We start from the raw sequence: 57,671 nt of genomic DNA on the forward strand, positions 1-57,671 counted from the left end.
GCGTCCTCCGCCTCCAGGACGAGCACACGCGCCTGCAACCCGATAGCCGCGGCCAGGCTAGCGCCCGCCATGCCCGAGCCGACGATCGCGATATCGTAGGTTTTCGTCACCGTCGGACCGCGCACGCATCCAGAAACGAATCGATCGCCGACAACGCCCGATCTCGCACGCCATCAGCCTCACGCAGGATCTCATGCGCGGACTCCGACCCGAAGCGAACGACCTGCGCATTGCGCAACCGCCCGGCAAGGCGGAGCGCCGCACGCGGATCGACCAGCTTGTCGGCCTCCGCAATCAGCATCAGCACGGGCGTATCGATCGACTCGACCCGCGGATCGCTCGCCAGCGCCGCAGCGCCCGCGAACCCCTGTGCGAGCCACGCCCAGCTCGGTGGCCCCAGCACGAGTTCGGGATGCGCCGCCTGCCACCATCCCTCGTCGCTGTAGCGATCGGCGTCGTGCGTCAGCAGCGACCGGCGCGAGGCGACCGATCCCGGCCGCTCGTTACTGCGCCATGCCGCGCGCGCAGGGTCGCCGCGGCCGGCGATCCACCGCGCGATCCGTGCGCTGAAGGCCGCGCCGAACGGCCCCTTCAACCCGATCATCGGCGCGACCAGGATCGCCGCATCGGGCTGGGTCGACCGATCGGCAAGCGCGCGCATCACCATCATCCCGCCCATCGAATGGCCGAGTATAACGCGTGGCAGGCCGTGGCCCGCGTCCTCCGCGCTCCAATCCGACCAGAACGCCGCAAGGTCGGCATCGAACACCCGGTAGTCGTTCGCATGCCCGACATGCGGATCGCTCGACAAACGCCCCGACCCGCCCTGCCCGCGCCAGTCGAACGCCGTCACCGACCAACCCGATGCGTGCAGATGCGCGAACGTCTCGAGATACTTCTCGAAGATATCGCCGCGCCCCGTCTGGAACAGCATCCGCCCGCGCGGTGACTGTGCCGGCCAGTCGAATCGGCGCAGCTTCCAGCCGTCGGGCGCGGTCCAATAGCCGATGCGCGCCTTGTCCGGAATCGTCCGACGCACGGCTGCCGGATCGATCGTCATGCGCAAACCCGTGGCATCATTCGAAATTCCTCCAAGCACGGTTACTTTTTCGAAAGCCATGTCCGTTAGGGACTAGCCGATGGGATGGAACATTGCTCTTCCAATTTTGATTCTGGTGCTCGGCGGCCTGCTGGTCTCGGCGGGTATCCAGGATGCGCGGACGCGGGAGATCGCGAACTGGAAGACCGCGGCGGTCGCTCTGCTGGCGCCGCTGTGGTGGTATGCGAACGGACTCGACCCATGGCCCGACATGGCGCTGCAGATCGGCGTCGCGCTCGTCGTCTTCGCGCTGTTCCTGGTAGCCTTCCACTTCGGCATGATGGGTGGCGGCGACGTTAAGCTGATCGTCGCGCTCTCGCTGTGGCTGCCGTTCCCGGCGTTCCTGTCGATGCTGATGGTGATGTCGATCGTCGGCGGCCTCGTCACGCTCGTCATGATGATCGAGCATCGCGCCAAGAAGAACGCCGGACAGATCGAGGTTCCCTACGGTGTGGCAATAGCAATCGCCGGACTTCTTGCGCTGCGCGAACCACTCCTTAACCAGTTTCAGTGATGATTAACGTCGAAATACATTCGCGGCGCCTGAAAGGCACGATCTAGTCATGGATACACGCAAGATCATTTTGCTGGTCGGCGCGCTTATAGTCGCAGCCGTCACGGCCTTCTTCGCCCGAACGCTGATCGCCGGCAGTTCGGCGCCGCAAGCTGGCGCGACCGCAATCGCCGCGCCGGTCATCGACGGCCCCGAAGTCCTGGTCGCAACCCGCTCGCTCCCGGTCGGCACGATACTCGACGCCACGGCGCTGAAGTTCCAGCCCTGGCCGAAGGAGCTGGTCGACAACGCCTATTACCTCCGCGACAAGACCGACCTGAAATCGCTGCAGGGCACGGTGGTGCGCAGCATCATCACCGCCGGACAGCCGGTGACGCAGGGCGCGCTGGTGAAGCCCGGCGATCGAGGGTTCCTCGCCGCGGCACTCGGGCCCGGCATGCGCGCGGTCACCGTCCCCGTCTCGGCACAGGCCGCGGTCGCCGGGTTCGTGTTTCCCGGCGACCGAATCGACCTCGTGCTGACCCAGGCGGTCAGGGGCGGTGGCGATGGTGATCCATTGAAGGTGTCCGAAACGATCATGCGCAACATCCGCGTGCTCGCGACCGATCAGCGGACCGACAATCTGGTCGGTGCGGACGGCAAGACGGAGGTCAAGACGTTCTCCAACGTGACGATCGAGGCGACGCCGAAGATGGCCGAACAGGTCGCGCTCGCGCAGACGCTCGGCTCGCTGTCGCTGTCGCTTCGGTCGATCGCCGACAATTCGGCCGAACTCGAGGAAGCGATCGCGTCCGGCGCGGTGAAGGTACCCGACGGTACCGATCCGAAGGCGGAGAAGGCGATGTTGGTGCGTGTCGCCGGCCAGCCGAGCTCCGGCGCGGGTAGCTATCAGACCGGCGCCGACGTCTCGCGGTACCAGCGCAGCACGGTGCCCGGCAAGGCATCCAGCGGCGAAGACGGTCGTCCTATGCAGATGATGAGTGCGCCGCAGTCCGGTGGCGGGGCACCGGTCGTGGTGCAGGGCCCGGCCGTACGGGTCGCCCGCGGCAACGCGGTGACCATGGTTCCGGTCGGGGGGAAGAATTAAGATGCGTATCGCCATGACGCGCCCAGTCGGACGGCAGATGGGTTGGCCGCTCGCGGTCGCCCTTGCCGCGGCCACCGCCGCACCATCCGTCCCCGCGCTCGCCCAGCATGCCCAGCGGGCTCAGGCTCGTACGCAGGCCACCCCCTCGGGACTGCCCGTCGTCCAGGTCAACACCGGTCGCGGACGTCTCGTCACGCTGGCGCGGCCGATGAGCGACCTGTTCGTCGCCGACGACACCATCGCCGACGTTCAGGTCCGCTCGCCGACGCAGCTCTACGTGTTCGGCAAGAAGACCGGCGAGACGACGATCTCGGCAACTGCGAAGGGCGGCGGCGTCGTCTACGCCTCGACCATTCGCGTCGGCAACAACCTCGATTCGGTGCAGCAGATGCTTGGGCTCGCGATGCCCGAGGCACAGGTCGTCGCGACGCCGATGAACGGGTTGATCCTGCTCACGGGTACGGTCGCCGCACCCGAGGATGCCGCCGAAGCCGAACGGCTGGTGCAGGCGTTCGTCGGTGATTCGACAAAGGTCCTGTCGCGACTGAAGACGGCGACGCCTCTGCAGGTAAATCTCCAGGTACGCGTCGCCGAAGTCACGCGGAACTTCGTCAAGAATATTGGTGTGAACCTGACGAGCCGGAGTTCGGGTAACTTCCTATTCAACATCGCCCAGGGTCGCCAGGGCACCATCACGACCGTGCCCGGCGTTATCAATGCTCCCAATGCGCCCATCGACGCCAATGGCGCCTTCCCCGGCAACACACTTTTCGGCTTTCCTGCCAAGGCCGCGATCGGCTCAACCGTCGGCCTGGCGGGGCGCCTACTCGGCATGGACCTGCTCGGCGCGATCGATCTCGGTGAAACGCTGGGTCAGGTAACGATGCTCGCCAACCCGAACCTGACCGCTCTGTCGGGTGAAACGGGCACGTTCCTGGCAGGCGGCGAGATACCGATCCCGCTGGCGCAGGCGCTCGGCACGATCTCGGTTGAGTACAAGCAATACGGCATCAGCCTCGCCTACACCCCCACGGTCTTGTCGGATGGTCGGATCTCGCTTCGGGTACGCCCCGAAGTGTCGCAGCTCGATTACGCCAACGCGATCACGCTCAGCGGCACGCGCGTGCCCGGCCTCACGACTCGTCGTACCGAGACGACCGTGGAACTCGGCTCGGGCCAGAGCATGATGATCAGCGGCCTGCTGTCGAACAACAACAACAACAGCTACGACAAGACGCCGGGGCTGGCGAACCTGCCGATCATCGGCGCGCTGTTCCGCTCGAACGCCTTCCAGCGCAACGAGACCGAACTCGTGATCGTCATCACGCCGTATCTGGTGAAGCCGGTCAACAACGCCAGCGACATCGCGCTGCCGACCGACGGTGCGCGCGCACCGACTGATATCGACCGCGTACTGTTGGGTACGCTCAGCGCCACCGGCGGCGGCAAGCGGCCGGTGCCCACGATCGCGCGGCCTTCCTATGTTCCACCGGCGATCGGTGCCGCCGCCCCGGTCATGCCGATGCCGCGTAGCGATGTCCGCCGCAGCGAGGACGATATCGCCGCGCGCCCTGCCAACGGGAATGGCGCCAAGACCAAGAAGGGCGCCGTGCCCGCGCCAGGTTTCTCGAATTGAGCCGGCCCCTGCCCCGCCGCTCGCGAACACCGCATCAAGGATTTCCGATGATCACCAAGTCGATCCTGTTAGCGTCCCTCGTCCCCGCGCTGTTGCTCGGCGGGTGCATGGGTACCGAGAATCGCGGGCTTGAATCGGTCCACCAACCGGTCGTGAGCCGCTCCGACTACGCGCTCGATCTCGGCGTGTCGGGCGGCGCACTGGCGCCGGGCGAACAGCAACGGCTTGCCGGCTGGATGAACGCGATGCGGCTCGGCTATGGCGACCGCGTAGCCATCGACGATCCCGCGGGCGAAGGCCCCGCCGCGCACGGCGACGTCGCCGCGGTGGTCGCGAGCTATGGCCTGTTGCTGAGCGACGACGCGCCGGTCACCCCGGCCTCGGTCACGCCAGGATCGATTCGGGTGGTGGTCAGCCGGATGCGCGCGCAGGTGCCGCACTGTCCGGACTGGTCGCGCAACGCGACCAACGAGTTCGAATCCAACACGTCGTCCAACTTCGGCTGCGCGATCAACAGCAACCTCGCGGCGATGATCGCCAATCCTGCCGACCTCGTGCGCGGCAAGGAAGGCGCGGAGACCACCGATACCGCCGCCTCGTACAAGGCGATCGACACGTACCGCAAGAAAGCGCCGACCGGTGCCGGTTCGCTCGCTGCAGCCACGCCGGGAGGCAAGTGATGAACGCTCCGTGGAAGCCCGCTGGCGCCGCCAGTCGCGATCCCTTTGCCGCCTATGTCTGCGACGAGACGACCGCGGCGGCATTGCGCCCGATCGCGACCGAACTCGGCTGGTCGGTCGACAAGATCTACAAGGGCGGACTGCGCAACGCGATCCAGTCGCTGTCGGTTGCCGCATCACCGCAGATCCTGTTCGTCGATCTCGCCGAGTCGGGCGATCCGCTGAACGACATCCACGCGCTCGCCGAAGTCTGCGAGCCCGGCACGGTGGTGATCGCCGCTGGCCAGGTGAACGACGTCCGCCTGTACCGTGACCTCGTCGCGAGCGGTATCCAGGATTACCTGCTGAAGCCGCTCCATCCCGACATGCTGCGCGAGGCGTTCGTCCATGCGCAGATGATGCTCAATGCACCGAAGCCCGTCGACCTGTCGCCGGAGCGTCCGCATTGCTCGGTCGGCGTGATCGGCACGCGCGGCGGCGTCGGCGCATCGACGATCGCGACTTCGATCGCGTGGCTGCTCGCCGACAAGGAGAAGCGATCGACCGCGCTGCTCGACCTCGACGTGCATTTCGGCACGGGTGCGCTCAGCCTCGATCTCGAGCCCGGCCGCGGCCTGACCGACGCGATCGAGAATCCGAGCCGCATCGACGGATTGTTCATCGAACGCGCGATGGTCAAGGCGACGGAAAACCTGTCGGTGCTGAGCGCCGAGGCACCGATCAGCACGCCTGTGGTCACCGACGGCTCCGCCTTCTACCAGCTGCAGGAGGAGATGCGCGCGGCGTTCGAATGCACCGTCGTCGATCTGCCGCGCGCGATGATGATCCAGCACCCGCACCTGATCAGCGACGTGAAGCTCGCGGTGATCGTCACCGACCTGACGCTGGCGGCTGCGCGCGATACGATCCGGATCCTGTCGTGGCTGAAGACGAATGCGCCGCAGATCGAGCTGTTCGTAGTCGCCAACCGCGTGCACACCGGCGGCCAGCTCGAGATCAGCCGCAAGGATTTCGAGGGCTCGATCGAGCGCAAGATCGATTACCTCGTTCCGTTCGACCAGAAGCTCGCGGCGCAGTCGGCCAAGCTGGGCAAGCCGATCGTCGAGGTCGGCAAGACCAGCAAGACGATCGCGCCGATCGTCGCGCTCGCCAGCGCGCTCGCCGCGGCGGTCGCGGACTGCGGCATCGACGGTGCCAAGGCGTCCCGGGGCCGGTCGCTGATGGGCAAGTTCGGCGAACTCCGCGGGCTGATGACGAAGCGCACGCTGAAGCCGGCAAAAGCGAAATGACAGCGCATGGTCATGCGCACATGACGAGCGTCGCGCAATGACCGGCATGGCGCCGCTCCTGCTCGTGATGGTCGGCGCGAGCATCGTGCTGGGGATGATCGTGTTCGCATTCGCCGGGCCCTCGCCGGGCCGCGCAAAATCGCGCCGGCTCGTGGCGTTGCGCGAACGGCACGGCGACGAGATCACCGTGGCGGACGCGCACATGCGGCGCATCTCGCATGCGCGCGATACCAAGATGGATCTGGCGTTCGGTCGTATCCTGCCCAACCCGGTGCAGCTCGCAAAGCGGCTCGCGATGACGGGCAAGGACTGGACGGTCGGCCAATACGGCATGGCGACCGCCGGGATCGCGTTGGTCGTCGCGGCGCTCATGCTGTTCAAGGGCATGCCGATCCTGCTCGCGTTGCTGTTCGGCCTGTTCGTCGGCATCGGCCTGCCGCATCTGGTCGTCGGCAAGACGATCAACCGCCGCGTCGGCAAGTTCACCGCGAAGTTTCCCGACGCGATCGAACTGCTGGTCCGCGGGCTGCGCTCCGGCCTGCCGATCAGCGAGACGATCGGCGTCGTCGGGCATGAACTCGACGGCCCGGTCGGCGAGGAATTCCGCTCGGTCAGCGACAAGATGAAGATCGGCCGGACGATGGACGCCGCGCTCCAGGAGACCGCGGACCGGCTCGGCACACCCGAATTCCAGTTCTTCGTCATCACCATCGCGATCCAGCGCGAGACCGGCGGCAACCTTGCGGAGACGCTGGCCAACCTTGCCAACGTGCTGCGCATGCGCGGCCAGATGAAGCTGAAGATCAAGGCGATGTCGTCGGAATCGAAGGCGTCCGCATACATCATCGGCGCGCTGCCGTTCATCGTGTTCGCGCTGATCTGGTTCATCAACGGCACCTACATGCAACGGTTCTTCGTCGACGAACGGCTGATGGCGATCGGCATGGGCGGCATGATGTGGATGGCGATCGGCGCCTTCATCATGGCCAAGATGATCAACTTCGAGATCTGAGGGACTGACGATGGGCGAGACCGCCGGACCTACCCTGCTCGGGGTCGACGTACTCTGGGTCGCGACGATCCTGTCGGGTGTCGCCGCGTTCGCCGTGATGATCGCGATCTATGCGGTGACGACGGTTCACGATCCGATGGCCAAGCGCGTCAAGGCGCTGAACGATCGTCGCGAGCAGTTGAAGGCCGGCATCACCGCCTCGACCAAGCGCCGCGCGAAACTGGTCACCCGCAACGACACCGCGGACCGGATGCGCGGCATTCTTTCGTCGATGAAAGTGCTGCAGGACAGCCAGGTCAAGGCGGTCCAGGTCAAGCTGATGCAGGCCGGCATCCGCTCGAAGGAATGGGCGCCCGCAGTGATCTTCGGACGCTTGGTGCTGCCGATCGTGATCGGCGGGGCGATGCTCTATTGGGTCTACGGCACCGATGGCTTCGCGACCTGGGGCCCGCTCAAGAAATACGGGCTCGTCGCGATGAGCTTCATCCTGAGCTACAAGGCGCCGGACCTGTATCTCGACAACAAGATCAAGAAGCGCTCGGATGCGATCCGCAAGGGCCTTCCCGACGCGCTCGACCTGCTCGTGATTTGCGCCGAGGCCGGCCTGACCGTTGATGCCGCGTTCCACCGCGTCGCGCGCGAACTCGGCCGCGCCTATCCCGAACTGGGCGAGGAATTCACCCTCACCGCGATCGAGCTGGGCTTCCTGACCGACCGCCGCAGCGCGTTCGAGAACTTCGCGTTGCGCGTGAAGCTGGACGCGGTGAAGGGCGTCGTCACGACGATGATCCAGACCGAGAAATACGGCACACCGCTTGCCTCCGCACTGCGCGTATTGTCGGGCGAATTTCGCAACGAACGCATGATGCGTGCCGAGGAGAAAGCGGCACGTCTGCCCGCGATCATGACCGTGCCGCTGATCCTGTTCATCCTGCCGGTGCTGTTCGTCGTCATTCTCGGCCCAGCCGCCTGCTCGATCTCCGACGCGCTGCTCAAGGGGTAAGCAACCGCAACGCCAACGGATCGTTGAGCCCCCGTAACAGGAGGGTTTTTCGATGCCGTTGTTTTCCACGCCTACGCAATTCGCCGCGCTCGCGCTAATCTTCGTCGCCGGCTGGCTGTTCGGATTGGCGAGCCATCCCGGTGGCAAGAAGTGGAAGGCGCGCTATCACGCCGAGCGTGACGCGCACGCGGTCGCCAAGAAGGATGCCGACATCCGCGCCGCCGCCGCCGAAAAGCGTGCGGTTGAGGCCGAGCATGAGAATGCGCGCCTCGTAAAGGCCACGCCGGTAGCGCCAGTCGTACCGGTGACGACGACCCGTGCGCCGGTAGAGGATCGCTCGATCTTCGTGTCGCCTGACACGCGTCCCGTAGCCGCGTCGTCGGCCCGCCCGGCCTATAATAATGATGGCACGAAGCGCGGCTGGTTCGACTTCGACCATCGCTAATATCTTAAGGCGGCCCACTCACCACCGAGCGGGCCGCCTTATCGAAGCCTATTGGTAATGTGCGACGTTCTCGAACCCGGTGTTCGTCTTCGCCATCTTGACCAGCTTTCTAGCGTAGGACCGCACGTGCCGGTCGAAGCGCGTATCGTTGTAGACACCGCGCCAGATATATTCGTCGCGGTCCAGTATCGCGGCAAGTGCGGCGCCGAACGCGGCCTGGCTATCCGCCACGCCTTTGCGGCTCATCAGCGAACAGACCATTTCCTCGGCCGACGCCTTGTCGCAATCATCCTGCAATTCACGGCCGCCACGCTCGGCAACAACTTGCTCGGAGCGTGCGGCAATCCCCCGTGCGTCCAGCCATTTGCGGACCGCGTCGCCGTCCCAGTCCTTTTTGTCCGCCAACGCCCAATCTCCGTTTCGCGCGCTAGCCGGTGGAGCGCGCCTGCCAGCGCCGATATCCGATCACGGCCAGCACGACCATCGCCGCGTACAGGCCAGCCGTGAGCATGAGCCCCTTATACGCGAACATCCCGACATACAGGACGTCCACGGCGATCCACAGCAGCCAGTTCGCCGCATGACGTCGCGCGACCCAATATTGCGCGACCAGACTGAAACTGCTGAGCGTTGCGTCGGCCCAGGGCAATGCCGCGTCGGTGTAACGGCTCATGAACCAGCCGATCACGAACGCCCCGACCGCTCCCGCGCCGAGACCCGCAACCGCACGCGATGACCGCAACGGCTCGACGACGACATCGCCGCTATCGTTCGTGCCGCGCGCCCAAGCCTGCCAGCCATAGACGATGGCGATCGCGAACAGCGCCTGGAGCACCATGTCCGCGTACAACCGCACGTCGAGGAACAGCTTGAAGTAGAGCGCACAGGCGATGAAATTGATTGGCCAGCACAGCATGTTGCGCTTCGCGGTCAGCCATATCCCGGCAAAACTGACGACGACCGCAACGATCTCGAGCGGCGTCATGACTGCGCGATCCGCCGCAGGAAGTCCTGGCCCGGACGCGAGAAGAACCACGCCGCATGATCGATCAGATAATCATCCCAAGCCATGGCGGCGGACGCGGTGTCCGCCACGACGGCGGTGAAGTAATCGGCCTCCGACAGCGCGAATTCGACATGGACCAACGGCACCAAGGACACGATCGCGGCGATCTCCTCATGGCTCAGCGGTAGGACTTCGGCATAGCCCGCCATCAGCGCCAGCGCCGTCTCGGGATCGGCGATCGCATCGTCAGCCCCCTGCCCCAGATCCAGCCAGCGCACCGCCGTTCGCTCGATCGCCGTCGCGATGTCGTGAACGGCATTGGTGCGATCCGCCAACCCGAAGTCGAACACGGTCCGCACCGCGCCCGCTCGAGTCCAGAGAAGGTTGGAAGGATGCCAGTCGTTGTGCGTCCACAACGGCGTCTGTTTCGCGAGAAGCGACGACAGGTCGCTATCGGCCTGCTCGAACAATCGCGCGAGTTGCGCTTGCCACGGCCGGGCGGAAAGGAATGCGGTCAGCGCCGGGCGGACGGCAACATATGCGCTCGCCGCAGCCAGCGGATCGGCGGCAGGAAGTATCGTGAAACTCGAGACTAGGGGTTGTAGGCGTCGCGCAGGCGCATCGAACCCGCGCGCCGCGACGTGCAGTTCCGCCAATGCCACGCCGGCGGCATGGGCATGGTCGAGCGACAGGAACGGCGTCCATGACAACCGGTCGCGGTACAAATCCTCGCCCGGCGCCTGACGGTGCAACTCGTACGACCATGGACCGATCGCGACCGCGCTTGCCCCATCTGCGGTCGTGATAACTTCTGGCACCGACGCGCCCGCGCGAGCGAGGTACGCGATGAATGCGTGTTCCTCGGCCAGCCCTTCGACCGTGCGGACAAGGTGATGGTGGCGCTTCAACAGGAACGCACCGTTCGTCGTGTACACCAGAGTCGCGGCGGAGAACGGTCGCGGGGAATGCCAGTGCAGCCCGGTCATCCGCCCTGCCGCCGGAAAATGCGCCAGCACCGCCTCAGCCTCGTCCGCAGCGATGGCGGGCCAGGTCGGCGCCTCCAGCGTCGTACCCATGCCGTGGACCAGATGCTTCAGCTGCGACGCCACCTCAGAACGCCCGCGAGATCGTCGCCATGACCGCCGCGCCGCTGCCGATGTAATACGCGGGCGGCGAGCCGGCGATCACCGTGCCGTTACGGCCGATCGTGTCCTGCGCATTGGTGCTGACCGACTGCACGCCGGCCAGGACGTGTGGATCGGTGACGTTGATCGCGTTGACGCGCAGGTCGGTGCGCTTGCCGTCGAGCCAGTCGGCAAGGTGCATGCCGACCGACAAGTCGAGCGTCGCATAGCCCTTGATGCGTTCGTCGTTCATGAAGCTCGCATATTGCCGGCCGATATATTTCGACGCGACGCTGCCGAAGAACCGGCCGTCGTCGTAGATCCCGCCAGCGCCGAACTGCACGGTCGGGCTGGACACCGCGTGCTTGCCCCTGGTCGGCAGGAAGTCCGCGCCGACCGGGAGGTCGTCGTCGATCCGTGCGCGCAGATATTCGCCGGAAAGATACAGGCTGACACCCGCGACCGGGCGGTAGTCGATCTCCGCATCGACGCCGTACGAGGTCTGGCCGCCAGCGTTGAGGGTGGCATTCACCTGCGCGCCGCCCTGGTCGAGCACGGTCGCGAGCTGGCGGTTGCGGAACTTGTAGTGGAAGCCCGTCACCGAAGCGGATAGCTGTTCGCCGATGAACCGATAGCCGATCTCCTGCGACACCGAATATTCGTTCTTGAGCGCGTTCGTCCCCTGCACGACCACTTCGCCACCATAATAGCTGTTATAGAGCGTGAACTCGTTGGGCGTGCGGAAGTTGGTGGTGATGTTGGCGAACAGCTGCTGGCGATCGTCGATCCGGTAGTGGATCGCGGCGCGCGGCAGCGCGGCGAAGCTGTCGTTGCGCACCTTGTCCTGCGGCCCGGGGAGGTAATTGCGGCCGTTACGCAGCACGTTCACGCCCTTGAACCCGGCATCGATCGTCAGCCGCGGCGTCAGCGCGATGCTGTCGGCGAGGAAGAAGCCCTTCGTCACGGTGACGGTGCGCTGGTTCTCATAGGCGAGCAGGCGGCCATCGGCGGTGCGGATCGCCTTGGCGCGATAGCCCCAGCGATCGGTCGGCTGCCCGTCTGCGTCGATCGAGGTGTAGGACTGCGTGACGCGGTCGGTGCCGTAGTCGAACCATAACCCCGCCGTGAGCGTGTGCGCACCGGTCTTGAAGGTCAGCTTGCTGACGTTGCCGGTCCGCATCTGGTCGCCGGTGTAGTTGCCGAGCACGGTCGCAACGCCGTCGACCGCACCGGGCAGCGCGATCGGCTGCGCCAGTTCCTCAGTACCGAGGAAATTGCCTTCGGTGGTCAGTTGCGTGCCGTAGGGCGAGTTGCCGTAACCGAACTGGAGGTATGTGGTGGTGTCGAGCGCCAGCCGATCGTTCAGCACGAGGTGCACCGGTGCGGAGGCGTAGAGGTTGCGGAACGGCGCGCGGTACAGGCGCCAGTAGTTGGTGCTCCCCGCCGTATAGCGCTTGTCGTAGTTGAAGCCGCGACCTTGTGCGGTCCATTCGGCGAGCGTCGGGCTCGGGTAGCTCGACGAGTTCGCGTCGTTGTACGACAGCGCGAGGCTGGCGCGGTTGCCGGCGCCCCATTCGTTGAGCAGCTTGGCGTCGATATGCTGGCGCGTATCGTAGCCGGCACCTCGCCAATTATCCGCTCGGGTGTTCGAATAGGACAGGAACGCCTTCAGCCCGGTATTGCCGATCATCCCGCTATCGACGCGGAAGAACCCACGCCGCGCCGCGTAGCTCCCGAGCGACAGGTCGACGAGTGCGCCGGGACGCGCCTTCGGATCGTCGAGTGCGAGCGACAACATCCCCCCTGCCCCGCCGAGCGTCGGCGAGTCGATATCGACCGACCCTTGGGCGAGCGAGATGCGTTTGAGGTTCTCCGGGTCGGCGAACTGCGACGGGTAGGCGTAATAATAGCCGATGTCGTTCTGCGGCGCGCCTTCCATCAGCACGCCGATCTCGTCCTGGCCGAGACCGCGCAGCGTCAGGCTGGAACTCGTCGACAGGCCGTACGGGTCGCTCGATGCGACGTTCGCGCCGGGCAGCAGCGTCACCAACTGAAACGCGTTGAGCGTCGGCGCCTGCTTGACGATGAAGTCGGCCGAGATCGCACTCTGCGCGCGTGGCACCTTCTGGTCGGGCAGCAAGCCTGCCGGGTCCTGCTTGCCGACCACCCGGAATTCAGCGGGTTCGACAGGCTCGGACGCGACCTGCGCGCTTGCAGAGGATGCGGCAAGGCTCGCCGAGAGGGTCAGCGCTACCCGGAAAGCAGGGCGGCCACGCGCTATAAACGGGCGCGTCACAACAAAAAACCAGCATTAAAAAACGTCACGTCCACTCCAATCGGAGGGACGACGGGCCAGCCGCAGACCCTCCCTACGCCGGTATAAGCCGGATCAGGTTCAGCGGGTCATGGGCTGTTGCCCACCTCTCAGCCGCACATCAGCGGCCCCCCGGGGATACGTGCCGCTTAGGCGGTTGGGCGAGTGGTGGAAAGGGCTATCACGTTGATCTGGCTGGAGTGCCGCACGCGGTGCACCGGCGAACCTCAAGCCCCTCCCCAAGAATGGCGCGCAGCGGCCGGCCTACCCAGAAAACATGCTGTGAAAACAAGGTAGGCCGACCGCCTCTACTGCTCGATCGACGAGCACCACCAGGGTCGGCAAGGGAGCGCCAACACCGCGGCGGTGTGACAGTTACGTTGCAACGCGGCTTAAAGACTCACCGCATCACAAAATGTGGCGACTAACGGCGACGTCGTACGATCAGGCGCGACCCTCGCGACGCTTGATCTCTCCCAGCAGCGCCTCGGCCACCGGGTTGCCGACCTCGCCGCCCGACTGGTCGTACGCGCCCGCAAGCTCCGCGTCCGTCGCGCCCTGCAACAGCGCGTTCACCTCCGCGTTGAAGTCGTCGACCTCGCCCGCGGCGGCATCGGCGGCGTCCTCGCTCGTCACGGCCGGCTCTGCTCCAGCAGCCGGAGCGTGTGCCATCACGGCATCCTGCTTGAAGACGTCGAAGGCTTCGGCGGCCTCGTTGCGCTCCTCGATCGCGATTTCGAGGCGGGTGAACAGGTCAAGCTGCGGTGCGGTGTTTTCCATTCCGCCAGCTTATCCGCGCGAACACGGTCCAGGCAACTCGTTCGCGCACGCCCGCTACCCGAAGCGAGAACGTACCAGGAATCTCTATAATCTAAAGCAACTCGTGAGACTTCCAGCCGGAACGTCCGTTCTGCCCTTCAAGTCGCCGACCTGGAACCAGCGATCGGTTGCAACAGGGAAAGACCATGACCGCGATCCGAGCCGCCGAACCGTATGACCTTTCCCGGTTGATGACGTTCGATTCCTTCCCCGGAGACCGGATCGCGGAGATCGTCGAGCGCCGCATGCTGGTAGCCGAAGTGGACGGCGTCATCGCAGGCTATATCGCGTGGCAGACCGGCGGATGCATCGGCAAGGACTATGTGAACAAACTGGTCGTCGATCCGGACTATCGTCGCAACGGGATCGCCCAATCGTTGATAGCCGAACTGAAATCTGTCCTGAGTGGCAGAGTCTTCATCTCGACCGGTATCGATAACAGCGCCGCTGTCGGACTTTTGACACGCACCAATTGGCAATTAGCCGGGCAGATCGTTGGCTTGCGCCCTGCAGACGAAGCGGAAATCTTTTACTACCGAGACCTTTGAGTCGCGGCATTGCCCTTGATATTTACTACCAACATCAGTTCTCACGGAGTTAAGCGGGCAGGTCGTGAGATTTTTGCGACTAGTCGAGGGACCGACTTGTATCGCCAAACGTTTGCGGCGATATAACTCAGACATGCCCCAACGGATGCTCAATCCCGATCAACGGCTTCGCGAGCATCTCGAGGATGCGCTGGCGGAGGCTGATGCGCTCGGCCAGACGGTCGTCGCCGCATTGATCTCCGAGGCACTCGACGCTTTGGCATACGTCCGCCCCTGAAGGGATCGTCGCGCCAGCCCCGTGTGTTGGGCCATCATGGTAACGCCGCTCTCGCAACCTTCGACTGTAGAATCGCTGGACTCCTGGGCCGAGGCGTCCCGCGTCCGCCGGATGAACGCGGCGGAAGTACGTCCGACGGGGCGCTACGTCCTTTGCTGGCTGCAGCAGGCGTTGCGTGCCCGCGACAATCCGGTGATCGACGCGGCGATCCGTCTCGGCAACGATCTCGGGCTGCCGGTCCTCGTCTATCACGGGCTGCGCGAAGACTACCCCTACGCGTCCGATCGCCTGCACCGGTTCATTCTCGGCGCAAGCCGCGATCTAGCGCGAGACTGTCGCCAGCGCGGCCTCGCCTGCGTCCAGCATGTCGACCGCGACGACGCGCGCGAGAAGGGTCTGGTCTATCGTCTGGCAGCCGACAGCGCCGCGGTGTTCGTCGAGGACCAGCCGACCTTTGTCGCGCGCTGGCAGTCGGACCGTGTCGCCGCCCGCACCGAAGTCGCGATGTTCGCGGTCAACGCCGCATGCCTGGTACCCCCCGCGCTGCTCGGCGACGGCATCGGCTCGACCACCGCGTTCCGGCGCAAGCACGAGGCAGTGCGTGCGGATTGGCTGGCGACCGACGACCTTCAGGCGGACATCGCCGCGTATGACGGCCCCCTGCCCTTCACGTCCGATCGTCTCGAATCATGCAGCGACGCCGACCTGGACCGGCTGGTCGCTAGCGCAGCGATCGATCATTCGCTTGCGCTCAGTCCGGACTTCCCGGCCGGTCGCGACGGTGCGCTAAGCAAGCTCGAACGGCTGATGGACATTGTGCTGCCGACCTATGCGACGACCCGCAACGATGCGACCAAACCGGTCGGTGCGAGCATGCTCTCGCCCTATCTGCATTTCGGCGTGATCGGCCCACGCGAAGTCATGGCCACCGTCGAAGCCGCCGATGCGCCCGCCGCCGCCAAGACCAAATTCGCCGACGAACTGCTGACATGGCGCGAATGGTTCCACTACCAGGCTCGCGCGCTTCCCTCGCCCGAGCGCTACGACCGCGTCTCGGAATGGGCCCGCGAAACGCTCGCAGCGCACGCTTCTGACCCGCGTCCGGAAGTGGAAACACTTGCCGACCTGCTCAACGGGACCACCAGGGACGAGACCTGGAACGCTTGCCAGCGCCAGTTCCTGGTCGACGGCTGGATGCACAATAATCTGCGCATGTACTGGGCCAAGCGGATCATCGCCCTGACGCCCGATCCCGAAACGGCATGGGCGACCGCCTGTTACCTGAACGACCGGCTCAGCCTCGACGGGCGCGATCCGTCGACCTACGGCAACATCGCGGCGTCGTTCGGTGCAGGATCGCCCGGTCGCGACGGGCCGCCGATCTACGGCAAGGTGCCGACGCGGTCGGATGGCTCGACCCGGCACCGCGACGGTGGCCCGGAGTGGCTTCGTACCGCCGCAACGCGTACCGCGCCCGAACCTACGCTGCCATCGGGCCTGCCGTCCGCACTTTACCTTACGGGCGAACTGCCCATCTAACCCGAGCGCGCGTCGCCGCCCGCTAACGACGCTCGACCCATTCACCTGCAAGCATGGCGCGCCCGTCAGGCGCAGCGCCGTACACCGGAATTGACCATGACATCGACTGCGCAAGACCGCCCGGAACCTCGTACGACGGGCTATGTCCTGACCAGCAGCGTGACGTTCGCGATGGCGGCCGCTGCCGGCGTTGCGGTTGCCAACATCTATTACAACCAGCCGATGCTCGGCGTGATCGAGAAGGATCTGCCGGGCAAACTGTCCACGCTGATCCCCACCGCGACGCAGCTTGGCTATGCCGCGGGGCTGTTCTTCCTCGTGCCACTCGGCGACCTGATCGAGCGCAAACGGCTGATCGTGATCCAGTTCGCCGTCCTGGCTGCCGCGCTGGTCGCCGCCGCGATCGCGCCCACCGCGGGGCTCGTCGTGGCTGCCTCGCTTCTGGTGGGCATCGCCTCCACGGTCGCGCAGCAGATCGTCCCGCTGGCCGCCAACCTCGCCGCGCCGGACCGACGGGGGGCGACCGTCGGCACGGTCATGTCAGGCCTCTTGTGCGGAATATTGCTGAGCCGGACGCTCGCCGGCTTCGTCGCCACGCATGCCGGCTGGCGCGAGATGTTCTGGCTCGGCGTGCCGATGGCGCTCGCGGTCGGCCTCTGGATGGCGATCAAGCTGCCCCGCAGCCAGCCAGCCGCTACACTGTCCTATGGCGGTCTTCTCCGCTCGCTCGTCGGGCTATGGCGCGAGTTCGGCGCATTGCGGCTGGCGACCGTCACCCAGTCGCTGATCTTCGCCGCGTTCACCGCGTTCTGGACGATCCTCGCGCTCAGACTTCAGGAGCCGCGCTATGCGCTGGGCGCCGACGTCGCGGGCCTGTTCGGCATCGTCGGCGCAGTCGGCATCTTCGCCGCACCGATCGCCGGGCGGTACGCGGATCGAAAGGGACCGCATATGGTGATCGCGCTCGGCGCCGCGCTGACGCTGGTATCGTGGATCCTGTTCGGCGTGTGGACGTCGATCACAGGCATGGTCGTCGGTGTCATCGTGCTCGATTTCGCCGTCCAGAGCGCGCTCGTCTCCAACCAGCACATCGTCTACGCGCTGCGCCCCGAAGCGCGGGCGCGGCTGAACACGATCTTTATGGGCGGGATGTTCCTGGGCGGCGCGGTCGGGTCCGCCGCCGCGACGCAGGCCTGGGCCGCGGCCGGCTGGTTCGGCGTGGCCATGCTCGGCATCGTACTGACCGCACTGGCGACGCTGATCCAGACGGCCAGCCTGGTTCGGCGCAAGCGGGCGATCTGACCGATCGCCCAACGCGCTTACAGTCCGATAGAGTAGAGTGCGTGGTGCGCCAGGATGAACAGCGTACGACGATCGGCGCCACCGATGACGAGTTGCAGCGGACGTTCCGGGACGTCGATACGGCGTAACAGCGAGCCGTCCGGCCGGTAGACGAACACCTGTCCATTGGCAACGTACAGGTTGCCAGCCGTATCACGCGTCGCGCTCTCGCCGCCGCGCGGTGCGACGACCTTGAGGTCCGTCACCCGGCCGTCGTCGCCGACCAGACCGCTATACGTGCGATTCTCCGATCCGTTGGTCAGCACCACCCGCTCGCCGGGAGGCGCCGTGACGAACCCATAGGAGTCGAGCGTATCGGACCAGCGCCAGCCCTGATGATCGTCCGGCCCCTGGTTCCACACGCGGAACGCCGGCAGCACCAGCGACCCGTCGGGCGAGACATATTCCTGCGCCTTCGCCTCGCCCATCTTGCTGGTGAAGAAATCGGCGAGCGGTGGATATTGGTACGTCGTCGGATCGATCCGGTCGGCGAACTCGCCATTCGCCCAGACGTTGACGGGCAGCACAGTAGCCGCACCGCGTCGCGCCTTGGCTGGGGTTGGTGCGATGACTCGAACGTCAGCCGGCTTGGTCGGATCGATGCTGTAGACGGTCCCGTCTCGTCCGGCCGACGACAGCACCAGCAGATCGCCGGACTTGGCGACCGCGAGGTTCACCGCGTCGAGCGGCGCTTCCGCGACGATCGACAGGCCTTCGGTCTTCGACCAGCCATGGATCCGCTGGAAGCGACGATCGATGAAGTACAGCTTGCCCTGCGCATCGACCGCGCCACCGGCGATCGAATAGAAACCGTCGGCCAGTTTCTCGACGCCCGGCGTTGCCGGTATCGGAGTTCGCACTGCCGTGGCCGACGCTGCCGGCACGTCGAGCTTGGCGAACTCGAGTTCGCGCACTTCCTGCCCGCGCGTCATGTCCTTGATCGTGTTCTCGAACGGGAATTTGCTCGCGCGTAGATATGTGCCGCAGCCCTTCGCATCGCAGCTCGCGAGCCCGCTTTCGGCGTTCACGTGGACGTTGCGGAAACGGATATCGCCGGAGTTGTAGAGCTTTACCGCGGCGTCCATCGGCTTGATCGACCGTGTGACGCGGTAGCTGTGGTAATTGGCGAACAGGATGTTGCGCGAATTGCGGATCTCGGTGGAAATCGCGTCGACGCCGTCGCGCACTTCCTGCTCAGTCTGTGGCGCGAGGAATTCCCAGTTCTCGACGTTGTCGAGGACGATCTCGGCGCGATAATGGTGTTCGGCGGAGAGTTCGTAGACGTGGCCGGGGGTCTTGGTGTTCGAGACGTGGAAGCCCGCCGATGCCAGCGTGTTCGGCGACCAGATCGCCGCGAACGTGCCGCCGCCGCCGTCGGTCACCCAGATGCTCGGATGCTGGCCATCGAAGCGCGCACGCGGATCGCCGAACCCGATCGGGCTGCCCTTGGTCAGCACGGTGCCGCCCCCGCCCTGGATCTTGACGTCATTGATCATCGACGCCTCGCCCGCCTTCCAGAGAAGCGCGGTCGCACGCGGGTTCACGCCACCGGTCCATAAGCCCAACCCGGAGACGATCGCGTTGCCGCCTTTCGCGCTCTCCAGCAGCGCCTTCGGGCCACCGACGCCCATATAGGCCGGCGTCTCGTCGGGGAGATAGAGATGCGTGAGGCTCGGGTGTAGCGAGATCAGCACGCTGTCGGGCCGCAGCTTCAGCGTGTCGGTGACGCGGTAGCGACCGACCGGAAGATACAGCACACGGTGGGTGTCGATCGCGCGCTGCAAGGCTGCGGTATCGTCGGTGGTATCGTCACCTTTGACGCCCAAATCATGCACGTTCGCCCATTCGTGCACGGCCGGCGTGGCCCGAATAGCCGGCGCGCGTCGGGCGGGCAGTCGAGACAGCGGCGCGATCGAGACGTCGGTCGCATATTCGCCGATCGTACCGAGGCCCGCCAGCTTCAGACCGTAGGAAAAGTCGGCGACCCGGTAGGTTGGCCCCGCCGCCGCGACGGTCTTGCCGCTTTCGCGGAAGCGCGCGAAAGTCGGCGTATTGCTGGCGACCGCATTGTCGAAGCCGATTTGCGTGAAGACGCTGTTCTCGGCGGAAACGACGATGCCCGCCTGCGACACGTTCTCGAACCGGACGTCCTTGCCCCAGAATGAATCCGAATAGCCGCGGTCGATCTCGATGCCGATCGGCGTATCGCGGATCGCGACGTTGACCAGAGTTAGGTCGACCTCATGCTCGCGGATCGCGGCGTCACGCTGACCCTGGAACTCCGAATCGAGCAATGTGAACTGCCACGCGGGCGAGGTCTTCTCCGACATGATGCCGTATCGACCGCCGAAGAAGCGCAGATTCTCGAACTCGTTGCCCGCCTGATAGACGCCGGCAAGACCCGAGCCGATGTGGAAGTCGATGTGTCGCAGATAGCCGTGCTGCGCGACCCGGAAGCGCACCGCGACCGCGCCGGTATTGCCGTCGCCGATCCGGAAATCGACGTTGGACAGCGTGGAATAGAAAGTGCTCGAGGTGGCGTCGAAGATCGCCGGATTGAACGGCACGCTGGTGCGCGGCGGTACGGGTGCCTTGCCGACGCGGTACTGGTCCTCGCCGGTGAAGCTGACCATCGCCGCCACGCCGGACCCGAAGCCCGCGCTGTTGTCGGCGAGGACGATCTCCGGGCGAGTCGCGCCGACACCGAAGACGCGGACGGCGGACCGGATGAAGATCGTGCGACTAATCCGATAGCGTCCCGACGGCAGGAACACGACGCCACCATGACCGCCAGCCGCCGCCGCGTCGATCGCCTGCTGAATCGCCGCGCTATCGTCCGCGCGGCCATCGCCGACTCCCTTGACGGTTACCGCCTGCGGATCGTTGGGTTGGCTGAGATAGACCGAGACCGACTTGGTTGGCGCCGCCGTCTTTGCAGCCACGGTCTTTGCAACGGCCGGGCTGGCGACAAGAAGCACCGTTCCGCAGAGCAGCCATTTCGCAACCATCGTCCGTCTCCCGTTATCAGGACAGCAGTCCTACCGTTCGTGGAGGCCCGCTTCATCTGCGACGAAGGTCGTATTCGGGAACCTTCGATCCTCCCCCGCAAGGGGGAGGTGGCTGGCCCTTGCCAGACGGAGGGGGAGGTAAGGATAACGTCTGCTCCGTGTCCGCCCCCTCCGTCGCCTACGGCGCCACCTCCCCCTTGCGGGCGAGGATTAAGCAGAGATGTCAGATCGCCAGCGTCTGCGCGACGATCGCGGCCTGCGTCCGGTTGCGGACGTTCAGCTTGCGCATCAGGGCGGTCATGTGGACCTTCACGGTAGCCTCGGCGATCCCGAGATCGAAGGCGATCTGCTTGTTGAGCAAACCCGAATGCACGCCGCGAAGGACCCTGATCTGCGTCGGCGTCAGGCGCGGCGACGCGGCGCGCGTCGCGGCAGTGGTCGCTACCGAAGGTTGGTGCGTATGGTATCCAGGCCGTTCCATGGTCATCCCTCCCTGTGCGCCGGCCGAAATCGCAGCGGCCTAGGGCCGAGACGCGGTGGCTATCGCTGTTGATCCAGTGATCCGTTACGCGGATTCGGTTGGACAGGTTTTGACTATGGGCCGTGCTATCGGACGCAATCAAGCCTTTTTTGTTGTCAGATCGAAAAGACCTGTCGTACAGATCTGCCATCATATCGGCAGGCGAAGGCGCCGCCGACCAACGGGAGGGGCGTGATGTCACGAGCACTGGACGAGCGCGCGCGACTGCGGTCTGTTCGCCGATGATCGGCGCCGACATGCGACTCGTGATCGCCGCACTCGCGGGGATATTGCTTGCCGTCCTGATGATCGTGCGCGGTCGACTCCATCCCTTTATCGGCCTGCTGTGTGGCGCATTCACGGTGGGCCTACTTGCCGGACTTCCCCTACCCGACGTCGCCAAGGCGGTGCAGAAGGGGGTCGGCGACATCATCGGCGGCACCGGACTGGTGGTCGCGTTAGGCCTATCGCTCGGCGCGATGCTGCATCTGTCGGGCGCCGCTGCGTCGCTTGCCAAAGGCGCGTTGCAGATGACCGGCAAGCAAGCGGCACCATGGGCGACGCTGGGCATCGCGATCATCGTCGGGCTTCCGCTGTTCTTCGAGACCGGCCTCGTCCTGCTGCTGCCGATCGTCGTCGCGGCCGCCGAAGAAATGACCGGCAAGGACGGCGCGGAACGCGATGCCGCCAAGTTGAGGCTGATCATGCCCGCGCTGGCAGGGCTCGGCGTGGTCCATGCACTCGTGCCTCCGCATCCCGGCCCCCTGCTCGCGGTCGAGGCGTTGGGCGCCAACCTTGGCAAGACGATGCTCTACGGCATCGCGATCGCCATTCCGACGGCGATCATCTCCGGTCCGCTGCTCGCGAAGTTCACGACGCGCGGCGTGCGGCTGGAAGCGCCGGTATTGCATGATCCAGGGCTCGGCATCGCCCCGCCGCCGCGGCTGTCGTCGCTATTGATCGTGCTTCTGCCGGTGCTGATGATCGCGACCGGAGAGCTGGGCCAAATGATCCCGGGTATGAAAGGAACCGCATGGCTGGTCGCCGCAAGCAACCCTGTGGTCGCGCTGTTGCTCACCAACCTGATCGCGCTCCCGCTGCTGTTCGGCCGCCGCCTGCGTGAGGCTGCGATCCAGAACGCGGTGTGGCACGAGACGATGGGCGCGGCGGGCGCGATCCTGCTGGCGATCGGCGCGGGCGGCGCGTTGAAGCAGGTGCTGGTGACCGCAGGCCTGTCCGATCTGCTCGCGCGCACGGTATTGATGTATTCGATCTCGCCGCTGCTGCTCGGCTGGCTGGTCGCGGTCGGCATCCGCCTCGCGGCTGGCTCGGCGACGATCGCGACGATCACCGCGGTAGGCATCATGCCAGGCGTCGTCGCAAGCTCGGGCGTGTCCCCCGAATTGGTCGTGCTGGCGATCGGCGCGGGCTCCGTGTTCTTCAGTCACGTCAACGATCCCGGCTTCTGGCTCGTCAAAAGCTATGTCGGCACCAGCACCACGGACACGTTCCGCACATGGTCGATGCTGGAGACGTCGATCTCGGTAGTCGGCCTCGCGTTCGTCCTGGCGCTCAGCCATGTCGTCTGAGACTCCGAGCACCCCGCCGCCGATCGTCCCGGACAAGCCCGCCGCGAACGGCATAAGGCTCGCCGACCGCGCCTATACTGCGATCGTCCAGATCATCCTCGATGAGCAGCTCGCGGTCGGTGATCGGCTTCCGGCCGAGGACAAACTCGCCACCATGTTCGGCATGTCCCGCACGATCGTCCGCGAGGCGCTGGCGAGGCTCGCGTCCGACGGCATCACGCAGGCACGGCGCGGTGCAGGGTCCTACGTCAAGCGGCGACCGTCGGAGCGGCTCGGGTCGCACATGCCGATGGCCGACATCGCGGCGACGCTCGGCACCTACGAAGTCCGCTTCGTACTGGAGGCGGAGGCGGCGCGGCTCGCGGCACAGCGCCGGTCGCATCACCAGATGGACGCGATCGAACACGCGTTGGAGGCGTTGCGGACCGCGTTGCTGTCGAATGCGCCCGCGCATGACGAGGACTGGGTGCTGCACCGCGCGATCGCCGAGGCGACTGCCAACGCTGCGTTCCTGCCGGTCTTCGATCACCTCCAGGACGCGGTGATGCGGATCCTGCGCGCCGGTGTCGACATCTCGCGGTCGCGCGCGCCGGAAGTGATCAAGGCGATGATGGACGAGCACGACGCGATCGTCGAAGCCATCCGTGCGCAGGATGCGGACGGCGCGGCGCTGGCGATGCGCTGGCATCTCTCGCAAGGCCGCAAGCGCCTGATGCCCTGACGTGTCAGGCTTCGGCTCACGCGCCGCACCTGCGACCATGGTCGTAGATGATACCGCGCCCAGTATATCGTAGAGAACGACAAGAATGACACGTCGCCAGGCCGGACCACGGCACGCGCCACGTGCGACAAGGGGATGGACGGATGAACAAGGTTACGCGCGGTCGACGCTCAGTCGAATCTTTCAATGTTAACGCAACCAGCATGATTGTGCTGGCCACCGCGTTGCTCTGCGCTCCTGCTGCAGCCCAAACCGTTGCCCCGCCGTCCGACCTGCCCACTTCGACTCAATCGGCCGATCCGGCAGCGCCGCCCCAGACGCTGACCCCGCAGACCGCCGCAGAAGAGCAGGGCGCGCCGGACAAGGACATCGTCGTCACTGGGTCGCGCATCGTCTCGAGCGGCTACAACGCACCGACGCCGACGACCGTGATCGGCGAAGACCAGATCCTCAAGAACGCGCAACCCAACATCTTCAACGCGGTCGCGCAGTTGCCGTCGCTGCAGGGCTCGACCGGCGCGTCCACGGGCACGTTCAGCACGTCCAGCGGTACGCAAGGACTGAGCTCCTTCTCGCTGCGTGGCCTCGGCCCGATCCGTACGCTGACCCTGCTCGATGGCCAGCGCGTCGTCGGCGCCAACGTCTCCGGCGTCCCCGACATCAGCATGTTCCCGCAGCTGCTGGTCAAGCGCGTGGACGTCGTCACCGGCGGCGCATCCGCCTCCTACGGCTCGGACGCAGTCGGCGGCGTGGTCAACTTCATCACCGACACGCGCTTCAAGGGCTTCAAGGCGAACGTCCAAGGCGGCATCACCAATTACGGCGACGACAAGCAGGGCCTGGTCCAGGCCGCGTTCGGCACGTCGCTGTTCGGCGATAAGCTCCACCTGATCGTCAGCGGCGAATATGACGACGAAGACGGCGTGGGCCCGGGCGATTTCGGCACAGACCTCGCCAAGGGTCGCGACTGGTACCGCGCCACCACGCTCGTCAACACCGGTCAGACCAACAACGGCCTGCCGCAGTTCAACTATCGCGACTATGCACAGCCTTATCAATATGCGCGCTACGGCCTGATCAACAACGGCCCGTTGCAGGGCATCGCGTTCGATCAGAGCGGCGCGCCGTATAATTTCAGTTATGGATCGAACGGTCGTCCGACCGGCACCGGCGGCGTCACCAACTGCTTCCCCGCCAACAGCTTCTGCGTCGGCGGCGACCTATCGGGCGCGCCGGGCTCGGGCGCATCGCTCCAATCCTCGCTGGAACGGCTCAACGGCTTCGGGCGGATCGGCTTTGACTTCGCCGAGAACAACGAGGCCTATGTGACGGTCAACCTTGCGCAGGTGAAGACCAGCAACCAGCCTAGCCCGGGGTATAACCGCCCCAACCTGACCGTGCAGTGCGCCAACCCCTTCCTGCCGCAGTTGGTGCGGGATCGGTGTGCGACGGCGATCAATCCCGCTACCGGTACTCCAGGGATCACCCAGTTCAACTTCGGTACCAGCAACGGCAACTTCCCCGATCCTTTGGTCCAGACGGACCGGCGCCAGTACCGCTTCGTCGGCGGCCTGAAGGGCAAGTTCGAGATCGGCGGTACGCCCTGGAACTACGACACCTATTACGAACACGGCATTACGCTGGCGGCGATCGACGTCGACAATACCGTGTTGCAGCCGCGCTACGTCGCCGCGACCAACGCGATCACGCTGAACGGCGCGATCGTCTGCGCCGATCCGGTCGCGCGTGCCGCCGGATGCCAGCCGATCAACATCTTCGGCGGGGCGGTGCCATCGGCATCGGCGCTCGCTTATGTCACGCCTGCCAATGGCCCACTCCAGCGCACCAAGCTGACGCAGGACGTCGCCAGCCTCAACTTCTCCGGCGAGCCGCTCAACCTGTGGGCCGGGCCGTTGTCGGTTGCCTTCGGTGGCGAGTATCGTCGTGAATTCTACCGCGTCCACGGCGACCCCTATGGTGCGGGCGTCACCGCACTCAGCCCGAACAGCACAGCCTATCCCGCCGATCCGCTGCTGAATTCCGCGCTGGGCAGCAACTGGGCAGCTGGCAACTATAAGAACGGCCGCGGCAAGTACGAGGTGTATGAGGGATTCCTCGAACTCAACCTGCCGTTGTTCAACAGCGAAAAGATCGGCCGCGCAAACCTCAACGGCGCGGGCCGCGTGACGCATTACAGCACGTCGGGCACGGTCTGGGCGTGGAAGGCCGGCGGCACCTGGGATACGCCGCTCGACGGCATCCGGTTGCGCGCCGTCACGTCACGCGACGTCCGTGCGCCGAACCTGTCCGAACTGTTCGCCGCACCGACCGTCACCACGCTGCCGAACTTTACCAATCCGTTTTCCGGTAGCGGCGTGCAGGCGTTCCAGAACACCGTCGGTAACCCAGATCTGAAGCCGGAAATCGCGCGCAATACCGAGGTCGGTATCGTCCTGTCACACCCGTCGTGGGCACCGGGTCTCGGTCTGTCGTTCGACTATTACAAGATCAAGCTAGACGGCGTCGTCTCGACACTGTCGCCCGATCAGATCGTCCGCTTCTGCTTCGAGGGCAATCAAGCGTTCTGCGGCGGCTTCGTGCTGAACAGCCCGACCCAGGGCGGCAATTTCATCAACGTCCAGCCGTTCAATCTGGCATCTTGGAAGACCAGCGGGTTCGACATCGAGGCGAGCTATCAGTGGAAGAAGCCACTCGGCATCCCCGGCAACTTCACGCTCCGCGTGCTCGGCACGCATGTGAAGGAGTTCCTTGTCGACGCAGGGATCGCCGGCGTTGACGTCGTCGACCAGGCCGGAGCCAACAACGGCGCGACGCCGGACTGGAAGTGGCTGGCGACGCAGAGCTACGACAACGACGTCTTCAGCCTCAACCTGCAGGAGCGCTGGTTCTCGGACGGCGTGTTCGGCAATCAATATGTCGTCTGCACCACCGCTTGCCCGGTCTCGACCGCCAACCACCCGACGATCGACTATAACAAGATGAAGGGTGCCTTTTACATCGACCTCGGCGGTTCGGTGAACCTGACCAAGCAGGTCAGCATGTTCTTCAAGGTCGACAATCTGTTCGATCACGATCCAGAGCCCGCGCCGCAGACCAATACCGGCCTCGACGTGAACCCGGCACTGTACGACACGCTCGGCCGCTTCTACCGCCTGGGCGTCCGCGCCCGGTTCTGATCGACCTGTCCCCGGTAGCGGTTGCTATCGGGGAGCGTCCCAAGACCGTGCCAACGTGACCGATGGGCAAACGACCCGTGTCGAACGAAGACGGATCAGCCCTCGCTTTGCCAACCCGCACGGAGCGGCAGGCGCAGGACGCGGTCGTTCGCGGTCATGAACAACGCCCGCCCCCGTTCCCCGAACGCGCAGTTGGCGATCGGCGCGCCGGTCGTCACCAGCGCGAGCGGCTCCGCATCGGGCGTCATGAACATCATCCCGCCGGGCACCGAACACACCAGCGTTCCGTCCCGCGCGACCTTCATGCCGTCGGGCAACCCCGCCCCGCCCCGCGCCTTCATCGCCTTGGCGTCGAGCAGCACCCGGGCATTGCGCACGCCCTTGGCGTCGAGGTCGTAGGCCGTGATCCGCGGTGCGGCTTCGTCCGACACCGATACGTAAAGTCGCGTTTCGTCGGGCGAAAGTGCGATGCCGTTCGGTCGCGTCAGGCTTCCCTCCAGCAGTTCGACCACGCCACCGGGACGCAGCCGATAGACGCCGTTCACCGACATTTCCTTCAGCGGCGACGTATCGCCTTCGGTCAGGCCGTAGGGCGGATCGGTGAAGTAGAGCGTCCCGTCGCGCGCCACATGCATGTCGTTCGGGCTATTGAACCGCTTTCCCTGATACCGGTCGATCACCACCTCGCGTCGCCGCGTAGCCAGATCCACGCGATCGATCGAACGACCACCACTGTTCGCGATCAACAACCTTCCTGCATGGTCGAGCGTCAGTCCGTTTGCACCCGGCTCCTGGACGAGCTTCGGATCGGTACCGCCTGCCCCCGACGGATCGAGGAACGGCACGGCGGGGCCACCCTTGTGCCAGCGACGAACGATATTGGCAGGCGGATCGGAGAACAGCAGATACTGCCCTGCCTCCACCCATACTGGCCCCTCCGCCCAGCGAATGCCGGTGGCGATCGTCTCGACGTGCGTGTCGGGCGCGACCATCCGGTCGAACGCGGGCGACAGACGCTGGATGCGCGGCTCGCCAGCGGGGCCAGCACCAAAAGCAGGCGCGGCGACCATCGCCATCGCTCCGAACAGGATGTCGCGACGTCCCGGCCGGAACGTGCCCTTCGCGCGACGCTCGAGGCCGATCTGTTTCATAGTCGATAGGCCTGCTTGACCAGATCGTAGGCGAGCGCTCGGGCAACCTCGTGCGCTTCATCCTCTTCGAGCCGGTGTTCGGCGACGAGTTTCGCCAGGAAGGCACAGTCCATCCGGCGCGCGACGTCGTGCCGCGCGGGGATCGATAGGAAGGCGCGCGTGTCGTCGTTGAAGCCGACCGTGTTGTAGAAGCCGGCAGTCTCCGTCGCCCGCTCGCGGAAGCGGCGCATCCCCTCCGGACTGTCGTGGAACCACCAGGGCGGGCCGAGCCGCAGCGACGGGTAATGGCCGGCGAGCGGGGCGAGTTCGCGGGAATAGGTGTCCTCGTCGAGCGTGAAGAGGATCAGCGTCAGCCGGGGATCGTTGCCGAACCGATCGAGCAGCGGCTTCAGCGCGCGAACGAATTCGCCGGGCAGCGGGATGTCGCCGCCCTTGTCGCGGCCGAAACGTGCCAGCACCGAGGCGTTGTGGCTGCGCGATACGGCAGGATGGAGCTGCATCACCATACCGTCCTCGACCGACATCGCCGCCATCTCGGTCAGCATCTGCGCGCGGAAGAGTTCGGCGTCTGCGGCGGTCGGCTGCGCCATGACGCGCGCATAGAGTGCCTCGGCTTCGGCGGGCGTCAGGTCCGCCGTCGAGGCCGACGGGTGACCGTGATCGGTCGAGGTCGCGCCGGCATCGCGGAAGCGCGCACGGTGGAAGCGGTGCGCGGCGAGATAGCCCGCATAGCTGCCGACGTCTTCGCCCGCGGTCTCGCCGAAGCGGCGGACGTTGGAGGCGAAGCCCGGCGTGTCGGGATCGACGACGGGGTCGGGGCGATAGGCGGTGACGACGCGGCCGTTCCAGTCGCTCGCGCGGATCGCGGCATGGTGATCGAGCGGGTCGAGCGGGCTTTCGGTGGTGGCGATCAGCTCGATGCCGAACCGGTCGAACAGCGCGCGGGGGCGGAAGGCGGGTGTCTTCAGCGCAGCGTCGATCGTGTCGTAGTACATGTCGGCCGTCGCGGGTTCGAGGCGGACGTCGATGCCGAACGCTTCGGCGAACACCCAGTCGAGCCACATCCGCGACGGCGTGCCGCGGAACAGATGGTAGTTCGCCGCGAAAATCTTCCAGATCGCATGCGGATCGGTCTCGGTCGGACTGCCATCCACCGTCGGCACACCGAGCGCGTCCAGCGGCACGCCCTGGCTGTAGAGCATCCGGAACACATAATGATCGGGGACGATCAGCAGCGAGGCGGGATCACTGAACGCTTCGTTCCGCGCGAACCATGCCGGATCGGTATGGCCGTGCGGACTGACGATCGGGAGGTCCTTTACCCCGGCATGCAGCGCGCGAGCGATGTCACGAGTGCGGCCATCGCCGGGAAAGAGGCGGTCGGGATGGAGACGTAGCGGATGGGTCATGCGAGGCGTTCCGGATCGACGGGAGTATAATGCGGTACGAGCAGGTGGATAACCAGCAACGCGACGAGATAGGCGCATCCGGCGACCGCGAAGATCGGGCCATAGCTACCGACGCCCGCCAGGATGGTGCCCGCGAACTTGGCCATCAGCATGCCGCCGCATGCTCCCGCCAGCCCGCCGAGACCGATCACCGATCCGCCCATGCCGCGCGGAAACAGGTCGCCTGGGATCGCGTACACGTTGGCGGAGAAGCCCTGGTGACACGCGCACGCCAGGCCGATCGCCGCGACCGCCCACCACAATCCGGGTGCCTGTGCGGCGAAGATGATCGGCAGCGCGAACAATGCGCAGGCGAACAACGCCGTCTTTCGCGCGCGGTTTGGCGTCTGGCCGCGTGCCAACAGCCGCGACGAGAACCAGCCGCCCGCGACCGATCCGACATCGGCCAGCATATACACGGCGACTAGCGGTGGACCGAAATCGAGCATCTTCACGCCGTATTGCCGGTTGAAGAAATCGGGCAGCCAGAACAGGAAGGTCCACCACACCGGATCGATCAGGAACCGGCCTAGCATATAGGCCCATGTCTGCCGCAGTCGCAGTAGCGTGCGCCAGCGGACCGGCTTGGCGGCGGGCACCGGGTCGGCCTCGATCCACGCCAGCTCTTCAGGCGTCACGCGCGGATGCTTGCGCGGCGATCGGTAGAACGCGAGCCAGGCGACTAGCCAGATCACGGTCAGCGCGCCCGTCGCGACGAACGCCATCCGCCAGCCGAACGTCACCGCGATCACCGGAACGATCAACGGCGTGAGGATCGCACCGACGTTCGAGCCCGCGTTGAAGATACCGATCGCCAGCGCGCGCTCGCGTTGCGGAAACCATTCGTTCGCCGCGGCCAGGGCTGCCGGGAACGCCCCGGCCTCGCCGATCGCGAGCGGGATACGCGCGAAAATCATCATGCCGGCGCTGGTGAACAGCGCGTGCGCGACATGACCGATCGTCCACAGTGTCACCGCGACCGCATAGCCGATCTTCGCCCCGACCCGGTCGACGAACCGCCCGAACAGCACATAGGCGATGCCGTACGCCGCCTGGAACGCGATCGCGAGATCGGCATAGCCCTGCTCGCTCCAGTTATAGCGCGCCTGCAGTTCGGGTTTCAGCACCGGCAGCACGAGTCGGTCGATATAGCTGAGTGCGACCGCAGCGAAGAGCAGCGCGCAGACGATCCACCGCACTTTCCCGCGCGGTTTCTCGATCATGGTGGCGGCGGTTACCAGTTGCACAGCGTGCCATCCTCGAGACGCGCGACGGGGAGGTAGGCGCGCTTATAGTCATAAGTCGCGGCAAGCTCTTCGTCGATGTCGGCGCCGAGCCCCGGCGCCTCCCCCGGATGCATCATGCCGTCGTCGAAGCTGTACGCATGCGGAAAGACCGCATCGGTTTCGTCGGTATGCGGCATATGCTCCTGCACGCCGAAATTCGGCACCGACAGCCCGAAATGCAGCGCCGCCGCCATCGCCACCGGCGACAGGTCGGTCGCACCGTGGCAGCCGGTCCGCACCTGGTACAGGTCGGCAAGCGACGCGATCCGGCGCAGGTGCGTGATGCCGCCCGCGTGCACGACGGTCGCGCGGATATAGTCGATCAGCTGGTTCTGGATCAGGTCCTTCGCATCCCAGATCGAATTGAACACCTCGCCGACCGCGATCGGCGTCGTCGTGTGGTGACGGATCAACTTGAACGCCTCCTGGTTCTCGGCCGGCGTCGGGTCCTCGATCCAGAAGAGGTTGTACGGCTCGAGCGCCTTGCCGAGCCGCCCCGCCTCGATCGGGGTCAGCCGGTGGTGGATGTCGTGGAGCAGATGCACGTCCCAGCCCATCGCCTCACGCGCGGCCTTGAAGAGTTCGGGGACGACGCGGAGATATTTCTCGGTCGACCAGACGCTTTCGCTCGGCAGGTCGGCGTCGGCCGGCTCATAGCGCGCGCCGTGCTTGGCGACACCGTAGGTCGAGGCGAGCCCCGGCACGCCGCATTGCAGTCGGATCGCCTTGTATCCCTTGGCCTGCTCCGCCTTGGCGACCGCGATCGTATCCTCGATCGTCGTGCCGTTGGCGTGCGCGTAGACCATGCACGCATCGCGCGCCGCTCCGCCGAGCAACTGGTACACCGGCATCCCCGCGAGCTTGCCCTTGATGTCCCAGAGCGCGGTGTCGACCGCAGCGATCGCCGCCATCGTCACCGGACCGCGCCGCCAATACGCGCCCTTATACAGATACTGCCAGACGTCCTCGATCCGGTGTGCGTCGCGGCCGATCAGGCACGGCACGACATGGTCGGTCAGATAGCTTGCGACGCTCAACTCGCGGCCATTGAGCGTGGCATCACCGAGCCCGGTGGTGCCGTCGTCGCATTCGATCTTCAGCGTGACGAAGTTGCGGCCCGGACAGGTGACGATGACGCGGGCGGAAACGATCTTGGGCATCGCGGGTCCTTCAGGCGATTTCGAGGATGGCGGATTTGAGCTGTGCCGAACTCGGCCCGGCCATGATCGTGAACAGGCCCGGCTCGACGACCTCGCGCATGTCGACGTCCCACAGCGCGAACGCGTCCGGCCCGAGCGTAAAGCGCAACGTCCGCCGCTCGCCGGGCGTCAACGTCACGCGTTCGAACCCCTTCAACTCCATCACCGGCCGCGCCACCGATGACACTTGGTCGCGGACGTAGAGCTGCACGACCTCGTCGCCGGCGCGCTGCCCGATATTGGCGACGTCGACCTCGACCCCGACGCTGCCGGCGATGCCGATCTTTGCCGCCGACAGCCGCGGTGCGCTGACCTCGAAGCGCGTGTAGCTAAGCCCGTGCCCGAACGGGAACAGCGGCGCCGTCTCCGCGAACAGGTAGCCGCGCTGCGTCGACGGCTTGCGGTTGTAATAGAATGGCACCTGGCCGACTTCGCGGACCACGGTCACGGGCAGCTTGGCACCCGGATTGATCCGCCCGAACAGCGCCTCGGCCATTGCGGTGCCGCCCTCCTGCCCCGGATACCAGCATTCGAGCACCGCGTTCGCCTTCGCCATCACGCCCGGCCAGCTCGGCGGACGTCCGTTGATCGCCGCGATCACGATCGGCTTGCCCAGCGCATGCAGCGCGTCGAACAGCGCGTTCTGCTCGCCGAGCAGGTCCAGTGTGGTGCGATCGCCCAGGTGATTGGCCGAGAACCCCTCGCGGCTGGTCTGCTCGGTATCGCCGATCGCGAGGATGATCGTGTCGGCACCGCGTGCGACCTCGACCGCCTCGGCGATCAGCGCGCGGTTCTTGGCCGGATCGGCGAGCAGCACCGCGTCCTGCGACCGGTCCTCGCTCTGCGTGATGAACACGCCCTGCGCATGGACGATCGTCGCCGCGCCGCCGACCAGTGCACGCACGCCGTCGAGCAGCGACACCGTCTGGCGCGGCGGCGCGGAATAGCCGCCGAGCCGCGCGACCGCTGCATTGGGCCCGATGACGGCGATCTTGCCCTTGGGCGCGAGCGGTAGCGTGCCGTCGTTGGTCAGCAGGCACATCGATTCGCGGGCAGCCTCCAGCGCGACGCCGCGCGCTTCCGCGTTACCGGTCAGACGAGCGGCGGCGCGGGGATCGACCGCCGAGTCCTCGAACAAGCCGGCACGGAACTTCAAGGCCAGCATGCGCGCGCAGGCGGCGTCGACCTGCGCGATCGGCACCGTCCCCGCCCGCACCTGCGCGGGCAGCGTGCGATAGGCCAGGCCATCGGGCAACGCGCTGTCGACTCCGGCCGCCAAAGCCAGCTTCGCTGCCCCGTTCAGGTCACGCGCTATGTGGTGGATCGTGTCGAGCTCCTCGATCGCGCCGTAATCGCTAACGATTGCGCCCGAAAACCCCCATTCGCCGCGCAGCACGTCGCCGAGCAGCCAGTGGTTCGCATGGCTCGGCACGCCGTCGATCTCATTATACGATGGCATCACCGCGCCGATCCCGGTCCGCGTCACGACCGCGCGGAACGGCGGGAAGAAGCTCTCGCGCAGTTCGCGCTCGCCGATCGGAGCGGGACCGATATTGTTGCCCGCCTGGGGCTGACCGTGGCCGGTCATGTGCTTCAGCGTCGCGAAGACCTTGCCGGGTGCCAGCGTCGTGCTGTCGCCCTGCAGCCCCTCGACCGCGGCGACCCCCATCTCGCCGCACAGATAGGGGTCCTCGCCGAACGTCTCCTCGATCCGGCCCCAGCGCGGATCGCGGGCGATGTCGACGACCGGCGACAGCGAGAGGTGGCTGCCATGCGCGCGTACTTCGCGACCAATGATCGTCTGCGCGCGCCGCATCAGGTCGCGGTCGAAGCTGCCGGCCATGCCGATCGCCTGCGGGAACATCGTCGCGTCGGGCGCCATGTAGCCGTGCAGCGATTCCTCATGGAAGATCACCGGGATGCCGAGCCGCGTCCCTCGCGCCCAGCGCTGGACCGCGTTGACGAACGCGATCGTCGAGGCCGTTCCGCGCCACGCAGCGCCGGTGCCGCCAGCCGTCACCGCGACCGATGGCCCGCCACGCTTGTCGGACGGCCGCGTGACCTGCCCGAACCCCGCCGGATACGCCGCGGTCGCGCGCGCCGGATCGAAATCGAGCCCGCCCGGCACCATCACATCAGCCTTGGTCGCCCACAAGGAAATGGTCTGGCCAACTTTCTCCTCCAGCGTCATCCGCGCCATCAGGTCGCGGACCCGAAGATCGACCGGCGCGCGGGGATCGCGGTAGGTGGGTGACGGGGTCGCAGCGTACGCAACGCCCGGGATAAGCCCTGTGATGGAGACCGAGCCGAGCAGGCCGAAAAGGTCACGCCGGGTCGGCATCATGGTCGGCGCGTTCCCTGCTGTCTTCGTACCGGCCAAGATTATCTCCTAATGTGAAACGCGGCATTGCTGTCGAAGCCGTCGTCGTGATAGCGATAACATGGCTGATCATCCGCGATCCTGTCAATGTGGTGCGGAACGGCGGGAGAGGATTATGACGATATTCGGCCGATGGATCGGTAAGTTCGTGCTTCTGTTCGGAGCGGCAATTGGTTTGACCGGACCGGCGCAAGCTGAAGACGGCTATGATCTCTGGCTGCGATATCCGGCTTCGGCGACGACAGGCGCGCGCGGCGCACCCACGATCGAGGCACGCGGCGATACACCTACGCTGAAGGTGGCCGCGGCGGAATTACGCCGCGGCGTAGGTTTGTTCGGGACGAGCACGCTGCCGATCCTGCTGGCCACCACCAACGATCCCGACGTCGCAGCACTCCGCCTTCCGCTGGCAGCGCTCGGCGATGAGGGGTACCGCGTTGGACACGTCACGCTCGGGTCCCGCCGCGTGCTTCTCGTCACCGCCAACACCGATCGCGGCGTGCTCTACGGCAGCTTCGCGCTGCTGCGTCATCTCCAGACCGGCGGCAGCCTCGACCGTATCGCCCTGACCTCGAGCCCCCGCGTGAAACTGCGCGTGCTCAACCACTGGGACAATCTGGATGGCGTGGTCGAGCGTGGTTATGCCGGCGCGTCGCTGTGGGACTGGTGGACACTCCCCGATTTCCGCGACCCGCGTTACACCGACTACGCGCGCGCCAATGCCTCGATCGGGATCAACGGCACTGTCCTCAACAACGTCAACGCGAAGGCGGAGAGCCTTACCGCGCCGTACATCGCCAAGGCTGCTGCGCTCGCCGACGTTTTCCGGCCATATGGGATCAAGGTATATCTGTCGGCGCGATTCTCGGCCCCGATCGAACTCGGCGGGTTGAAGACCGCCGATCCGCTCGATCCGCAAGTCGCGGCGTGGTGGAAGGCGAAGGCCGACGAAATCTATCGCAGCATTCCCGATTTCGGAGGCTTCCTGATCAAGGCGAACAGCGAGGGGCAGCCGGGCCCGCGTGATTACCACCGCAGCCATGCGGACGGCGCCAACATGCTCGCCGCTGCGGTCGCACCGCATGGCGGGATCGTGATGTGGCGCGCGTTCGTCTATGCCGAGACCGACCCCGATGACCGCGCGAAGCAGGCCTATACCGAATTCAAGCCACTCGACGGCAAGTTCGCGCGCAACGTCATCGTCCAGGTCAAGAACGGCGCGATCGACTTCCAGCCGCGCGAGCCGTTCCACCCGCTGTTCGGCGCGATGCCCAAGACCCCGCTGATGATCGAGTTCCAGATCACCAAGGAGTATCTTGGCTTCGCAACGCACCTTGCCTATCTCGGGCCGCTGTTCGCCGAGACGCTCGGCAGTCAGACGATGCGGACGCCCGGTGAGACCGTGGCGAAGGTCGTCGACGGTTCGGTGGAAGGTCATAGACTTACCGGCATGGCGGGCGTGGCGAATATCGGCCGCGACCGCGACTGGGCGGGATCGACGTTCAACCAGGCGAACTGGTACGCGTTCGGAAGGATGGCGTGGGATCCGACGCTCGGCGCCGCACCTGTCGCGCGCGAATGGGCGGCGATGACGTTCGCGCCCTCCCCCGTCGTCGTTGATCCGGTGGTCGCGATGATGATGGGATCGCGCGAGGCGGTGGTCGATTACATGACACCGCTCGGCCTCGCGCACGTTATGGCGACGGGCCACCATTACGGCCCCGGCCCGTGGGTGGCCGACCTCAAGCGCCCCGAATGGAACCCGGTCTATTACCACCGCGCCGACAAGGCGGGGATCGGCTTCGATCGGACCAAGACCGGGAGCAACGCGGTTACGCAATACGCGCCCGAGCTTGCCCGCAAACTGGCCGATCCTGCGACTACCCCTGAGCGCGACCTGCTGTGGTTCCACCATGTACCGTGGACGTACCGGACGACCTCAGGGCGATCGGTGTGGGCGGAAATGGTCCATGATTACGATGCGGGCGTGGGCTACGTGGCCGGCATGCGTCGGCAGTGGGACGGCGTGAAGACCGAGGTCGATGCCGAGCGCTGGGCAAAGACCGCGACGTATCTAGCGGTCCAAGAGCGCGAGGCGCGCTGGTGGCGGGATGCCAGCCTTGCCTATTGGATGTCGGTCAACGGCCTGCCGCTCCCGGCGGGGGCCGCGGCACCCGCACATGACTTGGCATGGTACAAGGCACAGCGCTTCCCGTACGCGCCCGGCAACCCGCAATAGCTGCGCGCTGACACTGGATAAGAGGACGAGGATGCGATGATGAGACGGTGGCCGGTAGCGCTGGTGTTGTGCGCCCTGATCGTGACAGGCGCGGGCGCGCGGGACACTGCGCCGACCCGAGACGCACATTGGATTGCAACATGGGGATCGTCGCAGATGATCGCCGAGGGGGACAATGCGCTCCCAGCCGATCGGGCCGCCGCGATCACGCTGCGCCAAGTGGTGCGGGTCTCGGCCGGGGGCGAACGCATACGCATCCGGCTTTCCAACGCGTTCGGCACGCGCCCACTGGCGATCGGTGGGGCGCACGTCGCCCGATCGGTCGCCCCCGGTACGCCGCGGATCGAGGGCGACGCGCGGCTGAACTTCTCCGGCCAGAGCGACGCAGTCATCCCGGCCGGCGCGGAAATCTACACCGACCCCATCACGTTCTCCGTCACAGCCGGTGCCGATCTAGCCATCAGCCTGTATCTGTCGGACGCCGCCAGCCCGCAGACCGGCCACCCCGGCTCCCGCGCTACGAGTTTCACGCTGGCAGGCAACGCGGTGGCGGACGAAACGTTGGCGGGCGCAACACCGACGACGCACTGGTATGCGATCGCGGATATCGAGGTCGCTGCCGCGCCGACGGCGGGGACGATCGTGGCGATCGGCGACTCGATCACCGACGGTTACGGCGTGAAGCCCGAGCGCAACACCCGTTGGACCGACGTGCTCGCACAGAGACTTCGCGGAACTACGGCGACACGCGCGATCGGCGTTGTCAATGCGGGGATCGGCGGCAATCGCGTTCTGCTCGACGGACTTGGTCCCAATATGCTCGCACGGTTCGACCGCGACGTGATCGCGCGTAGCGGCGTGCGCTGGGCGATCGTGCTGGAGGGTGTGAACGACCTTGGCGTCCTGACGCGCGAGGCGCCCGCCACTCCTGCGCAACATGCCGTGATTGTTGCGCAAATCACGGCCGGCTTCGCGCAAGTCGTCGCGCGGGCGCATGCTCACGGGATCAAGGTGATCGGCGGGACGGTGATGCCGTTTGGCGGCAACACCAATTATCATCCGACCGCGGAGAACGAGGCGGATCGGCAGGCCGTCAACACGTTCATCCGAACCTCCGGTGTGTTCGACGCCGTCATCGATTTCGACCGATTGATGCGCGACCCGGCGCATCCCGATCGGCTGTCTCCTGCGTATGACTCGGGTGACCACCTGCACCCGTCCGAAGCTGGCTATAGGACGATGGGCAAGGCTGTACCGCTGAGTCTGTTCCGCGGCGCGCGCGCGTCGACCCGGTCGCGATCGGTGATCGGCGTTGCGGCTCCCGTGCCGGTAGGCCCCTCGAACCGAGCGGACAAACGTCCTGCCATTGCGATCACCTTCGACGATATTCCGGCACACGGGCCACTCATACCGGGGCAGACTCGGGTGGATGTGATCCGGGCGATTACCGGGGCGCTGGCCGCGGCGAAGGCGCCGGCGTTCGGGTTTCTGAATGCGGGATTTGGCCTCGATGCGCCGGACGATGCTGCAGGGGCGATCGCGGCTTGGCGTGCTGCCGGACTGCCACTTGGCAACCACACTTACTCGCATGCCAATCTCGACAAGGTGGGCGCGGCTGCGTTTTCCGCCGATGTGGTCCGGAACGAAGCGCCTCTTTCCGCCGTCGCCAAGGGGACCGACTGGCATTGGTTTCGGTATCCGTTCCTTTCTGAGGGTAGCACACCGGCGGTTCGCGACGCGGCCCGTGCCGACCTGCGGGCTCGCGGGTATCGGGTTGCGGCGGTGACGATGAGTTTCAACGATTTTAGCTGGAACCCGGTCTATGCCGCTTGCTCGGTCAAGCGGGATGTGGGTGCGATCGCCACGCTTGAGGCGAGCTTTCTCGGCGATGCGCGGGCTGCTGCGTTGGCGGCACGGGCGCGGGCCAAGGCTCAGGTGGGACGGGACATTCCCTATGTCCTGCTGATGCATGTCGGGGCGTTCGATGCGCGAATGTTGCCGAAGCTGCTCGCGCTGTACCGCGAGATGGGGTTCCGTTTCGTGACGCTGCCCGACGCCGAAGCCGATCCCTATTATGCGCCGGCGGTCGACCTTTCGCTGCCGGGGCCGACGCCGTCGCTTGCCGGCCCGCCTGCCCTGCCCGCGCTGGCCGGTCCGCCGGCGGGTCTGTGTAGCTGATTGCCGCCCCTCTCTCCCCCGGATCGGGAGAGAGGGGTTTCACCTCACTTCTCGTTGAGTGCCGCCTGCGCCGCTGCAAGCCGGGCGATCGGGACGCGGTAGGGGCTGGCGGAGACGTAATCGAGGCCGACCTTTTCGCAGAACGCGATGCTGGCGGGGTCGCCGCCGTGTTCGCCGCAGATGCCGAGCTTGATGCCCTCGCGGGTCTTGCGCCCGCGTTCGGCGGCGATTTCGATCAGTTCGCCGACGCCTTCGACGTCGATGCTCACGAACGGGTCCTTGGCGTAGATGCCCTGCTCGACATACGCGCCGAGGAAGCGCGAGGCGTCGTCGCGGCTGACGCCCAAGGTGGTCTGCGTCAAATCGTTGGTGCCGAACGAGAAGAACTCGCCGACTTCCGCGATCTCGCCAGCCCGCAACGCGGCGCGGGGGAGTTCGATCATCGTGCCGACGAGATACTCGATCGTCCGGCCCTTTTCGGCGAACACGGCCTTCGCGGCCTTGTCTACCACGGCCTTCATCAGCTCCAGCTCGCGGCGGGTGGCGACCAGCGGGATCATGACTTCAGGGATCGGGGCTGCGCCGGACTTCTCCGCGACATCCACGGCCGCCTCGAAGATGGCGCGCGCCTGCATCTCGTAGATCTCGGGGTAGGTCACGCCGAGACGGCAGCCGCGATGGCCGAGCATCGGGTTGAACTCGTGCAGTTCCGCCGCGCGGCGCTTGAGCGTGTCGACATCGACGCCCGCCGCGGTCGCGACTTCGGCAAATTCGGATTCCTCGTGCGGGAGGAATTCGTGGAGCGGCGGGTCTAGCAGGCGGATCGTCACCGGCAGGCCGGCCATCACCTCGAGGATTTCCGTGAAGTCCTTGCGCTGTTCGGGGAGCAGCTTCTCGAGCGCGACGCGGCGCCCCTTCTCGTCCGACGCCAGGATCATCTGGCGGACGTTGGTGATGCGGCTGCTTTCGAAGAACATGTGCTCGGTGCGGCACAGCCCGACACCCTCGGCGCCGAACTCGCGCGCGACGCGGCAATCCTCGGGGGTCTCGGCGTTGGCGCGGACCTTGAGGCGGCGGACCTCGTCGGCCCAGACCATCAGCGTGGCGAAATCACCCGACAGCTCGGGTTGGACGGTTGCGACCGCGCCGATCATCACTTCGCCGGTGGTGCCGTCGATGGTGAGCAGGTCGCCCTCCTTCACCTCGCGGCCGCCGCAGCGCATGATCTTGGCCTTGGCGTCGATGGAGAGCGTGCCGGCGCCGGAAACGCAGGGGCGCCCCATGCCGCGGGCCACCACGGCAGCGTGGCTCGTCATGCCGCCGCGTGCGGTCAGGATGCCCTTCGCCGCATGCATGCCGTGGATGTCGTCGGGCGAGGTCTCGGTCCGGACGAGGATGACTGCGACGCCGTCGGCGGCCTTCTTCTCGGCGGCATCGGCGTCGAACACGACTGCGCCTGAGGCTGCACCCGGCGATGCGGGAAGGCCCTTGGTCAGGACGTCGCGGTGCGCCTTGGGGTCGAGCGTCGGGTGGAGCAGCTGGTCGAGCGCCATCGGCTCGATGCGCAGGATCGCTTCCTCGCGGCTGATCAGACCTTCGTTGGCCATGTCGACGGCGATCTTGAGCGCGGCCTTGGCGGTGCGCTTGCCGGCGCGGGTCTGGAGCATCCAGAGCTTGGTCTTCTCGACCGTGAACTCGATGTCCTGCATGTCGCGATAGTGGTTTTCGAGGGTGTCGAACACGTCGGCGAGCTGGTGATAGACCTCGGGCATCGCCTCTTCCATCGAGGCGGGCTTGGCGCCGGCGTCTTCGCGCGCGGTCTTGGTCAGATACTGCGGGGTGCGGATGCCGGCGACGACGTCTTCGCCCTGCGCATTGATCAGGAATTCGCCGTAGTAGGCGCGGTCGCCCTTGGACGGGTCGCGCGTGAACGCGACGCCGGTGGCCGATGTGTCGCCCATGTTGCCGAACACCATCGCCTGGATGTTGACCGCAGTGCCCCAGCCGCCGGGGATATCATTGAGGCGGCGATAGACTTTCGCACGCTCGGACTGCCACGAGCCGAAGACGGCACCGACCGCGCCCCAGAGCTGGTCGTGGACGTCCTGCGGGAAAGGCTTGCCCCAGAGCTTCTCGACGAGGCCCTTATATTCGGCGACGAGTTTGCGCAGGTCGTCGGCCGAGAGTTCGGTGTCGAGCGTGAAGCCCTGGTCTTCCTTGGCGATCTCCAGCGCTTCCTCGAACGCGCCGTGATCGAGTTCGAGGACGACGTCGGCGTACATCTGGATGAAGCGGCGATAGCTGTCCCAGGCGAACCGCGCGTCCTCGGACTTGGCGGCGAGGCCTTCGACGGTCTCGTCGTTGAGGCCGAGGTTGAGGACGGTGTCCATCATCCCCGGCATCGACGCGCGGGCGCCCGACCGGACCGAGACGAGCAACGGGTCGGCGGGGTCGCCGAACGTCTTGCCCGTGACGCCCTCGATGTGCGCGAGGCCGGTTGCGACCTCGTCGCGCAGGCCCTGCGGGAACTGGCCGCCCTCGTCGTAATAGACCGCGCAGAAATCGGTCGAGATCGTGAAGCCCGGCGGGACCGGCAGGCCGATCGACGCCATCTCGGCAAGGTTCGCGCCCTTGCCGCCGAGCAGGTTCTTGTCGCCCTTGCCGCCATCCGAAACACCGCCGCCGAAGCGATACACATATTGGGTCATGGTCGGTCCTCTAAGTGTTTGTTTTTACCCGCAAGACGGCGCGGAAGTGCACAAAGTGCAGACGCTGGGAGCATCTGCACTTCGCTTCAAATCAACCCTCGATCTTCGAGAAATCCGCGACGTTGTGCACTGCGGCGCGGACTCGCTCAAGTAGCGCGAGACGAGCGGATCGCTTGGCGGGATCGGAATCGTTGACGATAACGCTATCAAAGAATGCGTCGATCGGGGCGCGCAGCGAGGCGAGCGCGGCCATGGCGGCGGCGAAGTCTTCGCGCGCGATCGCGGCGGTGGCGCGGGGTTCGGCGGAGTCGAGCGCGGTCATCAGCGCGGTCTCTGCGGGTTCGGGGGTGTAGGACAGCGCTTCTTCTTCGCCCCTCCCTGGAAGGGAGGGGTTGGGGGTGGGTCGGTCCGAGGCGGGCGCGGCGTTCCCACGAGGGCTACCCACCCCCGGCCCCTCCCTTTCAGGGATGGGAGCAGAAGAGGCTGCGTCGTCCTTCGGCGCTTCCTTCTTCAAAATATTGGCGGCGCGCTTGTAGCCGGCGAGCAGGTTCGCACCGTCCTCGGTGGTCACGAACGCCTGGAGCGCGTGGACGCGCGCGAGCAGGCGGACGAGATCGTCCTCGCCGCCGAGCGCGAACACCGCGTCGATCAGGTCGTGACGGACGCCGGCTTCGCGTTGTTGGACCGAGAGTCTTTCCCCGAAAAACGGAACGATCTCTTGCTGCTTCATATCAGCGAAGGCGAACACTGCCGCGGGTACTTGGTCTTCGGACAGGCGTGCAGTCAGAACGCTCTCTAAACTCCCGCCCCGCAAACCTTCCGTTTGGATGTCGTGTTGGGATGCCAAGGAAAAGAACGCTGCCATCCGGTCGTCCGAAATTTCGTCTACCCGACGCGCGCCAGCCAGCAACCGGTTCCACCAAAACACGCCGTGCTGGGTAAGTGCCTGAATCAAAGCCCGACGAAAGCCAAGTCGCAGTTGGTTGACGGTAATGATGCGGATGGCACCCAGCGCCGCTCGACGTAGAGCAAAAGGATCCTTCGAGCCCGTTGGCTTCTCGTTAATCCCGAAGAAGCCAGCAATCGTATCCAGCTTGTCCGCCAAGCTTACGGCCACCGTTACCGGGTCGGTGGGGACGTCGTCGCCTTGGCCGACCGGCTTGTAGTGGTCGCGGATGGCGGTGGCGACGGACGGGTGCTCGCCCTGCGCGGCGGCGTAGTAGCCGCCCATCAGGCCTTGCAACTCGGGGAACTCGCCGACCATGCCGGTGACTAGGTCTGCTTTTGCGAGGCGGGCTGCGCGGTCTGCTAGGTCTGCGAGCTCTTCTCTCCCATCCCGCTTGCGGGAGGGGTCGGGGGAGGGGCTAGCCTCAAACGCGGCGGTGGTGGTTGTGTCAGGCCCTCCCCCGACCCCTCCCGCGAGCGGGAAGGGAGCAGAAGCAGAAGCGACTATGCCCTCTTCTACCAGCCAGCGGGCGAGTTTCGCGACGCGGTCGACCTTGTCGGCTACGGTGCCGAGCTTTTCGTGGAAGACGATCTTCGACAGCTTCTCCGCCTGCTCTTCGAGCGGGACCTTGAGGTCGGTGTCGTAGAAGAACTTGGCGTCCGACAGGCGCGCGGCGAGGACCTTGCGATTGCCCTCGACGATCTTCGCGCCGCCGTCATGCGCGGCGATGTTAGCGGTACAGACGAAAGCGTTCGCCAATTTTCCGTCCGCGCCGCGGCAGACGAAATATTTCTGGTTCACGCGCGCCGTGAGCTGGATCACCTCGGGCGGGACGTCGAGAAACGCGGGATCGAACTGGCCGAGCAGGGGAATCGGCCATTCCGTGAGGCCAGCATTCTCCGCGACTAGGCCCTCGTCCTCGATCAGTTCGAGGCCGGCCTGCGCGGCGGCTTCGCGGGCGTGGTCGCGGATCAGCGTGGCGCGTTCGTCGTGGTCGACGATGACGTGGCAGGCGCGCAGTTTCTCGACATAGTCGTGCGCGCCGCCGATCGTGATCTGGTACGGGTGGTGGAAGCGGTGGCCGAGCGTGGCGGCGCCGCTGGCGATGCCGGCGATCTCGAACGGCACGATCTCATCGCCGAGCAGCGCGACGATGCCTTGCAGCGGGCGGACCCACCGGAGCGATTCAGTGCTGGCCGACGCATCGCCCCAGCGCATCGACTTCGGCCACGGGAACGCGCGGACGATCGCGGGGATCGCCTCGGCGAGCACGGCGGCGGTGGCGCGGCCGGGCTTCTCCGTGACTGCGAAGAGCGTACCGTTGCGGTCTATGAGTTGCTCGCGCGTGAGGCCCGTCTTGCGGAGGAAGCCTTCGAGTGCCTGGGGTGGGGCTGAGGTCTTCGGGCCCTTGGTTTCCTCGGAGACGGCGGCGGTCTCAAGCGGCAGGTCGCGCGCGATCAGCGTCAGGCGGCGCGGGGTCGCGTAGGTGACGATGGCGCTGGTGGCGATGCCGGCCTTGGCGAGCTCGGCGGTGAACAGCTTCGCGAGGTCTTCACGCGCCTTGGACTGCATCCGGGCGGGGATTTCTTCGGAGCGGAGTTCTAGGAGGAAGTCGGTCATTTGGGTTCGCACGCGAAGAAGAGAGAAGGGGTTTCGCGCAGAGGCGCAGAGGCGCGGAGGAGAAGGGTAGAAGAGAAGGTTGGAGCGGTTGCGCTGCGCGCGAACAAGTGACGCCGCAGGCGTCTTTGAACATGCCGAAGCCGGATTGCCGGTCGATATACCGACGGCCCTGCCTTCTGCTCCGCGCCTCTGCGCCTCTGCGCGCAAAAACCTTCTTGTCGACGAACAGCCATCACGCCGCCCATCCGTGCTTGTCCATCCAGGCGGCGCAGGCGCCTTTCGCGAGGTCTCGGACGCGGCCCATATAGGCTTGGCGTTCGGCTACCGAGATTACGCCGCGGGCTTGCAACAGGTTGAAGATGTGGCTGGCTTTGATCGCCTGCTCGTAGGCTGGGATCGGGAGCTTGGCGGCCAGTGAGTTCTCGCATTCGGCGACGTGCTTGCGGAACTGGTCGAAGAGCGAGTCCGTGTCGGCGATCTCGAAGTTCCACTTCGACATCTCCTGCTCGTTCTCCAGGAACACGTCGCCGTAGGTCACCCCGGCGTCGTTGAACGCCAGGTCGTAGACCGAGTCCTTGTCCTGGATGTACATCGCGAGGCGCTCCAGCCCGTAGGTGAGTTCGCCAGCGACGGGCTTCATGTCGAAGCCGCCCATCTGCTGGAAATAGGTGAACTGAGTCACCTCCATGCCGTCGCACCAGACCTCCCAGCCGAGCCCCCAGGCGCCGAGCGTTGGGCTTTCCCAATCGTCCTCGACGAAGCGGATGTCGTGCTTCAGCATGTCGATGCCGATCGCGGCTAGGCTGCCGAGGTAGAGCTCCTGGAGGTTGGCGGGGCTTGGCTTCAGGATGACCTGGTACTGGTAGTAATGCTGGAGCCGGTTGGGGTTCTCGCCGTAGCGCCCGTCGGTCGGGCGGCGGCAGGGCTGCACGAACGCGGCGTTCCACGGTTTCGGCCCGAGCGCGCGGAGCGTCGTGGCGGTGTGGAAGGTGCCCGCGCCCATTTCCATGTCGTAGGGCTGCAGGATCAGGCACCCGTGCTCGCTCCAGTAATCGTGGAGCGTGAGGATCATGCGCTGGAAGCTAAGAGGCTTTTTCACGGGCTGGGTCACGGGCTGGGTCACGCGCGGGCTTTGGCGGATGGGGGTGCGGGAGGCAAGTGGTGCGTTGCGACCGGGCGTCCTACATGGGGCCAAACCAACAATGAGGATGCCGTCACCTTGAAGCTGTTTTCGAAGATCGTTTCGTTCCGATCCGCGCTCTCTGCCATCGCCATGGCGTTCGCCCTGCCCGCCTGTGCGCAGGTCGCGCCGAAGCCTGTGCAAGCCGCGAACGATGCCGATCCGGCGTTGTGGGTGGTGAAGGACAAGGACACGACGATCTACCTGTTCGGGACGATCCATGTGTTGAAGCCCGGCATGACGTGGTTCGACGAGGCGGTGAAGACTGCGTTCGATCGCTCGAACCAGGTGGTGCTGGAGCTGGTGATGCCCGATCCGGCGAAGATGCAGTCGCTGGTGATGGCGACCGGCGTGTCGAAGGACGGGCCGACGCTGACCGAGCAGCTGCCTGCGGACAAGCGTGCGGCATATGCGAAGGCGGTGACCGACCTGGGGCTCCCGGCGAATGCGTTCGATCGGTTCAAGCCTTGGCTGGCGGCGACCAACCTGTCGATCGCGCCGCTGTCGAAGCTTGGGTACGACTCGGCGAACGGGCCCGAGCAGGTAATTACGGCGGCGGCGAAGGCTGCGGGGAAGCCGGTGATCGGGCTTGAAACGGCGGAGCAGCAGCTTGGGTATTTCGGCGGGCTGTCGCAGAAGGCGCAGATCCAGTTTCTGGGGAGCACGATCGACGAGCTGCCTAAGCTCGAGAGCACGATGGCGACGATGGTGGACGAGTGGGCGAAGGGGGATCCTGAAGCCCTCGCCAAGGAGATGAACGACAGTTTGAAGGACTCGCCCGAGGTGGCGAAGGTGCTGCTGGTGGATCGTAATGCGCGCTGGGCTGAATGGGTGAAGACTCGCCTCGGGACGCCGGGGACTGTGTTTGTCGCGGTCGGTGCTGGGCATCTCGCGGGCAAGGACAGCGTTCAGGCGCAGTTGGCTAAGCTTGGGGTGCAGGCTGAGCGGGTTCGGTATTGAGCCATCGAGTCCCTCTCCCCTCGGGGAGAGGGAGGGAGGAGCCCTTGCGACGGAAGGGTGAGGGGGAGTTGGGATAAAACGTCCCGAGCCTCACCGCCCCTCACCCTCCCACGTGCAAGCGCACGCGGGCCCCTCCCTCTCCCCGGAGGGGCGAGGGTTTAGTTGATTCTGACCTCGCTTTCCGCTATGCGCCCGCGCTTCCGGTCCATGGTCATCCCTGGAGGCGTGGGCGGGAAGGACAACAAACGAGTTTCGGAGAATACAGATGAGCGACCAGTTGACGCTCGCAGCCGAGACGCGTGACCGGGTTGGCAAGGGAGCCTCCCGGGCGCTGCGTCGTGATGGCCGCGTGCCTGCCGTGATATACGGCCTGAACCAGGAACCAACCTCGGTTCACCTCGAGGAAAAGGCGCTGATGAAGGCGCTGATGACCGGCCACTTCATGAATTCCGTCGTGATGGTCAACGGCGTGCGCACGCTGCCGAAGGACGTGTCGTTCCACCCGGTTTCGGACCGCCCGATCCATGTCGACTTCCTGCGCATCGGCGAGCATTCGACCGTCACCGTCGCGGTGCCGATCGCGTTCACCGACGAGGACGACGCACCGGGCATCAAGAAGGGCAAGGGCGTCCTCAACATCACGCGTCACGAGATCGAGCTGGTCGTCGACGCTTCGGACATCCCGAGCGAGATCACGATTTCGCTCGCCGGTCTGGAGATCGGTGATTCGATCCACATCAGCGACGTGAAGCTGCCCAAGGGCGCCACGCCCGCGATCGACGACCGCGACTTCGCGATCGCCACGATCGTGCCGCCGACCGTGCCGACCGTCGAGGACGAAGAGCTCGAGGCTGAAGTCGCCGAAGCTCAGGCTGCCGAGGCTGCTTCGGACGAAGAGCCGGTCGTTGAGCCTAACGACGATGACAACGACGACGACAAGATCACGCCGCAGAAGAAGGACTGAGGGTTCAGCCCTTCGTGTTAGGATGATCTGGCGGGCGGGAAAGCTAGGGCTTTCCCGCCCGTTTCGTTTTGCAAGCCGTTCGCCTACCCAAAAAACCGTCATCCCCGCGCAGGCAGGGATCCAGACCCTCGGACCTTTCCTGTTGAATCGAGGGGTTTGCCAGTATGGGTTCCCGCCTCCGCGGGAATGACGGTTTGGGGCGCGGACAACGATCGTTTTTGGAGAATCACACGTGCAGATCTGGGCGGGACTCGGCAATCCGGGGGCGCAATATGCGATGCACCGGCACAATGTCGGGTTCATGGTCGCCGACGCGATCGCCGAGGTGCACGGCTTCGGCGCGGTCAAGAAGCAGTTCCAGGGCTGGACGCAGGAGGGGCGGATCGGCTCGACCAGGATCCTCCTGCTGAAACCCGCGACCTTCATGAACGAGAGCGGCCGCGCGATCGGCGAGGCGCTGCGCTTCTACAAGCTTGGCGTCGAGGCGCTGACGGTGTTTCACGACGAACTCGACATCGCACCGTTCCGTGTGAAGGTGAAGACCGGCGGCGGGACTGCGGGGCATAACGGGCTGCGCTCGACCGACCAGCATCTGGGACCCGAGTTTCGCCGCGTGCGGCTGGGGATCGGGCATCCGGGGCACAAGGATCGCGTGACCGGATACGTGCTCGGCAATTATGCGAAGGCCGAGATCGAGCCGCTGTCCGGCATGCTCGGCGCGGTGGCGGCGGAGGCCAAGTGGCTGACGGAAGGCGACGACGTCCGCTTCATGAACGATGTCGCATTGAGGATGCAGCCATGACCACCCGTTCCCTGTTTGCCACGCGGTTCTACGAGGCCGATCTCGGTGACGACGATCTGGTCGAGGAGCTGGAGGACGCCGCGCTCGAACTGGCGAAGGCGGATCGCGCCGGGGTCGCGTGGTCGAAGGCGCATGGGTATCGCGGGTACACGTCGTATGCGTCGTTGAACGACCTGCCACTCCGCGATCCGCGGTTCGGGGATCTGGTTCGGGTGTTGAACAAGCACGTCGCGCAGTTCGCGAAGGATTGTGCGTTCGATCTGGGCGGGCGGAAGTTGAAGCTGGATAGTCTTTGGGTGAACGTCCTGAAGCCCGGTGGCGCGCATTCGGGGCATATCCATCCGCATAGCGTCGTGTCGGGGACTATGTATGTGGCGATTCCGGACGGGGCTGGGGCGTTGAAGCTGGAGGATCCGCGGTTGCCGATGATGATGGCGGCGCCGACCCGGCTGGAGGATGCGGCGGAGGATCTTCGGACGTTCGTGTATGCCGAGCCTAAGCCGGGGAGTGTTTTTCTGTGGGAGAGCTGGTTGCGGCATGAGGTCGTGCCGAATGCTGCCAAGGGTGAGCGGATTAGTATTAGTTTTAACTATCGGTGGTGATGGGGGCGGCTGAGACAGCTCGGCACGCAGAGTACCACCCCGGCGCAGGCCGGGGCCCAATTGGGGAACGTCGCTAACTGAGGACTGCCCTTCATCAGCTTAGCCTTCCCACTTGGGCCCCGGCCTTCGCCGGGGTGGTAGTGTTTGGGGGAGCGTTCGGCACCTTCTTACCCCCTCCCCTTCAGGGGAGGGTTGGGGTGGGGCTTGGCCGCATAGGTTAGCCTTCGTGGCACTGCCCCACCCCGACCCTCCCCTGAAGGGGAGGGAGTTTGAGGCGGCGCTCGTTGAGCACCGCCCCTGCCCGATTACGCCGTCTTCATTGTCGCCATGTCGATGACGAAGCGGTATTTCACGTCGCTCTTCACCATGCGCTGATAGGACGGCTCGATCTCGTCCATGCGGATCATTTCGATGTCCGACACCAGGCCGTGCTCGTTGCAGAAATCGAGCATCTCCTGCGTCTCGGCGATGCCGCCGATCAGCGAGCCGGCGATCGCGCGGCGCTTGAAGATGAGGTTGCCGACCGAGGGCGACGGATGCGCGTGCTCGGGGACGCCGACCAGCGTCATCGTGCCGTCGCGCTTCAGCAGTGCGGTGAAGGTGTCGAGGTTGTGGCTCGCTGCGACGGTGTTCAGGATGAAGTCGAAGCTGTTGGCGTGCTCGGCCATCGCGGCTTCGTCCTTCGACACGATCAGGTCCTTTGCGCCGAGACGCTTGGCGTCCTCGCGCTTGTTCGGCGAGGTCGAGAAGACATGGACCTCGGCGCCCATCGCGTTGGCGATCTTGACGCCCATGTGGCCGAGACCGCCGAGACCGACGATGCCGACCTTCTGGCCGGGGCCGACCTTCCAGTGCTTGAGCGGCGAATACGTCGTGATGCCGGCGCAGAGCAGCGGCGCGACCGCGGCGAGGTCGGCTTCGGGATGCGAGACCTTCAGCACGAAGCCTTCGTCGACGACGATCTTGTCCGAATAGCCGCCGAAGGTGTGGCCACCGAGCACGGGATCGGGGCCGTTATAGGTGCCGACGAAGCCGGTGGTCTCGCAATATTGCTCCTCGCCGTCCTTGCACGATGGGCACTCGCCGCAGCTGTCGACCATGCAGCCGACGCCGACGACATCGCCGACCTTGGACTTGGTAACATCGCTGCCGACGGCGGTGACGTGACCGACGATCTCGTGGCCGGGGACGCAGGGGTAGAGCGTGCCTTCCCACTCGCCCTTAGCGGTGTGGAGGTCGGAATGGCAGACACCGCAGAACGCGATATCGATCGCGACGTCGGTCTTGCCGGGTTCGCGGCGCTCGAAGCTGAACGGTGCGAGCGGTGTTTCGGGGGATTGCGCGGCGTAGCTGTGGGCGGTCGTGGTCATGAAATTCCTGATCTATCTCAAGCTGGGATCGGGATATAAGCGTCGACCATATGATAACTACCGACCGGTATGATTATTTTGCTGCACTGCGGCAATCGAGTGGTTCGATCAGCGCATGCGCCAGTCTGATCCTCCCCCGCCAGGGGGAGGTGGCGCGAAGCGACGGAGGGGGAGGAACATGCCACGCCGGTTGCGCGGGCCTCCCCCTCCGTCAGGCAAGTGCCTGCCACCTCCCCCTTGCGGGGGAGGATCAAGGGAATGGCGTCCTTGCTGGCCTTCCGGACCGCCCTGCCCTAAAGCGCCCGCACATTCTTATACCAAGGGCATATCATGGGTTTTCGCTGCGGCATCGTGGGGCTGCCGAACGTCGGCAAGTCCACTCTCTTCAACGCGCTGACCGAGACGGCCGCGGCGCAGGCGGCGAACTATCCGTTCTGCACGATCGAGCCGAACGTCGGTAACGTCGGCGTGCCCGACAAGCGGCTCGACGCGCTCGCGAAGATCGCCGGATCGCAGAAGATCATCGAGACGCAGTTGGGCTTCGTCGACATCGCCGGCCTCGTGCGCGGCGCGTCGAAGGGCGAAGGGCTCGGCAACCAGTTCCTCGGCAACATCCGCGAGGTCGACGCGATCGTCCACGTGCTGCGCTGCTTCGAGGACGGCGACGTGACGCATGTCGACAACAAGGTCGATCCGATCGCCGACGCCGAGACGGTCGACACCGAGCTGATGCTGAGCGATCTCGAAAGCCTCGAGAAGCGCGTGCCGAACCTCGCCAAGAAGGGCATGCAGGGCGACAAGGAAGCCAAGATCGGTGCCGCCGTGCTCGGCCAGGCGCTCGAACTGCTCCGCGAAGGCAAGCCCGCGCGGCTGACCGTGCCGAAGGACGAGGACGAGGCGCGCGTGTTCGCGCAGGCGCAGTTGCTGACCGCGAAACCGGTGCTGTACGTGTGCAACGTCGACGAGGGCGATGCGGCGAACGGCAATGCGCTGTCGGCACGGGTGTTCGAGAAGGCGAAGGCCGAGGGCGCCGAGGCGGTCGTGGTGTCGGCGGCGATCGAAGCGGAAATCGCGACGATGCCCGCCGAGGATCGCGGCGAGTTTCTTGGCGAGCTGGGGCTGGAGGAGACTGGCCTCGCCCGCGTCATTACCGCCGGGTACAAGCTGCTGCATCTGCTGACGTTCTTCACGGTCGGCCCGAAGGAGGCACGCGCCTGGACCGTCCACGAGGGCGCGACCGCACCGCAGGCCGCGGGCGAGATCCACGGCGATTTTGAAAAGGGCTTCATCCGCGCCGAGACGATCGCGTTCGACGACTTCATCGCGCTGGGTGGCGAGTCGAAGGCGCGCGAGGCGGGCAAGCTGCGCGCGGAAGGCAAGGCGTACGTCGTCCACGACGGCGACGTGATGCACTTCCTGCATAGCTGACGGCTTGGCGGCGGGTCAGCGATAGTTTTCGCAGGCTATTCCGTCGCCGTCGCCGTCCATGCCGGCGCGGTAGCCCGGCTGGCCGCGGTGGAGCGGCGCGGCCCCCGCCGCCCGCACTTCGCCACACCCGCTGTAGAATACCGAGCTTTCTGACTGAGAACTGGTTGAAGGGCGGGCCGGTGGCGATGATCCCAAAGCCGGCCGAACGACGTTGTAGGGCTCGGCGTCAGCGACTCGTCGTACAGGCGCGACAACGTGTCGCCGCACCACCGGCGGCGCGACAATCGCCATATTGGGGACCGCCTTGGTATCGACGATAGTCGGGGCAGGAACGGGCTGCGGCTCGGTGGCTTTCCAGACACCGGCAAACATCAATGTCGAGGCGATCGCCGTGACCGCGATAAAGGAACGCTCCATGACGCCACTATACGGGCGTACTAGTTGACGAATATTATCGATGGTTGCTGCCTTAACTGCCGAGACAGTAGATTACACGATTTCCATTGCGGCAGATTAGCCCCGGTTCAGCACGGACCATGCCAGAACACACCGCGGCTTGGTTCCGAGTAGCAAGCTGCGGGCATCGGAAGGTTCGCTTTGCTGACCGGCACATCGTAGCCATAGCCACCATCGAAATATGCTTTGGTCGTGATATCCACGCCCCAGGTGTGGACCGTTACATCTTCAGGGTAGAGGTCGGCGATAGCCGCAGGCCATTTTCCCTTCGAGATTTTTCTCCAGTTTTTTGGTCGTTCCGCCGGGTATTTTTTCATCAGCGCCTGAGCCCCGGCTCGAATCGCCGCAAGTTTGTTGGCATCGGAAATGGGCCGGTTGCAACCACTGAGAAGCGACATAACCGCCAACATGGTAAGCATAGTTGTCGCGGATCTCGATCTGTCCATCAGGTATCCAAGCACATCCATCAACCGTCCACTATCAGCCGTTAGCCGTTGCTCTTGGTAAGATCAGGCAATGCCAATGGTCGTCTTGCGGCCTTGCGACTTGCTGCGGCGACTATGACGGCGCTGGACAGGAGGATGCTGGACACTAGCGCGCCGACTGACAGCAGGCCGACGGTTGTTACCGAGGCGTCGAAGGTGGTGCGCTTGCCGATCCGGATCGAGACTTTGGCGGCGGGAGTGCTCGGGGTTTTGGTTCGTTCGGGGTGCGTTGGGGTCTTCATGGGCGGAGGCTGAACCTTTCGCGGCTTTCGGGCAAGGCTGCGATTTGGCGCGACCGCGGCTTTGAGGGTTCGAGAAACCGTGAGGTTGTCGCGGGTCGTGCGTGGGGTTAGACCGGCGGCATGCTCGCGCGCCTGATCTTGGCCTTGCTCCTTGCTGCGTTTGTGTTTCCTGCGGTGGCGCCGGCGGCGTGTCATGATGCGTCTGCTTCGCGCGGGCATGCCGTTGTCATGGACATGGCGGCGATGGGCGGGACGCACGAGGCAATGTCGAGCCATCGGCCGGATCACGAGGCGCCCGACCGGAAGGCTACGCCGCTGCATGGATGCATCGGGTGCGTGCCGCCTTCGAACTGGAATACCGCCCGGGTGCTCGGCATGGCGTTGCGGGAGCCGGCTATGGTGACCGAGCGGGCGGCGGTGCTGGATCTTGGGGCTGGCGTCGCGCCGGCTTTGCGGCCTCCGCGAGAGGCTTGATCGTCGGGTGTTGAGGCACCGTGATTTTCAGGCTTTTCCAAGGATATTAATTATGACTCGATCGAGGTTGCTCGCGGCTGGTGCCGTGAGGGCGATGCTGCTTGCGGGCGGTGTCGTAGCGGCGGTGGTGCCGGTTGGCGCGGTGGCGCAACATGCCATGGCCATGCCGGGCATGACGATGCCGGATACGGCTTCCACGAAGATGGTGAAGAAGACCAAGTCGCGGCCGATGGCTAAACGGTCGGGTGCGCGTTCGGCTGCTCCGGCGGCTCAACCATCGCAGTCTGGCGGTATTGTCGATCATTCGACGATGGACCATTCGGCGACGGGGCACCCTGCTCCGGTCACGCCGCCGGCTCCGGCCGCACCGGCTGCGATGCCGGACGCCATGCCGGGGATGGATCATGCGCAGATGGATCATTCCGCGATGCCTAAGATGGCGATGGATCATGGCGCGATGGGGCATGCGATGATCGCCGATCCCACCTACCGCGAGGCGTCCGATGCGGCGCTGGCGCAGATGCCGGCGGGCTCGGCGATGGCGGGGATGGCGATGGGGACGTCGGCCGGGTTCTACAGCCAGGGTAGCGGGACGTCGCGGCTGCCGGCGGCCGAGGGGCCGATGCGCGGGTATATGGCGCAGGTCGGCGAGTGGATGCTGATGGCGCATGGCTATGCGTGGGGCGTCGCGACCGACCAGGGGGGCCCGCGCGGGAAGACCGAGGCGTTCGTGCAGTCGATGGCGATGCTGATGGCGGATCGCGACCTGGGCGACCGGTTTCATATCCAGTTGCGGACGATGAACAGCCTCGAGCCGCTGATGGGCGCGCGCGGCTACACCAATCTGTTCGCGACGGGTGAGCTGGCGAACGACCAGCCGCTGGTCGATCGGCAGCATCCGCACGACCTGTTCATGGAGCTTGCCGCGAAGGTCGATTATCGGCTCGGGAACGGCAACACGGTGTTCCTGTATGGCGGGCCGGTCGGCGAGCCGGCGCTGGGGCCGAGCGCGTTCATGCACCGCGGGTCGGCGCGGTATCAGCCGATGTCGCCGACCACGCATCACTGGTTCGATTCGACGCACATCACCTACGGCGTGGTGACGGCGGGGTATGCGACGCCGGCGTTCCAGCTGGAGGCGTCGGCGTTCAAGGGTCGCGAGCCGGACGAGCATCGCTGGAATATCGAGACGCCGCGGCTCGATTCGTGGAGCGTGCGGGGGACGTGGTCGCCGTCGCCGTTCTGGGCGGTGCAGGTGAGCCATGGCCATCTGAAGGAACCCGAGGCGCAGCATCCGGGGGAGGACGAGAACCGCTCGACCGCGAGCGTGCAATATGCGCGGGCGGGGCTCGCGACGACGTTTGCGTATAGTCTCAAGGACCGGGTGCCGGGGGAGAAGCTGAGCGCGTTCCTGGCGGAGGCGACGTATGAGCTTTCGGCGCGGCATGCGGTGTTCGGGCGAGTCGAGAACGTGGCGAACGACGAGCTGTTTCCCGACGAGGGCGATCCTTTGCACGATCGGAAGTTCCGGGTGACCAAGGCGGAGGTCGGGTATGCGTACCGGGTGCCGATCGTCGGGCCGCTTGGGTTGGCGCTTGGCGGGACGGTGGCGGCGTATGCGAAGCCGGCGGCGCTGGAGGCGGCGTATGGGAAGACGCCGGTGAGTTGGACCTTGTTCAGCAAGCTGGCGGTGGGGTTGTAGGCTGCATAACATCGGACAGCACCTCTTGTTCTCCCGTGAAGGCGGGAGCCCAGTCTGGGTCCCCGCCTTCGCGGGGAAACAAGCGAGGATAAGTTCGCCCCGCACGGATCGCTTTCTCTCATCGTTCGTGCCGAGTAAGGACCGCGCGAAGTCGCCACCTGGTCGGGACGAACGGTTATGATGAAGAACGCGCTGGCTCTCCTCGGTTCTGCACTCGGGCTGACGCTCGCCGGGTGCGCCTATCCATACACGCCCCCTGCCCTTGCGCCGATTACCGCGCCTCCTCCGACCACGACGGCCGCCGCGGCGATGCCGGGCGAGGTCCGGGCGCCGGTCACGATCCTTGTGTCGATCGACGGGTTTCGGCCGGATTATCTCGATCGTGGCGTAACGCCCAACCTCAACCGGCTGCGTGCGGGCGGGGTGTTCGCGAGCATGCGGCCGTCGTTTCCGAGCATTACCTTTCCCAATCACTGGACGCTGGTGACGGGGCTTCGGCCCGACCGCAGCGGGATCGTCGGCAACAAGATGGAGGACCCGGCGCGGCCGGGGGAGACGTTCACGATGGCGACCGACGATCCGTTCTGGTGGAGCGAGAGCTCGCCGATCTGGGTCGATGCGGAGAAAGCCGGGATCCGGACCGCGACGATGTTCTGGCCGGGCGCGAATGTCGCCGTCGGGGGCAAGGTGAAGCCGGACAGCCACGGCGCGATCGACGGCGGCACGCGACCGGAGGACTGGCAGCAGTTCAATCAGCAGGTCTCGGGGACGCAGCGGGTCAACGCGGTGCTCGACTGGATGCGGCGGCCTGCGGCGATCCGGCCTAAACTGGTGACGCTGTATTTCGATACGGTCGACAGTGCGGGTCATGCGGGCGGGCCGGAAAGCGCTGGCGTGACGCAGGCGGTGGCGGATGTCGATGCGAGCATTGGCGCGCTGGTCGATGGGCTTGCCGCGCTGGGGCAGCGGGCGAACCTGGTGATCGTCGCCGATCACGGGATGGCGGCGACTAGCAGTACGCGGGTGGTGGCGCTCGACGCGATCGCGGACAAGGCGGACTATCGTACCGTCGAGACCGGGCCGTACGCGACTCTGTTCGCGGTGCCGGGGCATGAGGCGGCGCTGGAGGCGCGGTTGCTGACCCGCCACGATCATCTGCAATGCTGGCGCAAGGGGGAGATTCCGGCGCGCTTTCATTATGGACGCAACCCGCGCGTGCCGAGCTATCTGTGCCTTGCCGATGTCGGCTGGCGGGTCGATCCGAGCGCGCCGACCAAGGCTTCGGTCGGCGGGATGCACGGCTATGACAACATGGCGCCGGAGATGCGGGCGCTGTTCATCGCCAACGGGCCGGCGTTTGCGCGCGGCAAGACGATTGCGAGCTTCGACAACGTTGCAATCGAGCCTTTGCTGCGCGATCTGATCGGGTTGCCGGCCGAAGCGGGACTGGACGGCACCGACGCACCCTTCCAGAAGGTGCTGCAACGATAAGAGGAGAGGTTGTGCAGTATTTCGAGGATATCGAGGTCGGTCGGACCGCGTCGTTCGGTTCCTACGCGGTCACGCGCGAGGAGGTGATGGACTTCGCCGCGAAATACGATCCGCAGCCGTTTCATCTGTCCGACGAGGCGGCGGCGCAGACGCATTTCGGGCGGTTGTCGGCGAGCGGCTGGCATACGTGCGCGATGGTGATGTCTATGGTCGTCGCGAACCTCAAGGAGAACCAGCAGGCGGGGCTCGGGTCGCCGGGGATCGACGAACTGAAGTGGGTGAAGCCGGTGTATCCGGGCGACACTTTGCGGTGCGAGACCGAGATCCTGGAGAAGCGGGTGTCGGCAAGCCGGCCGGAGATGGGGATCTTCAAGAGCCGGATGCGGGTGTTCAATCAGGACGACGTGATGGTGATGACGTTCGTGTCTAATGGGTTAGTGGCTACCCGCCCTGCTGGCACGCCGACCGGTTGATTGGCGGTCGATCGCCCCTCACGTAATCCGGCTCTTCGTCTGACGTTGGTGTTTTTCACGCGAAGGCGCGAAGGCGCTAAGAGAAGATTTGTTCACGCGGAGACGCGGAGACGCGGAGGCGCGGAGAGATTTGGGATGGCAGAGCTTCGTCGTGGACTTCCCTGTCGCGATGAGTGGACCGTGCCGTTCCTGAGCTACTCTCCGCGTCTCCGCGCCTCCGCGTGAAAACTAGTCCTTCTCTTCGCGCCTTCGCGCCTTCGCGTGCACCAAACCTGCTCTAGTTACTGCGCCGGACGACCGCCGCCGCGGTTGCCGCCGCCCTGACGACCGCCGCCTTGCCGTCCGCCCCCGAAACGCTGGCCGCCGCCGCCGCGATTGCCTCGGAATGCGCCGTCGCCGCGATTGCCGCGGAAGCCGCCTTGCGCTTGTGGCTGCTGGGGGTTTGTGACCTGGCCGGGCTGAGCAGGCTGCCCGGGCTGACCGAACTGGCCGCGATCGGGACTACGGCCACGATCCCAGCCTTGGCCGGGACCTCGCCCGGGACGGCCGTTGCCGAACTGGCCCTGACCGGGGGTGCCGGGGTTGCCCTGGTAGCCCGGGCGATTGCCGCGCCAGCCGCCGTCTCGGCCGCCATTGCCGCGGTTGCCGAAGCCTCCCCAGTTGCCGCGACCGCCGTCGTTGTGGTTGCCGCGATACTGCTGGCGGCCCTGCCAATAGCGCTGCTGGTTGCCGTTCCAGCGGTGCGGACGACGGTAGCGGTCGTAGACGTACACGCCCGAGCCGGGATAATAATAATCGCCGCTCCAGCCGTAATAGGAGTTCAAGCCGCCATAGCCTGCGAAGCCGTCGTAGCCGCCGCCGTAGCCTGCGCCGTAATAGCCGTCGTAGCCGCCGCCGTAGCCTGCGCCGTAATAGCCGTCGCCGTAGCCACCACCGTAATAGGGATCGCTGGCATAGCCGACGCCCGCGCCGCCATAGCCGTACCCGTCGGTGCAGCCTGCGACGCCTAGTCCGAGACCCAAGGCTAGGCCGATAATGCCGAAGCGCTTCAAAAACATGGAAGTTCTCCCGTACGTGGAGAGCGGACACAACGCGCCGCCATTCATCGCATAACGGAGT

The 57,671-nt window shown here is 65.6% G+C and carries 48 protein-coding genes and 1 riboswitch (1 of these 49 cut by a window edge); of the genes, 26 read left to right on the top strand and 22 right to left on the bottom strand.

Annotated elements, in window-relative coordinates:
- Positions 1–110 carry the start of an NAD(P)/FAD-dependent oxidoreductase gene (locus J4O76_RS09670; protein WP_426281536.1) on the bottom strand. Its footprint begins 976 nt before the window's first position, so only the first 110 of its 1,086 coding nucleotides appear in the window; its start codon is at positions 108–110; its stop codon lies off the left edge, out of view.
- Positions 107–1,060 (bottom strand): alpha/beta fold hydrolase, encoded by a 954-nt coding sequence (locus tag J4O76_RS09675; RefSeq protein ID WP_426281537.1) that lies wholly within the window; start codon positions 1,058–1,060, stop codon positions 107–109. The genes J4O76_RS09670 and J4O76_RS09675 overlap by 4 nt, the downstream gene beginning before the upstream one ends.
- A gap of 79 nt (positions 1,061–1,139) precedes the next feature.
- On the opposite strand from J4O76_RS09675, the gene J4O76_RS09680 reads away from it, so the two are divergent.
- From J4O76_RS09680 to J4O76_RS09715, 8 genes are read left to right on the top strand one after another with little or no spacing between them, the layout of a single operon-like run.
- The gene (locus tag J4O76_RS09680) at positions 1,140–1,613 is read left to right on the top strand and encodes an A24 family peptidase (RefSeq protein ID WP_426281538.1); all 474 of its coding nucleotides are present in this window, start codon (positions 1,140–1,142) and stop codon (positions 1,611–1,613) included.
- A 49-nt stretch (positions 1,614–1,662) separates the two neighbouring features.
- Positions 1,663–2,700 (top strand): Flp pilus assembly protein CpaB, encoded by a 1,038-nt coding sequence (gene cpaB, locus J4O76_RS09685; protein WP_426281540.1) that lies wholly within the window; start codon positions 1,663–1,665, stop codon positions 2,698–2,700.
- Position 2,701: 1 nt separating this feature from the next.
- Positions 2,702–4,336 (top strand): type II and III secretion system protein family protein, encoded by a 1,635-nt coding sequence (locus J4O76_RS09690; RefSeq protein WP_426281541.1) that lies wholly within the window; start codon positions 2,702–2,704, stop codon positions 4,334–4,336.
- Positions 4,337–4,383: 47 nt separating this feature from the next.
- Positions 4,384–5,016 carry a CpaD family pilus assembly protein gene (locus tag J4O76_RS09695; RefSeq protein WP_133020567.1) on the top strand — a complete coding sequence of 211 codons (633 nt, stop codon included), beginning with the start codon at positions 4,384–4,386 and terminating at the stop codon, positions 5,014–5,016.
- Positions 5,016–6,305, top strand: coding sequence for an AAA family ATPase (locus tag J4O76_RS09700; protein ID WP_426281542.1), 1,290 nt, complete (start codon positions 5,016–5,018; stop codon positions 6,303–6,305). Before J4O76_RS09695 ends, J4O76_RS09700 begins: the two co-directional genes overlap by 1 nt.
- 46 nt (positions 6,306–6,351) lie before the next feature.
- Positions 6,352–7,317: a type II secretion system F family protein gene (locus J4O76_RS09705; RefSeq protein WP_056489416.1), complete on the top strand. Its 966-nt coding sequence runs from the start codon at positions 6,352–6,354 to the stop codon at positions 7,315–7,317.
- Between the two features lie 10 nt (positions 7,318–7,327).
- Positions 7,328–8,320, top strand: coding sequence for a type II secretion system F family protein (locus J4O76_RS09710; RefSeq protein ID WP_056488706.1), 993 nt, complete (start codon positions 7,328–7,330; stop codon positions 8,318–8,320).
- 52 nt (positions 8,321–8,372) lie between these two features.
- Complete coding sequence (locus J4O76_RS09715) at positions 8,373–8,765, top strand: hypothetical protein (RefSeq protein ID WP_426281543.1); 393 nt, start codon at positions 8,373–8,375, stop codon at positions 8,763–8,765.
- Between the two features lie 48 nt (positions 8,766–8,813).
- On the opposite strand, the gene J4O76_RS09720 is transcribed toward J4O76_RS09715, so the two are convergent.
- The 5 genes from J4O76_RS09720 to J4O76_RS09740 form a co-directional block, all read right to left on the bottom strand.
- Positions 8,814–9,170 (bottom strand): hypothetical protein, encoded by a 357-nt coding sequence (locus tag J4O76_RS09720; RefSeq protein WP_426281544.1) that lies wholly within the window; start codon positions 9,168–9,170, stop codon positions 8,814–8,816.
- Between the two features lie 22 nt (positions 9,171–9,192).
- Positions 9,193–9,750 (bottom strand): nicotinamide riboside transporter PnuC, encoded by a 558-nt coding sequence (gene pnuC, locus J4O76_RS09725; protein ID WP_426281545.1) that lies wholly within the window; start codon positions 9,748–9,750, stop codon positions 9,193–9,195.
- On the bottom strand, positions 9,747–10,880 hold the full coding sequence (locus tag J4O76_RS09730) for a phosphotransferase enzyme family protein (RefSeq protein WP_426281546.1): 1,134 nt from the start codon (positions 10,878–10,880) through the stop codon (positions 9,747–9,749). The genes pnuC and J4O76_RS09730 overlap by 4 nt, the downstream gene beginning before the upstream one ends.
- 1 nt (position 10,881) lies before the next feature.
- Positions 10,882–13,191, bottom strand: a complete 2,310-nt coding sequence (locus J4O76_RS09735; RefSeq protein ID WP_426281547.1) for a TonB-dependent receptor — start codon at positions 13,189–13,191, stop codon at positions 10,882–10,884.
- A gap of 53 nt (positions 13,192–13,244) precedes the next feature.
- A riboswitch (TPP riboswitch) is annotated at positions 13,245–13,354 on the bottom strand.
- Positions 13,355–13,653: 299 nt separating this feature from the next.
- Positions 13,654–13,989: a hypothetical protein gene (locus tag J4O76_RS09740; protein WP_133020572.1), complete on the bottom strand. Its 336-nt coding sequence runs from the start codon at positions 13,987–13,989 to the stop codon at positions 13,654–13,656.
- A gap of 185 nt (positions 13,990–14,174) precedes the next feature.
- Between J4O76_RS09740 and J4O76_RS09745 the strand changes: the two genes are divergently transcribed.
- The 4 genes from J4O76_RS09745 (at position 14,175) to J4O76_RS09760 (ending at position 17,694) form a co-directional block, all read left to right on the top strand.
- On the top strand, positions 14,175–14,576 hold the full coding sequence (locus J4O76_RS09745) for a GNAT family N-acetyltransferase (RefSeq protein ID WP_426281548.1): 402 nt from the start codon (positions 14,175–14,177) through the stop codon (positions 14,574–14,576).
- A gap of 133 nt (positions 14,577–14,709) precedes the next feature.
- Positions 14,710–14,853 carry a hypothetical protein gene (locus J4O76_RS09750; protein ID WP_156362367.1) on the top strand — a complete coding sequence of 48 codons (144 nt, stop codon included), beginning with the start codon at positions 14,710–14,712 and terminating at the stop codon, positions 14,851–14,853.
- Between the two features lie 36 nt (positions 14,854–14,889).
- On the top strand, positions 14,890–16,392 hold the full coding sequence (locus J4O76_RS09755) for a deoxyribodipyrimidine photo-lyase (protein ID WP_426281549.1): 1,503 nt from the start codon (positions 14,890–14,892) through the stop codon (positions 16,390–16,392).
- A gap of 96 nt (positions 16,393–16,488) precedes the next feature.
- A complete protein-coding gene (locus J4O76_RS09760) occupies positions 16,489–17,694 on the top strand; it encodes an MFS transporter (RefSeq protein WP_426281550.1) in 1,206 nt (401 codons plus the stop codon).
- 17 nt (positions 17,695–17,711) lie between these two features.
- Here the strand turns inward: J4O76_RS09760 and J4O76_RS09765 are convergent, their stop codons facing one another.
- The gene (locus J4O76_RS09765) at positions 17,712–20,741 is read right to left on the bottom strand and encodes a glycosyl hydrolase family 28-related protein (RefSeq protein ID WP_426281551.1); all 3,030 of its coding nucleotides are present in this window, start codon (positions 20,739–20,741) and stop codon (positions 17,712–17,714) included.
- A gap of 223 nt (positions 20,742–20,964) precedes the next feature.
- A complete protein-coding gene (locus J4O76_RS09770; protein WP_426281552.1) occupies positions 20,965–21,222 on the bottom strand; it encodes a helix-turn-helix domain-containing protein in 258 nt (85 codons plus the stop codon).
- A 281-nt stretch (positions 21,223–21,503) separates the two neighbouring features.
- On the opposite strand from J4O76_RS09770, the gene J4O76_RS09775 reads away from it, so the two are divergent.
- From J4O76_RS09775 to J4O76_RS09785, 3 genes are all read left to right on the top strand, one after another.
- A complete protein-coding gene (locus tag J4O76_RS09775; RefSeq protein ID WP_426281553.1) occupies positions 21,504–22,850 on the top strand; it encodes a GntP family permease in 1,347 nt (448 codons plus the stop codon).
- Entirely contained in the window at positions 22,840–23,571 is a 732-nt protein-coding gene (locus J4O76_RS09780; RefSeq protein WP_136190959.1) for a FadR/GntR family transcriptional regulator, read from the top strand. The genes J4O76_RS09775 and J4O76_RS09780 overlap by 11 nt, the downstream gene beginning before the upstream one ends.
- 203 nt (positions 23,572–23,774) lie before the next feature.
- Positions 23,775–26,768, top strand: a complete 2,994-nt coding sequence (locus J4O76_RS09785; protein ID WP_426281555.1) for a TonB-dependent receptor plug domain-containing protein — start codon at positions 23,775–23,777, stop codon at positions 26,766–26,768.
- A gap of 95 nt (positions 26,769–26,863) precedes the next feature.
- Here J4O76_RS09785 and J4O76_RS09790 read toward each other — a convergent pair whose 3' ends face one another.
- The 5 genes from J4O76_RS09790 to J4O76_RS09810 are packed head-to-tail and all read right to left on the bottom strand — an operon-like array spanning position 26,864 to position 34,193.
- Entirely contained in the window at positions 26,864–27,919 is a 1,056-nt protein-coding gene (locus J4O76_RS09790; protein WP_426281556.1) for an SMP-30/gluconolactonase/LRE family protein, read from the bottom strand.
- Positions 27,916–29,328 carry a glucuronate isomerase gene (gene uxaC / locus J4O76_RS09795; RefSeq protein WP_426281558.1) on the bottom strand — a complete coding sequence of 471 codons (1,413 nt, stop codon included), beginning with the start codon at positions 29,326–29,328 and terminating at the stop codon, positions 27,916–27,918. Before uxaC ends, J4O76_RS09790 begins: the two co-directional genes overlap by 4 nt.
- Entirely contained in the window at positions 29,325–30,590 is a 1,266-nt protein-coding gene (locus tag J4O76_RS09800; RefSeq protein WP_426281851.1) for an MFS transporter, read from the bottom strand. The genes uxaC and J4O76_RS09800 overlap by 4 nt, the downstream gene beginning before the upstream one ends.
- Positions 30,591–30,601: 11 nt before the next feature.
- On the bottom strand, positions 30,602–31,813 hold the full coding sequence (gene manD, locus J4O76_RS09805) for a D-mannonate dehydratase ManD (RefSeq protein WP_426281559.1): 1,212 nt from the start codon (positions 31,811–31,813) through the stop codon (positions 30,602–30,604).
- A 10-nt stretch (positions 31,814–31,823) separates the two neighbouring features.
- Positions 31,824–34,193 (bottom strand): glycoside hydrolase family 3 N-terminal domain-containing protein, encoded by a 2,370-nt coding sequence (locus J4O76_RS09810; protein WP_426281852.1) that lies wholly within the window; start codon positions 34,191–34,193, stop codon positions 31,824–31,826.
- A 154-nt stretch (positions 34,194–34,347) separates the two neighbouring features.
- On the opposite strand from J4O76_RS09810, the gene J4O76_RS09815 reads away from it, so the two are divergent.
- Together J4O76_RS09815 and J4O76_RS09820 are read left to right on the top strand one after the other, a co-directional pair.
- Positions 34,348–36,471, top strand: a complete 2,124-nt coding sequence (locus tag J4O76_RS09815) for an alpha-glucuronidase family glycosyl hydrolase (protein WP_426281560.1) — start codon at positions 34,348–34,350, stop codon at positions 36,469–36,471.
- Positions 36,472–36,507: 36 nt separating this feature from the next.
- Positions 36,508–38,649 carry a GDSL-type esterase/lipase family protein gene (locus J4O76_RS09820; protein ID WP_426281561.1) on the top strand — a complete coding sequence of 714 codons (2,142 nt, stop codon included), beginning with the start codon at positions 36,508–36,510 and terminating at the stop codon, positions 38,647–38,649.
- Positions 38,650–38,693: 44 nt separating this feature from the next.
- Here J4O76_RS09820 and ppdK read toward each other — a convergent pair whose 3' ends face one another.
- From ppdK to J4O76_RS09835, 3 genes are all read right to left on the bottom strand, one after another.
- Entirely contained in the window at positions 38,694–41,357 is a 2,664-nt protein-coding gene (gene ppdK, locus J4O76_RS09825) for a pyruvate, phosphate dikinase (protein ID WP_426281562.1), read from the bottom strand.
- 91 nt (positions 41,358–41,448) lie between these two features.
- Positions 41,449–43,923, bottom strand: a complete 2,475-nt coding sequence (gene glyS / locus J4O76_RS09830) for a glycine--tRNA ligase subunit beta (RefSeq protein WP_426281563.1) — start codon at positions 43,921–43,923, stop codon at positions 41,449–41,451.
- A 232-nt stretch (positions 43,924–44,155) separates the two neighbouring features.
- Positions 44,156–44,995 carry a glycine--tRNA ligase subunit alpha gene (locus J4O76_RS09835; RefSeq protein ID WP_093398883.1) on the bottom strand — a complete coding sequence of 280 codons (840 nt, stop codon included), beginning with the start codon at positions 44,993–44,995 and terminating at the stop codon, positions 44,156–44,158.
- Between the two features lie 201 nt (positions 44,996–45,196).
- Here J4O76_RS09835 and J4O76_RS09840 point away from each other — a divergent pair, with 201 nt between their 5' ends.
- The 4 genes from J4O76_RS09840 to J4O76_RS09855 all read left to right on the top strand — a co-directional run bounded on the left by J4O76_RS09840 (position 45,197) and on the right by J4O76_RS09855 (position 48,431).
- Positions 45,197–46,063: a TraB/GumN family protein gene (locus J4O76_RS09840; protein ID WP_426281854.1), complete on the top strand. Its 867-nt coding sequence runs from the start codon at positions 45,197–45,199 to the stop codon at positions 46,061–46,063.
- A gap of 265 nt (positions 46,064–46,328) precedes the next feature.
- A complete protein-coding gene (locus tag J4O76_RS09845) occupies positions 46,329–47,027 on the top strand; it encodes a 50S ribosomal protein L25/general stress protein Ctc (RefSeq protein WP_056488652.1) in 699 nt (232 codons plus the stop codon).
- Positions 47,028–47,259: 232 nt separating this feature from the next.
- Positions 47,260–47,829 carry an aminoacyl-tRNA hydrolase gene (gene pth, locus J4O76_RS09850; RefSeq protein ID WP_426281565.1) on the top strand — a complete coding sequence of 190 codons (570 nt, stop codon included), beginning with the start codon at positions 47,260–47,262 and terminating at the stop codon, positions 47,827–47,829.
- Positions 47,826–48,431 carry a TIGR02466 family protein gene (locus tag J4O76_RS09855; RefSeq protein ID WP_426281566.1) on the top strand — a complete coding sequence of 202 codons (606 nt, stop codon included), beginning with the start codon at positions 47,826–47,828 and terminating at the stop codon, positions 48,429–48,431. The genes pth and J4O76_RS09855 overlap by 4 nt, the downstream gene beginning before the upstream one ends.
- Positions 48,432–48,736: 305 nt before the next feature.
- Here the strand turns inward: J4O76_RS09855 and J4O76_RS09860 are convergent, their stop codons facing one another.
- Complete coding sequence (locus J4O76_RS09860; protein ID WP_426281567.1) at positions 48,737–49,801, bottom strand: NAD(P)-dependent alcohol dehydrogenase; 1,065 nt, start codon at positions 49,799–49,801, stop codon at positions 48,737–48,739.
- A 330-nt stretch (positions 49,802–50,131) separates the two neighbouring features.
- Between J4O76_RS09860 and ychF the strand changes: the two genes are divergently transcribed.
- On the top strand, positions 50,132–51,229 hold the full coding sequence (gene ychF / locus J4O76_RS09865) for a redox-regulated ATPase YchF (protein ID WP_056047251.1): 1,098 nt from the start codon (positions 50,132–50,134) through the stop codon (positions 51,227–51,229).
- A 15-nt stretch (positions 51,230–51,244) separates the two neighbouring features.
- Here the strand turns inward: ychF and J4O76_RS09870 are convergent, their stop codons facing one another.
- The 3 genes from J4O76_RS09870 to J4O76_RS09880 all read right to left on the bottom strand — a co-directional run bounded on the left by J4O76_RS09870 (position 51,245) and on the right by J4O76_RS09880 (position 52,412).
- The gene (locus tag J4O76_RS09870) at positions 51,245–51,646 is read right to left on the bottom strand and encodes an excalibur calcium-binding domain-containing protein (protein WP_426281569.1); all 402 of its coding nucleotides are present in this window, start codon (positions 51,644–51,646) and stop codon (positions 51,245–51,247) included.
- A gap of 107 nt (positions 51,647–51,753) precedes the next feature.
- On the bottom strand, positions 51,754–52,083 hold the full coding sequence (locus J4O76_RS09875; RefSeq protein ID WP_426281570.1) for a hypothetical protein: 330 nt from the start codon (positions 52,081–52,083) through the stop codon (positions 51,754–51,756).
- 89 nt (positions 52,084–52,172) lie between these two features.
- Positions 52,173–52,412, bottom strand: a complete 240-nt coding sequence (locus J4O76_RS09880) for a hypothetical protein (protein ID WP_156362362.1) — start codon at positions 52,410–52,412, stop codon at positions 52,173–52,175.
- A 120-nt stretch (positions 52,413–52,532) separates the two neighbouring features.
- Between J4O76_RS09880 and J4O76_RS09885 the strand changes: the two genes are divergently transcribed.
- From J4O76_RS09885 to J4O76_RS09900, 4 genes are all read left to right on the top strand, one after another.
- Positions 52,533–52,886: a hypothetical protein gene (locus tag J4O76_RS09885; protein ID WP_426281572.1), complete on the top strand. Its 354-nt coding sequence runs from the start codon at positions 52,533–52,535 to the stop codon at positions 52,884–52,886.
- Positions 52,887–52,938: 52 nt separating this feature from the next.
- On the top strand, positions 52,939–54,588 hold the full coding sequence (locus J4O76_RS09890; protein WP_426281573.1) for a hypothetical protein: 1,650 nt from the start codon (positions 52,939–52,941) through the stop codon (positions 54,586–54,588).
- A 180-nt stretch (positions 54,589–54,768) separates the two neighbouring features.
- The gene (locus J4O76_RS09895; RefSeq protein ID WP_426281855.1) at positions 54,769–56,079 is read left to right on the top strand and encodes an ectonucleotide pyrophosphatase/phosphodiesterase; all 1,311 of its coding nucleotides are present in this window, start codon (positions 54,769–54,771) and stop codon (positions 56,077–56,079) included.
- Between the two features lie 11 nt (positions 56,080–56,090).
- Positions 56,091–56,552 (top strand): MaoC family dehydratase, encoded by a 462-nt coding sequence (locus J4O76_RS09900; protein WP_056488626.1) that lies wholly within the window; start codon positions 56,091–56,093, stop codon positions 56,550–56,552.
- Positions 56,553–56,833: 281 nt separating this feature from the next.
- On the opposite strand, the gene J4O76_RS09905 is transcribed toward J4O76_RS09900, so the two are convergent.
- The gene (locus tag J4O76_RS09905) at positions 56,834–57,610 is read right to left on the bottom strand and encodes a hypothetical protein (protein ID WP_426281575.1); all 777 of its coding nucleotides are present in this window, start codon (positions 57,608–57,610) and stop codon (positions 56,834–56,836) included.
- Between the last annotated feature and the right edge of the window lie 61 nt (positions 57,611–57,671).

Source organism: Sphingomonas sp. NFX23 (assembly GCF_049887795.1).
Lineage (GTDB): Bacteria > Pseudomonadota > Alphaproteobacteria > Sphingomonadales > Sphingomonadaceae > Sphingomonas.

What these genes read in the sequence shown, in the direction of transcription:
- ychF (WP_056047251.1), top strand. Translation starts at nt 50,132, where the DNA reads ATGGGTTTTCGCTGCGGCATCGTGGGGCTGCCGAACGTCGGCAAGTCC.
- J4O76_RS09880 (WP_156362362.1), bottom strand. Translation starts at nt 52,412, where the DNA reads ATGAAGACCCCAACGCACCCCGAACGAACCAAAACCCCGAGCACTCCC.
- J4O76_RS09700 (WP_426281542.1), top strand. Translation starts at nt 5,016, where the DNA reads ATGAACGCTCCGTGGAAGCCCGCTGGCGCCGCCAGTCGCGATCCCTTT.
- J4O76_RS09775 (WP_426281553.1), top strand. Translation starts at nt 21,504, where the DNA reads ATGATCGGCGCCGACATGCGACTCGTGATCGCCGCACTCGCGGGGATA.
- J4O76_RS09810 (WP_426281852.1), bottom strand. Translation starts at nt 34,193, where the DNA reads ATGCCGACCCGGCGTGACCTTTTCGGCCTGCTCGGCTCGGTCTCCATC.
- J4O76_RS09785 (WP_426281555.1), top strand. Translation starts at nt 23,775, where the DNA reads ATGATTGTGCTGGCCACCGCGTTGCTCTGCGCTCCTGCTGCAGCCCAA.
- J4O76_RS09750 (WP_156362367.1), top strand. Translation starts at nt 14,710, where the DNA reads ATGCCCCAACGGATGCTCAATCCCGATCAACGGCTTCGCGAGCATCTC.
- J4O76_RS09760 (WP_426281550.1), top strand. Translation starts at nt 16,489, where the DNA reads ATGACATCGACTGCGCAAGACCGCCCGGAACCTCGTACGACGGGCTAT.
- J4O76_RS09765 (WP_426281551.1), bottom strand. Translation starts at nt 20,741, where the DNA reads ATGGTTGCGAAATGGCTGCTCTGCGGAACGGTGCTTCTTGTCGCCAGC.
- uxaC (WP_426281558.1), bottom strand. Translation starts at nt 29,328, where the DNA reads ATGACCCATCCGCTACGTCTCCATCCCGACCGCCTCTTTCCCGGCGAT.
- J4O76_RS09705 (WP_056489416.1), top strand. Translation starts at nt 6,352, where the DNA reads ATGGCGCCGCTCCTGCTCGTGATGGTCGGCGCGAGCATCGTGCTGGGG.
- J4O76_RS09860 (WP_426281567.1), bottom strand. Translation starts at nt 49,801, where the DNA reads ATGACCACGACCGCCCACAGCTACGCCGCGCAATCCCCCGAAACACCG.
- J4O76_RS09690 (WP_426281541.1), top strand. Translation starts at nt 2,702, where the DNA reads ATGCGTATCGCCATGACGCGCCCAGTCGGACGGCAGATGGGTTGGCCG.
- glyS (WP_426281563.1), bottom strand. Translation starts at nt 43,923, where the DNA reads ATGACCGACTTCCTCCTAGAACTCCGCTCCGAAGAAATCCCCGCCCGG.
- J4O76_RS09770 (WP_426281552.1), bottom strand. Translation starts at nt 21,222, where the DNA reads ATGGAACGGCCTGGATACCATACGCACCAACCTTCGGTAGCGACCACT.
- J4O76_RS09885 (WP_426281572.1), top strand. Translation starts at nt 52,533, where the DNA reads ATGCTCGCGCGCCTGATCTTGGCCTTGCTCCTTGCTGCGTTTGTGTTT.
- cpaB (WP_426281540.1), top strand. Translation starts at nt 1,663, where the DNA reads ATGGATACACGCAAGATCATTTTGCTGGTCGGCGCGCTTATAGTCGCA.
- J4O76_RS09835 (WP_093398883.1), bottom strand. Translation starts at nt 44,995, where the DNA reads ATGATCCTCACGCTCCACGATTACTGGAGCGAGCACGGGTGCCTGATC.
- J4O76_RS09845 (WP_056488652.1), top strand. Translation starts at nt 46,329, where the DNA reads ATGAGCGACCAGTTGACGCTCGCAGCCGAGACGCGTGACCGGGTTGGC.
- J4O76_RS09905 (WP_426281575.1), bottom strand. Translation starts at nt 57,610, where the DNA reads ATGTTTTTGAAGCGCTTCGGCATTATCGGCCTAGCCTTGGGTCTCGGA.
- J4O76_RS09895 (WP_426281855.1), top strand. Translation starts at nt 54,769, where the DNA reads ATGAAGAACGCGCTGGCTCTCCTCGGTTCTGCACTCGGGCTGACGCTC.
- J4O76_RS09800 (WP_426281851.1), bottom strand. Translation starts at nt 30,590, where the DNA reads ATGATCGAGAAACCGCGCGGGAAAGTGCGGTGGATCGTCTGCGCGCTG.
- J4O76_RS09890 (WP_426281573.1), top strand. Translation starts at nt 52,939, where the DNA reads ATGACTCGATCGAGGTTGCTCGCGGCTGGTGCCGTGAGGGCGATGCTG.
- manD (WP_426281559.1), bottom strand. Translation starts at nt 31,813, where the DNA reads ATGCCCAAGATCGTTTCCGCCCGCGTCATCGTCACCTGTCCGGGCCGC.
- J4O76_RS09710 (WP_056488706.1), top strand. Translation starts at nt 7,328, where the DNA reads ATGGGCGAGACCGCCGGACCTACCCTGCTCGGGGTCGACGTACTCTGG.
- J4O76_RS09815 (WP_426281560.1), top strand. Translation starts at nt 34,348, where the DNA reads ATGACGATATTCGGCCGATGGATCGGTAAGTTCGTGCTTCTGTTCGGA.
- J4O76_RS09870 (WP_426281569.1), bottom strand. Translation starts at nt 51,646, where the DNA reads ATGGAGCGTTCCTTTATCGCGGTCACGGCGATCGCCTCGACATTGATG.
- J4O76_RS09715 (WP_426281543.1), top strand. Translation starts at nt 8,373, where the DNA reads ATGCCGTTGTTTTCCACGCCTACGCAATTCGCCGCGCTCGCGCTAATC.
- J4O76_RS09695 (WP_133020567.1), top strand. Translation starts at nt 4,384, where the DNA reads ATGATCACCAAGTCGATCCTGTTAGCGTCCCTCGTCCCCGCGCTGTTG.
- J4O76_RS09745 (WP_426281548.1), top strand. Translation starts at nt 14,175, where the DNA reads ATGACCGCGATCCGAGCCGCCGAACCGTATGACCTTTCCCGGTTGATG.
- J4O76_RS09790 (WP_426281556.1), bottom strand. Translation starts at nt 27,919, where the DNA reads ATGAAACAGATCGGCCTCGAGCGTCGCGCGAAGGGCACGTTCCGGCCG.
- pnuC (WP_426281545.1), bottom strand. Translation starts at nt 9,750, where the DNA reads ATGACGCCGCTCGAGATCGTTGCGGTCGTCGTCAGTTTTGCCGGGATA.
- J4O76_RS09875 (WP_426281570.1), bottom strand. Translation starts at nt 52,083, where the DNA reads ATGTCGCTTCTCAGTGGTTGCAACCGGCCCATTTCCGATGCCAACAAA.
- J4O76_RS09780 (WP_136190959.1), top strand. Translation starts at nt 22,840, where the DNA reads ATGTCGTCTGAGACTCCGAGCACCCCGCCGCCGATCGTCCCGGACAAG.
- J4O76_RS09820 (WP_426281561.1), top strand. Translation starts at nt 36,508, where the DNA reads ATGATGAGACGGTGGCCGGTAGCGCTGGTGTTGTGCGCCCTGATCGTG.
- J4O76_RS09675 (WP_426281537.1), bottom strand. Translation starts at nt 1,060, where the DNA reads ATGACGATCGATCCGGCAGCCGTGCGTCGGACGATTCCGGACAAGGCG.
- J4O76_RS09755 (WP_426281549.1), top strand. Translation starts at nt 14,890, where the DNA reads ATGGTAACGCCGCTCTCGCAACCTTCGACTGTAGAATCGCTGGACTCC.
- ppdK (WP_426281562.1), bottom strand. Translation starts at nt 41,357, where the DNA reads ATGACCCAATATGTGTATCGCTTCGGCGGCGGTGTTTCGGATGGCGGC.
- J4O76_RS09680 (WP_426281538.1), top strand. Translation starts at nt 1,140, where the DNA reads ATGGGATGGAACATTGCTCTTCCAATTTTGATTCTGGTGCTCGGCGGC.
- J4O76_RS09855 (WP_426281566.1), top strand. Translation starts at nt 47,826, where the DNA reads ATGACCACCCGTTCCCTGTTTGCCACGCGGTTCTACGAGGCCGATCTC.
- J4O76_RS09740 (WP_133020572.1), bottom strand. Translation starts at nt 13,989, where the DNA reads ATGGAAAACACCGCACCGCAGCTTGACCTGTTCACCCGCCTCGAAATC.
- J4O76_RS09840 (WP_426281854.1), top strand. Translation starts at nt 45,197, where the DNA reads ATGGCGTTCGCCCTGCCCGCCTGTGCGCAGGTCGCGCCGAAGCCTGTG.